Source organism: Arthrobacter sp. TJ-178, assembly GCF_058269275.1.
This window is the reverse complement of sequence record NZ_JBZCNK010000006.1, coordinates 115,344-171,069: the sequence shown is the minus strand read 5'-3', so window position 1 is coordinate 171,069 and position 55,726 is coordinate 115,344. Positions and strand designations below refer to the sequence as shown.

The following is a 55,726-nucleotide window of genomic DNA, read 5'->3' as shown; positions in this document are numbered from 1 at the left end:
CTTCCTCTCACTGTGATCTTTCATGCATGCTTTCAAACCGGCCGACGGCGGCTTCCGCCGCGGCTGCCGACGCCGCGGGAACGGTGATGCCAGGCCAGTGCCGGTAGCTCATATAAGATAAGTACACTTAGCTTCGACCGGCCATCCGCCGAGTTGTGGTTAATATGACACGGAGTTTGTCCGCCGATATGAGAGTGAATTATGGAAGACACCCTGATGACGGGTACCAGTGTGGATTCGAGCGCGGATGGCAAACGCCGGTCACCCGGCCCGGCCCGCCAGCGGCATCTCAGCGACTTCACGGCCTTGACCCGGCAGGTCCAGGACGCCGGCTATATGCGGCGGAACTACGGCTATTACTGGACCAAACTGATCGGACTCACCCTGACTGGCCTGGTGCTTGCCGCGGCTTTCATTTTGGTGGGGGACACGTGGTGGCAGATGGTGACCGCGGTGGTGCTGGCCTTGTTGATGACGCAGATCGCGTTCCTGGGGCACGATGCAGCGCATCGGCAGATCTTTGTGTCGCCGAAGTGGAATGAATGGGTCTCACTGATCGTCGTCAATCTCTTTGCCGGCATGGGTCTTGGCTGGTGGAATGCAAAACACAGCAAGCATCATGCCGCACCGAACAAAATCGGCACGGATCCGGACATCGCTCCCGGCGTCCTGGCCTTTACCCCCGAGGCAGCCGAAGCGCGCACGAACCGTTTGACGCGCTGGCTTGCCACCAAGCAGGGGTACTTTTTCTTCCCGCTGCTCCTGCTCGAAGGAGTCAACCTGCATGTGCAGGGCATCAAGCGAGTACTGGGCAAGGGCCGGATCAAGCGGCGGTGGGTGGAACTTAGCTTCATCGCTGTGCGCCTGGTCAGTTATGCGGTGCTGGTCTTCATGGTTCTTTCACCGGGCAAGGGTGCAGCGTTCATCGGCGTCCAGCTCGCCGTCTTCGGGCTGTACATGGGCATCTCCTTCGCCCCGAACCACATCGGCATGCCGATCGCGCCCAAGGACGCGGGCATCGATTTCCTGCGGCGTCAGGTATTGATGAGCCGCAACATCACCGGCGGCCGGTGGGTGGATACCTTTATGGGAGGACTGAACTTCCAGGTTGAGCACCACCTGTTCCCCTCCATGTCCCGCCCGAATCTGCGCAAAGTCGCCCCGCTGGTCCGCCAGCACTGTGAGCAGCTGGGGGTGCGGTACACCGAAACCGCGTTGGGGCAATCCCTGCGGGACGTCACCACCTATATCAACAGGGTGGGCCGCGGCGGGGTCGATACGTGGGCTTGCCCGCTGGCCAGCACGCACCGCGTCTAAGGAACTCAGCCTGCCGGCTCAGCGTGAGCGTGCCCGCCCCTCGCTGAGCCCTTCGGACGCACGATCAGCACCGGACCCGGTGCATGGTTGACGACGTGGGTTGTCACTGAGCCGACGCGGAGCCCGGAGAATCCGCCATGGCCTCGTGAACCAACGACAACGAGATCCGCGTCGTTGGCAGCCTCCAAAATCGCTGACGCCGCTGAGTGGCTGTGGACAAGCTGCCCGCTGGCGGCCACACCCCTGGCTGTTGCCGACTCCAGGGCCTTGGCATGGATCGCCTTCGCGTCTTCCTCCGGGGAGTCAATGACCGCAATTCCGCCGGCGGCCGTTTCCAGCACAGCCGGATACCATGCCATCGGCTGCTGGGCCCAGGCTGTGACCACGCGAAGCCGGCCGCTGCGCTGCAAGGCCTCGTCCACGGCCCAGTCCAGTGCAGTCTGGGCATCTTTGGAACCGTCAAAGCCGACCACAATCGTGAAGGTGCTGTTATTGGTCATCGTCGCTCCTCTGTAGGGACCCGTGAGGATCGTATCGCCGCGACCCCCGGGCCCATCAGGGGCAGCAGTGCCCTGGGCGGTGGAAGCGCTAAAGTCGCCGGCATTTGCCTGCCGCTTCCCTCCAGGCCAGTCCGGGCCGGGCTCAGAGTGATGCCTCCAAAGCTAAGTGATTGACCCCTAAAGCTAATGCTGTTAGCTTTGCACTACCAACGAGTGCCTGGAGGGCATCATGACCGAGTACCTGAGCATCGGAACCAACCGTCTCGCCTATGACCTTCAGGGCGACGGCCCCCTGGTGGTCCTCGCCCACGGCATGGGCGACAGCCGCCGCTCGTACCGGTTCGTGGTGCCTGCACTGGTCGCCGCCGGCTACCGGGTCGCGAACCTGGACATCCGCGGCTGCGGTGAATCCAGCACCGGCTGGGACGGCTACAGCCGCACCGACATAGCCGGAGACCTCGTCGCGCTGGTTCGGCACCTCGGCGGACCCGCTGTCCTCATGGGACAGTCCATCAGCGGCGGCGCCGCCACCATCGCCGCCGCCGATGCCCCCGAACTCATCGCCGGCGCCGTCGAGATTGCACCGTTCACCCGGAAGCAGTCCATGGACCTCGGCGGCCTGCTCCGCAACAAGCGCTACCGGACCTCCTCCGTCCAGCTGCTGCTGACCATGCTCCGCGGGAGTGTGCCGAGCTGGCTGAAGTATCTGGACATCGCGATCCCCGTGAAGCCCGCGGACTGGGCCACGGAGCGCACACACATCGCCGCCGTGATGCAGGAGCCCGCCCGCATGAAGGTGCTGCAGGCCATGATGAAGACTGCACCCACCGACGCCGGGGCGCGCCTGGCCGATGTCCGCTGCCCCGTCCTTGTCATCCAGGGCAGTGCCGACCCGGACTGGGCCGATCCCCGTGCGGAGGGCGAACGCATCCTCGCCGACCTCCCCGCCGGATTGGGCACCCTCGCGGTGATCGACGGCGCCGGCCACTACCCGCACGCCCAGACCCCCGGGGAGCTCCTCGCGCTGACGCTGCCGTTCCTCTCCCGGGTTCTCGGCGCACCGGAGGGGTCCCGCAGTGCCTAGGGCAGGACTCACCACCGCCGCCGTCGTCGAACGGGCGGCCCGGATGCTCGACGAACCCAACAGTGACGGCCTCAACCTTGCGGCTATTGCCGAAAGCTTCGGCGTCCGGGTCCCGTCGCTCTACAAGCATGTCGACGGCGTCGCCGGCCTTCGGCGGGGCGTGATCCGCGAGGCGAAGCGCTCGCTCACCCGGGCCATCGCGCAGGCGGCCATCGGACGCTCCCGAGATGACGCGATCCGCCGCATTGCGCAGGCCTACCGCGGCTGGGCGCTGGAGCACCGCGGCCAGTATCCCCTGGCCATGCTGCCCGTGGAGAGCTCGGATCCCGGCGAAGTGGAGGTTGAGGCTGCGTTCCTGGACGTCATGACCGGTGTCCTGGCCGGCTATGAACTGACGGACGATGACGCCATTGACGCGATCCGTTTCCTGCGGGCGGCATTGCACGGCTTCGTCTCCCTGGAAACCGGCGGCGGCTACGGAATGCCCCGCGACATTGAACGGAGCTTCAACCGCCTGGTGGGGAGCATCACGACGGCGCTGGACGGCTGGGCACGCCCGTGACCGTCCGGCCGGATGGCAGCAGCGCCGCAAAAGTCCGTCCCTACAGTGAAGTCGATGTCTTCTCCTCTGAGCCCTACCGGGGTAACCCGCTGGCGGTGGTGCACGCTGCCGACGGTCTGAGCACCGAGCAGATGCAGCGTTTCGCCACCTGGACCAACCTCTCGGAGACCACATTCCTCCTGCCCCCAAGCAGTCCGGCGGCCGACTACCGGGTGAGGATCTTCACCGGCAAGGAAGAACTGCCGTTTGCCGGCCATCCAACGCTCGGCTCCGCCAAGGCCTGGCTGGAGGCGGGCGGATCACCGCGGCCCGGCGGAATGGTCATCCAGGAATGTGCGGCCGGACTGATCCCTCTCCGTGTGGAGGGTGACCAGCTGGCTTTTGAGGCGCCGCCCCTGACCCGGTACGGGCCCATCGAGACAGAGCTCATCGGCCGGATTGCCGGGGTTCTGGGCATCCCGCGGGAACAGATCCTCGATGCCTCCTGGCTGGTCAACGGGCCGCAGTGGATCGGAGTCCGGCTTGCCTCGGCGAGGGACGTCCTGGACCTGCAACCGGATCCGGGCAGGGCAGGGAACCTGGAAATAGGTGTGGTGGGTCCGCACCCGGCCGGCTCTGAAACCCGGTTTGAGGTGCGTGCCTTCTCGGGAGGCGACCCGGTCTGGGAAGACTCCGTGACCGGCAGCCTGAACGCGGGCCTGGCGCGCTGGCTGATCGATACCGGTTTCGCTGCGCCGCCCTACACCGCGTCACAGGGAACAGTCCTCGGCCGCCGGGGACGGGTGCATATCAGTCTCCGGGACGGGAACATTTGGGTTGGCGGGCACGTCACGAGCTGCATCGGGGGAACCGTCCGCCTATAGCTGCCAGGCGGCCGGTTCCCCGTGCACCGGGGCAAGCGGCCTAGAAGGCGGCGGGACCGGACCGGTCGATGAAGGTGCCGGTGGGCCCGGTGCCGCCCCGGGTGGCCAGCTCCACGACGGCGTCGGTACCCTCCTGCACCGTCTGGGTTCCCTGCCTGCCGTTCAGGTCGGTGGCGGTGTAGCCGGGATCGGCGGCGTTGATGCGGATCTCCGGAAATGCCCGTGCGTACTGCACGGTGAGCATGTTGACCGCGGATTTGGATGAGTTGTAGAGCGGGGACACGACCTGGGCCTCGATCCGGGTGGGATCGTGGACGGCGGCGAAGGATCCCAGACCGCTGGTGACGTTCACGACGGTTGCCGTTTCGGACTCGCGCAGGAGCGGCAGGAAGAACTGCATGGTGCGGACAATGCCCACTACGTTCGTGCCGTATACGGCTTCCGCGTCCGCCGCGGTTAGTTCTCCAGGCTGGGCGCGGGGACCCGTGATGCCGGCGTTGTTGATCAGGACGTCCAGGCCGCCCGCAGCCGCAACCGTTTTGGCGGCGGCCTCCACGGAGGAATCACTCGTTACATCGAGCTGCACGAAGTTGCCGCCCAGGGCTTCGGCGGCTTCCCGGCCGCGGACTTCATCGCGGGCGCCCATCCATACAGTGTGGCCGGCCTCAATGAGGCGGCGTGCGGTTTCATAGCCCAGGCCTTTGTTGGCTCCGGTTATCAGTGTTGTTGTCATGGCGTCAGTCTGTCCGACGGCGGGGCCGGCTGTCGTGGCCCGGACCAGCATATGGACTGGCAGGGCCACCCAGAGACGGGCTGCTGCTGGCAGACTCTAGGCATGCCTGATTCGCGCAGTGACCTGGGTGCCCTTCTCCGCTCCTGGCGCGACCGCCTGCAGCCGGCCGACGTCGGTCTGCCGGCCTTCGGCCTCCGCCGTGCACCGGGCCTGAAACGGGAGGAGCTGGCCCAGCTGGCAGGACTGAGCGTCGACTACCTCGTGCGCCTTGAGCAGGGCCGCGCCCGGCGTCCGTCCGCGCAGGTGGCCTCGGCCCTGGCGCGGGCACTGCAGCTGACCGAGTCCGAGCGCGCCCACCTTTTCACGATCTCCGGGCTGCTTCCGCCGGGACCCGGAGCGGTTCCCACCCACATCCCGCCCGGCGTGCAGCGGCTGGTCGCGCGGCTCGGGGAGGTCCCCGTGGCCGTGTTCACGGCGTCCTGGGACCTGCTCACCTGGAGTCCGCTGTGGACCGCGCTCCTCGGCGACCCCGCCGCGGCAGGAAAAGGCCGTCCCAATGTGCTGCGCGCACACTTTGCCGGGGAATCGCTGGGCGGCAACGACATCCGGATTATCGCCCCGGCCGGCGGGCGGGAAAGCTTTGAAGTGTCTCTGGTTTCGGACCTCCGCCGCGTCTACGGACAGTACCCGGCCGACGCCGGCGTCCAGGCGCTCGTTGCAGAGCTGGCCGGCACCAGTGCACGGTTCCGGCAGCTCTGGGACAGCGGCACCGTCAGTGAACACCAGTCCGAGGTAAAGGCAGTGCGGCACCCCGCGGTTGGCGACGTGGAAGTGGATTGTGACGTTTTCAGCGTAGCGGGAACAGATCTGCGGATTGTCGCCTACACCGCTGCAGCAGGGTCCGGGGCAGCGGAAAAACTCGACTTCCTCCGGGTCTCCGCCATCACTGCGGCTGGAACACCGGCCGGCTCCTGACATCCACAGTGTGCACCCGGAGAGTGCCTGTCTGAGAGGATGCTTCGGTGAGCACAAACCGAAAACCGAGACGGCCGGACGTGACAACCGTGGAGCTGATCGGCGGCCCCGAGCGGCTCGAACTCACACTGCACAGCTATGACAACCGGTGGCCGGACGTTTATGCGACGCATCGTCGGCGAATCCAGGCTGCCTTGGCGCCCACACACGTTCAGATCGAGCACATCGGCTCGACGTCGGTGCCCGGGTTGGCCGCGAAGCCGATCATCGACGTCGTCGTTGTGGTGGAGGACATCACCGCCGAGGAGGACTACCTCGGTCCGCTGCTGACCGCCGGCTACGAACTGCGGGTGCGCGAGCCGGGGCACCGCCTGGTGCGCACGCTGGCCCGGGACGTGCATGTGCATCTGTATGGACGCGGTGATCCTGCCGTGGATGACTACCTGCTGCTGCGCGACCATCTGCGGGCGGATGGGGCGGATCGTGTCCTGTACGAGTCCACCAAGAGAGCACTGCTGCAAAGGCAGTGGGAGGACATGAACGACTACGCCGACGCGAAAACCGACATTATTTCGGCGATCAAGACCCGGGCGCGCAGCCTCAGGCCGTAAGCGGGCCGGTGGCCATGTCATGCGCCGTTTTGAGGGGACGGTCCGGCTGCGGCGGCGGTAACCCGGGCCGCGAAACCGGCGAGCGAGTCCAGGAACGGGTCGGGGCCAAGGACCGTAAACGGAGCATCGAAGCGCAGTGCCCAGGAGATCAGCCCCGCCCATGACCACGACCCGACGCGGACGCGGCAGGCGCCGTCGGACACCTGCTGGAGTTCGCCGTCGCCGAGCCAGGGCGCGATCCGGGCGGCGGGAAGCTCGATGAGCAGCTCCCCGTAGCAAGGCCACGCGTCCCCGCCCCCGGACCCCTTCAACCGCGCCGCGAGGAACGTGCCTGCATCGCCGGTGGGAAGTGCCCGCGGCGCAAACGCCGCACCGCCCGGGAATTTCGGCACCATCTTGTCCAGCCGGTAAATGCGCCAGTCGGCCTTCTCCAGATCCCAGCCGATCAGGTACCAGCGGCCCTGCCGGGCGACGACGGCGTGCGGCTCCGCGCGCCGGGGCGGCAGGGAATCGTCCCCGCCGTAGTCGAACCGGAGAATCTTCCGGTCCCGGGCCGCGGTGCTGACAGCTTCCAGGACCTTTGGATCCACGCGCGCGGAAGCACCGGCGTCGGTAAACCGGATGCCCTCAATGCGGTGCCGCAGCCGGGAGGGCATCACCTGCTTCACCGTGGTCAGCGCCCGGGCGGCGGCGTCGTCCAGGTCCACTCCGCTGGAGGGTGCGCTCTGCAGTGCGACGGCGATAGCCACCGCCTGCTCGTCGTCAAAGAGCAGCGGCGGAAGTTCCGATCCGGCAGCCAGCCGATAGCCGCCCTCGGGCCCCTTGGCCGAGGTGATGGAGTAGCCGAGCTCGCGGAGCCGGTCGACGTCTCGGCGCACGGTCCGGGGAGTGACGGCCAGGCGTTCGGCCAGCACCTGGCCGGGCCAGTCCCGGCGGGACTGCAGCAGCGAGAGCAGGGCGAGCATTCGGGACGAGGTTCCGGGCATGGTTTCAGTATGTGCGGAGAAGAGGACATTACCTGTCCGCTACCGGGTTCAGTCTGTTCTTGGAGCCGCAAACCGCGGCCGCTACGAGATAAAGGACAGATCCCATGAGCATCACCACCACCACCCACCTGAACTTCCGCGGCACCGCCTCCTCCGCCCTGGAGTTTTACCGGTCAGTCTTCGGCGGCCGCCTGACCACGGCCAGCTACGGCGACTTCGGAATGCCGAAGGAGGTTCCGGGTGCGGAGAAGATTGTGTTCGGACAGCTCGAGACAGACGACGGATTTCGGCTGATGGCATACGACATCCCGGGCCAGAACAGCGCTGACTCCACCGAAACTGCCGGGATCACGCGCCGCGAGAACGGCACCACCGTCACCGACCGCACCTTCTTCCAGTCCCTGCGCGGTCAGGACCTGGAAGAAGTTGCCCGTCTGTGGGACGGACTGGCGGACGGGGCGCAGATCATCGAACCGCTCGCCGCATCCGCGTGGAGCCCGGGTTTCGGCATGCTGACGGACCGTTTTGGCGTGACGTGGGTGATCGACGTCGAAGCCGCCTAGCCCTGCAGGCCGTCGCCGGAGGGGGAGACCAAGATCTTCACCGCGGTTTCATTGCGGTTGATCAGGGTGTCGAAGCCTTCGTCCACCAGGCCGTCCAGGCCGATCTTGCCGGTGATGAAGGGGGAGAGGTCGATCTTCCCGGACTCGACCAGTTCGATGGTGGCGGGATGGGAGTTGACGTACGCGATGGTGCCGCGCATGTCGATTTCCTTCATGACCAGCTTGTGCATGTCAAAGTCCGCGCGCTTGCCCCAGATGGACACCACCACCAGCACCCCGGTGGGCCGCAGGGCGTCCATCAGAGTGTCCAGGACAACCTGGACGCTGGAGCATTCGAAGGCGACGTCGGCGCCCTTCCCGTCACTGATCTTCCGCACTTCCTCGGCCACGTCGACTTCGCGCGGATCCAGGGCGTAGTCGGCGACTCCAGCTTCCAGGGCCTTCTGCCGGCGCAGCGGGCTCACTTCGGAAATGGCCACGGTGATGCCCTGGGCTTTGAGCACCGCGGCGGTCAGGAGTCCGATTGGCCCGGCCCCGCCCACCAGGGCCACGTCCCCGGCCTTTGCGCCGGAGCGTTCGACGGCGTGGTAGCCCACCGACAGCGGTTCGATCAGGGCGGCCTGGTCCAGGGGTACGGAGTTGTCGATCGGATGAACCCAGCGGCGCTGGACCACAACCTTCTCGCCCAGTCCGCCGCCGCGGCCGGCAAGGCCAATGAAGTTCATGTCAGGGGAGAGGTGGTAATCCCTGCTGTCCGGGCCGGTGTCGACGTCGTCTCGGATGATGTAGGGCTCGATGACCACATGCTGGCCCACCTCCAGGTCGTCCACGCCCTCACCCACGGCGTAGACCACCCCGGAGAATTCGTGTCCCAGGGTAATGGGCAGTCCCTCGCCGGAAATGGGATGGGTCTGGCCGTGCGCCGGAGCGAAGATGGGCCCCTCGAGATACTCGTGTAGGTCGGTGCCGCAGATGCCGCACCAGGCGACGTCCACCCCCACGGTTCCGGGCTTCACTTCGGGCTCGGGCAGCTCGTCAATGCGGATGTCCCCGCGGTCGTAATAGCGTGCGGCTTTCATGACTGCTCCCTACATAGAGGGGCCCGTGGATCAGCTCCCACGTTCCTTCAATGCTAGGTCGCGCACCCGGCCCGCACAGGGGCCGCCCGCCGATTTCCCGGCGCTGCTGCTACAGTCCGCCGTCGCCGTCGCGCGCCGCAGCAATCTCCAGAACCCGGTCGCGGCACAGCCGCCAGCCGAACATCAGCGCAGGAATGATGATCACCAGGGAGCCGATGGTCCACGTGCCCACGGGGGAATCGAAGGCCATGAGGATCAGCACCGCGAGCAGGAACGCCAAGGTGATCCAACCTGTGACCGGGGCACCGGGCATCCGGAACGCCGGGCGGTCCAGTTCGCCGCGCTTGGCCCGCTTGGTCAGTTCCATCTGGCACAGCACGATCACGGCCCAGGTGCTGATGATGCCCAGGGAAGCGATGTTCAGGACGATTTCGAAGGCTGCTGCGGGAACCACGGCGTTGAGGACAACGCCGAGCAGGGCCACCGCCGCGGTCATCGCAATGCCGCCGTAGGGAACGCCCGCCTTGTTCATCCGGGCGGCGAACTTGGGGGCGGAACCGGCCACGGACATGGAGCGCATGATGCGGCCGGTGGAGTACAGGCCGGCGTTGAGCGAGGACAGCGCCGCAGTCAGGACCACGAGGTTCATGATGGCGTCCACGCCGCCCACGCCGATGGAGCCGAAGAACGTCACGAACGGGCTTTCGCCGGCGTGATAGGAGGTGTAGGGCAGCAGCAGCGAGAGCAGGATGAGCGTGCCGACGTAGAACACGGCAATGCGGATCACCACGGTGTTGATGGCCCGGGGCATGATCTTTTCGGGGTGCTCGGTCTCGCCCGCGGCGGTGCCGATGAGTTCGATCGAGGCGTAGGCGAACACCACGCCCTGCATGACGACGACGGCGGGCAGCAGGCCGTTGGGGAACAGGCCGCCGTTGCCGGAGATGAGGCTGAAGCCAACATCCTGGCCTTCCACGGGAGTGCCGAAGATGACAAAGCAGATGCCCACGATCAGGAAGGTCACCAGGGCCACCACCTTGATCAGCGCGAACCAGAACTCCAGTTCGCCGAAGACCTTCACACTGATGAGGTTCAGGCCCAGCACCAGAAGGAGGGCGGCCAGGGCCCAGCTCCACTGCGGCACCTCGGCTATCGGTGCCCAGTACTTCTTGAAGAAGTTCATATAAAGCGCGACGGCGGTGATGTCCACGATCGCGGTCATGGCCCAGTTCAGCCAGTACAGCCAGCCGGAAACGAAGGCAGCCTTCTCGCCGAAGAACTCGCGGGCGTAGGAGACGAAGGACCCGGAGGTGGGGCGGTGCATGACCAGTTCGCCCAGGGCCCGGAGAATCATGAAGGCAAAAAAGCCGCAGACCGCGTAGCTGATGACGAGCGAGGGACCTGCGGTCGCCAGGCGGCCGCCGGCGCCCATGAAGAGTCCGGTGCCGATGGCGCCGCCGATGGCGATCATCTGCACCTGGCGGGGCTTGAGACCCTTGTGGTAGCCCTCATCCTCGTGTTCGACGCCGGCGTCGGAGGTGCGCTTCGGAACCTTGGATTCCGGGGTGGCGGCTTGCTGTGTCACGTGTTGCTGTCCTTTAGTAACTCAGCTTGGCAAATGCCGCGCGCTGAATGTTCACGCGTAGACGATGGCATAAGTCATGCTCCCCGTCAAAAACGAAGCCGGGCCTTTCCCTGAGGGAATGACCCGGCTTCGAGGCTGTCCAATTCTGCGGACGCGTTTACTTCTGGTCGTCGTCCTTGTTGCCGTCGACGGCGTCCTTGGCCTTGTCCTTGGCCTGGTCAACCTTTTCCGGGTTGTCCTTGGCCGCGTCCTTTGCCTTGTCTGCCATACCGCCCAGATCCGCCATTGGGTGTCCTTTCCGCTGAGGTCCGAGGCGCACGGTGTGCGGCCCGGTCTGACTCACCCATCCTTCACCCGGCACGGTCCGGGTGCCACCCCCGGCGGAAAATCTTCGTCCGTCCAGGTTCGGCGGTCCAGGCTTTGCGGGTAGGGCAGCGCTAGTTGGACAGGTCCCGGGGACCCCACGCCTGGGCGTAGAACTCCGAGGAATGCGAATTCAGCAGCTCGGCATAGGCGTCAGGCTCCATGGACTGTGCGGAGCCGGCGGGAACCTCCGGCGCGAAGGCGGATACACCCAGCCCGGCGGCACCGTTCTCCAAGGTGAGGCCGGCGGCTTCCAGGATCGTGGGGTACATGTTCAACTGGTCCACCCCGGGGCGCAGCGTGCTGCCCGGAGTGCCGCCCGGAACCCAGATCCGGTTGAAGATGGTGCGGTTGGTGTGGTTGTCCAGCTGCTCATGGAAAGCGTCGCCGGCGCTCATGTGCTTGAGGTGGTCGCCCATGATCACCACGGCAGTGTCCTCGAGGTACCCCATGTCCTTCATGTGGTTCACGAAGCCCGCCACCTGGGTCATGGAGCAGGCGAAGACGGAGGTGACGTTGCTTTCCGTATCCACGTCGCAGTAGTCATAGACGTGCACCGGCTCGTGGGTGTCCAGCGTCAGCACCGACAGGTTGAACGGCTGGCCGGTCCGCTGCGCTTCGGCATGCAGCTCATCAACTTCCGCTGCGGCGTGGGCCATGAGCCGTTCGTCGCTCAAGCCCCAGTCCTTGCGGAAGTTCTCTTCCGGTTCACCGGCAGCCCGCCAGTCGGAGAGGTCCTTTTCCTTGGAATAGCCGTGGCTGTCCAGGAAAGTGCTCTTCGCCGCGAAGGACCCGTTGGCCCCGCCCAGGAAAACGTTGGTGTAGCCGTGGTCCGCCAGGACATCGCCCAGGCAGGTGGTGCCGCCCAGATAGGTGTCGACGTCGTCTGCGGTGCCGGTGTCGCTGCTCGAGGAGCCGCCTGCGCCCTTGAGCGGGATGCCGCACTGGGTTGAAGTGAGGCCCGCCATGGTCCAGCCTCCGCCCCGGTACTGCTGCAGATCGCTCACGCTCTGCCAGCCGGCTGCAAGGTCGGTGGCCTCCTTGAGCGGAGCAAAACCGTCCTTTTCGAAGAGCTGGTCATCCTCCAGGGTGGCTTCACCGGACTCAAGGTAGATGAGTACCAGGTTGTTCTTGTTCTGATGCCCGGTGACAGCGGGCTCCACATGGTAATCGGCGATGTCATACGCAGAGTTCGCGGACTTGATGTAGTCCGCCACGCCCACTGTGGTGCTGAAGGCGGTGGTGCCGCCCACAACCACTGCGGAAACCAAAACGGTCGACACCGACCGCCGAATCCACTGGGAACGGCGGGAATGTACGACGTCCGCGCGGTGGCGCTTGCGGCGCCGGAAGTGCCGCGCCAGGGCAATGCCAAGGGTGATCAGGGCAGGTGCCACGCCGATGCCCAGGATGCCGATCCAGACGAGGGCGCCGCCCCCGCCGTCGATTTCGACGGAGACCAGGTTCAGGCGCATCTGGGCCAGGGAGATCTCGCCCCAGAAGTGACGGATGCCGACGGCGGCGATGAGCATCGCGAGTCCGGCCCAGATCAGGACATAGACCAAGAGGTGACCCACGACGGCCAGAGTCCGTCGGGAGACGTGGAGAATCCGGCCAGCCATTCAAACCCCGCGTTCCTGATGCCCGCGTTTTTCGCTGCACACCCTTGACATCCGACCCGTTATTGGGTCCTGAGAAGATTAGTACCGTTAGAATACCCTTTCCAACTTGGAACGGCTCCTGAGCTGTGCACCGGCGGCAGGCTTTCCGCCGTCACCGCCGGGACGACGGCGGCGCTCACCAGCCGCCGCGCGTGGGGGTGTGTCCCTGGCGGGCGTCCTCCGGCATCGGCATTTCGGCGCGGAGTCCCAGCAGCCGGACGGGACGGCCGGCTTCGACGGCGCCCGCGAGATCCAGTGCCCTGGCGAGGACCTCCTGCGTGTCGAAGGTCTCCGGAATTTTCCGTGCGTGGGTCTTGGTGGTGAACGGCGCGTACCGGACCTTGAGGGTCAGCCCGATCACGGGCCGCCCTTCCGCCGCCACGTCCTTGAGCACACCCGCAGTCAGTTCCCGGACGGCGTCGCGCACCTGGTCGAGTTCCGTCAGGTCGCGCTGGAAGGTGGTTTCCCGGCTGTGCCCGCGGGCCACCCAGGGCGTGTCATCGACCTCGCTTGACCCGTCCCCGCGGCCGAGCTCCGCGTACCAGGGACCCATCTTGGGCCCGAATTCCGGCACCAGGCTTTGGGGATCGGCGGCGGCCAGCTCCGAGACCGTGGTGATTCCGAGTTTGGCCAGCCGGCCGGAAATCTTGGGGCCGACGCCCCACAGCTCCCTGGTGGGGCGGCCGCCCATGACCTCCAACCAGTTCTCCGTGGTGAGCCGGAAGACTCCGGCCGGCTTGCCGAGATCGGTGGCGTTCTTGGCGCGGACCAGCGTATCGCCGATGCCGACGCTGCAGTGCAGGCGTGTCTTTTCCAGCACGGCTGCCTGGAGTTCCCGGGCGTACGCCTCCGGATCTTCCGTCTGTGTACCCACAAATGCTTCGTCCCAGCCCAGGACCTGCACGACGGCGCCGGGCCGGGCGCGCAGGGTGGCCATCACCTCCTCCGACGCCGCGAGGTAGGCCTCGCGGTCCACCGGCAGGATGACGGCGTCGGGCACTTTCCGGGCGGCCACCCGCAGGGGCATTCCGGAACCCACGCCGAATGCCCGGGCTTCATAGGAAGCGGTGGACACCACGGCGCGTTCCGTCGGATCTCCCCGGCCGCCCACAATGACCGGCTTCCCGGCAAGTTCCGGGCGCCGGAGCACTTCCACGGCCGCGATGAACTGGTCGAGGTCAACGTGCAGCACCCACTGGTTTCGGTTCACGCGACCAGTGTGCCTCATGCGTCCTGCGCTGGCACCGGCTTCGGGGCCAAATACGCGGCGACGATTATTCTCGCTGGCTCCGAAGAGCACCAAAAGCGATGATTGCCGTGATCAGAAGGAAGCACCCTGGAATTGCCCACTGGGCCAGTCCCTGGCTGATCGCCCCTTGGGACAACAGCCAAAAAAGGGCAATTCCGCAGATACTGAGCAGGACAATCGCTGTTCTCGACATTTCCCAAGGGTAGCCGCCCGCGTTTCGGGCAATTGAGAAGCTAGCATTTCCAGAATGGAAGAGGAGCAGGAACTGGCAGGCGGTAACGCCAGCGGCGGCGTAGTGCGGATCGGGCCAACTGTCCGCAAGCCGTGGACCGAGTCCACTCCCGGCGTTCTGGCGTTCATGGCAGCAGTCCGAGACAACGGCGTGGATGTGCCGGCAGTCTTTGACCCTGACGATCAGGGCCGGCAGGTCCTCGAGTTCATCCCCGGGCAGCTCGCACTCGAAGCGGAGCCGCTCACCCGGGCCGAACTCCGGCGGGTCGGAAAGATGGTCCGGGCGATCCACGATGCGAGCGAGTCCTATGTGCCCGCACCGGACGCGTCCTGGGCCACGGCCATCCCGGCGCCGGGGGACGAGCTGATCTGCCACAACGACCTCGCCCCGTGGAATCTCATCCTCGGGGAACGCTGGGTCTTCATCGACTGGGATGCCGCGGCACCGAGTACACGGTTGTGGGACCTTGCCTACGCCGCGCAGTCATTCACGCTCTCGGACGTCCGGCAGGCTCCCGAGGAAGCAGCGGACAATCTCGCGGCGTTCGTGGACGGATACGGTGCTGACCGGAGGCTGCGCGAACACCTGCCCGAGGCGTTGCACCGCCGTGCGGCTGCCATGTACCGGCTGCTGAAAACTTCGCACGATGCCGTCCGCGAACCATGGGGCTCGATGTACAAGCAGGGTCACGGAGACCACTGGCAGGGCGCAACCCGGTACGCCCTGCGTCATCGAGCCCTCTGGTCCGAGGCGCTTTTGCGGCTTTAGGCGGTTTCTTCGGCCACGCGGATGAGGATCTTGCCGGTGGTGCCGTTTTCGACGGCGTCGTGGGCGGCGGCTGTGTCCTCCAGCGGGAACCAGGTCAGCGGCAGGCCGGCGGACTCACCCACCGGGAACACGCCGTCGCGCAGTGCTGCGGTGATGTCCTCCGCCGCGGCGTGCTGGGCTGCTTCTCCGACCGTGTAGATGAGCACGCCCTGCCAGCGGACGTTCTTGGCGAAGCTCGGAATGATGGGGGCGGTGAACTCGTCGCCGTTGTTGTTCGCGTAGTAGGCAATGCTGCCGTGGTTGGCAATGACGCTTACGTCCAGGGCCGCGTTCTGGGCGGGGGAGACCTCCACAATCTGGTCCACGCCGTCGGGTGCGATTTCGCGGATGCGCTCGGCCTGGGCATCGTCCGGGTAGCGGACAATGTGGTGCGCTCCGGCGGCGCGGGCGAGTTCGGCCTTCGCATCGCTGCTGACGGTGGCGATCACTGTGGCGCCGGCCCAGGAGGCAAACTGGATGGCGGCGTGTCCCACGGCTCCGGCGCCGCCCTGGACCAGGACCATGCGTCCGGCCAGCGCTCCCGGGGAGAGCCGGGCCGGTCCGTTTTCGTGGATGGTCAGGGCGCGGTGTGCGGTCATTGCCGGGACGCCCAGGCTGGCGGCGACGTCGAATCCGATGCCCTCGGGAAGCTTCACCGCCCGGTCGGCGGGAAGGACGGTGAATTCCTGGGCGGTGCCGGTGGGACGGCCGTAGGCCGCAAGGTAGAGCCACACCCGGTCACCGGGCTGCAGGTCCGTGACTCCGTCGCCGACGGCGTCGATGACACCGGCGCCGTCCTGGTTCGGAACCACCTCGGGGAAGGCGAGATCGCCGTCGGCGCGCGCCTTCCAGTCCGTGGGGTTCACGCCGGAAACGGTGACGCGGACCCGCACTTCGCCGGGCCCGGGCGCTGCGGCCTCGCGGTTCTCGAGGGAGAGGACGGAGGAGGGGCCGGTGGCTGAATACACGATTGCTTTCATGGGCGGTACAAGTTGCAGGGCCCGTGTTCTATTCCCGGGAGTGAAAGAGAATTCCGTTAGTGGCCGAAGGCGTTCTGGAAGAAATGCCGGTTTGCTTCCACCTTTTCGAGGAGGTCGTCGCCGCTGAAGTACTTGCGGCCAAACTCTTCCCACTCCCCAACAAACATGGTCCATTCACCGTCCACCCGGGCCGGCCAGCTGCGGCGGACCCAGTTGAGCTTTTCGTGGACTTTTTCCGGGTTGCAGGGGTCAACGGCGGTGTATTGCAGGACGGTGCAGTTGTGGATCATCTCAGACCTGTCCGCATCCCGGTCCAGGAACTCTTCATCACTCCAGCGCTCCAGCACCAGGCGGGTGGCCCACATGAATTCGCCGTGGGTCACCATCAGAACATTTTCGCGGGGGTTCTCCCGGTGCAGGGTGCTGAGGATGTTCCGGACACGGTTCTCGGCGACGTTGGCGATGGATTCCCCGGCCGGAGGAGCCCAGTACAGCGGGTCACTGTCCCGGTACGACGCGTTCTGCGAGTACTTTCGGGCGAAGTCCTGCTTCGACATGGATCCAATCTCGCCCCAGGAGCGTTCGCGGATGACCCGGCTCTCCTCCCAGCGCACGTCGAGTCCGAGCATGGCGGCGGTCTCCCGGGCACGGGTGAAGGTGGAGACAACGGCCCGGTCGAAGTCGATGTCCTGCTGCGCGATCCACGCCCCGGCGACTTTTGCCTGCTGCACGCCAAGTTCGGTGAGACGCCAGGAACGGTCGGGAACGGTCATGGTCTCTTCGGTGTACAGGCTCTGGTCGCCGGCTCTGGAAGCCTTTTGCATGACATTCGCTTCGCTCTGTCCGTGGCGGACGAGGAACAGATTCCGGGGCATGACCATTGATTCGAAACTCCTTCGGGCGCGTGCTGATCCAGCGGTTATATCTTATGGAAGACTCCGGGGATGAATGACGACTGGTCATGGCTTGAGCCCATCCTGAGATCCGGAGAAAAGCTGCGGTGGTCCGGACGCCCTGATCCTGCCGTCCGTTTTGCCCCGGCAGACATGCTCATGGTGCCGTTCAGCCTGATGTTCTTCGGCTTCACTGTCGTCTGGGAGTTTCTCGTCGTTACCACTGACGCCCCGTGGTTTTTTGCCCTCTGGGGAATCCCGTTCATGGGATTTGGTCTCTACTTCCTCTTTGGCCGCTTCATCTACAAGAAGCGGCGCAAGCTGAAAACGGTTTACGCGCTCACTGACGAACGCGCCATCATCCTCACCGGCGACCGGTCGGTTCAGGACATCGGTCTAAAGGGCGGCCCGATGAAAACCGTCCGTTCCCGGGACGGCCGGCATGCCTCGGTTATCTTTGGAACCGGCCGGAACGCCGCATACCAGAACACAGGGCTGGAGTTCTTTAACCGGGGAGACCAAGGTTTCGCCTTCTTCGACATCGCGGATGCCGACACCCTGTTCCGTGAATTGGCTCGGGTGCGCTGAGCGGGCTTTAAGCCGTTTGGAGCACAGCCCGCTGCCGGGCGGGCGGAAGGAAGCACCAAATAAGGAGCGCGGCCGATGCTGCAGGGGCAATGAACCCGGCCCCCGCCACAACAATCACTCCGACGAATGCCAGGGCCAGGCCGGCTCCAGCGGTCACGCTGAAGCGCAGCAGCGGACCTCCCGGCGCGAGCCGGGCCAAGGGAAGGGCAAAGCCGAAGCCCAGAAGAATGCCGCCGGTCAGCGTCAGCGGCCACTGCCAGGGGTGCCCGACGCCGGCAAACTGGGCTGCCGCTTCGGCCAGGAGGCCTCCGGACATCAGGAGCACCGTCCATCGAATCACTCTGCCAAGCCGCGGCCGGAGCACGAGTCCGGCCGCCACGGTCAGCGGCACGGCGTTGAGCGCTCCGGCAGCCAGGCCGAGGTTCATTGCGGCCGTGGAATCCTTCACCAGATTCGACCAGTTACTGCCGGTGAGCGCGAATCCCGCGCACATCAGACCGAGAACCAAGGTGGCTGCTGCAATCACGGCGACGGCCGGGCGCGGATGCCGGGGCGGAGTTGCGCCTTGGACGAGCCGCTCCTGCTGGAATGCCGACGGTGCCGCGTCAGGGAATGACGCACCGGGCTTCCGGTGATCTGCTGCAGGCTGATTGTCCTTGGCGGCCCGCAGGGAGACGAACAGCAGCACTGCTGCGGCAAGCGGAGCCAGCGGGAAGGCAACCAGAAAAACCAGGCCCAGCACAAACGCCGCCGCCGCCGCGAGCAACACCCTCAGCGCACCGCGGAGAAGCCGGAAACGCTGCAGCTGCCACAGATCGTCCACTGCAGGAACCAAGGCGGCGGTCCCGGCCGTCCAGGCCGCCGCGAAGAAGAGCAGGGTGGAAGCTCCGAACCAGCCCGGATCAGTGCCGGCGTCGGCGGCCTCGAAACCAACGGACCAGCTGCCCACCGTGACAGCCGCCAACGCACATGCAGGGATTCCGGCAACCGCGGTGAACGCGGCGGCCGGTGCAGACATCCGGCCTGACTGATGCCACAGGACGACGACGGCCAGCAAGAGGCCGAGGGGACCTATGAACATCGATGCCGCGACCCGGACGCTTTCGGCTCCGGGCCAGTAGAGGGCATCGGTCATCAGAAGTGCAGAGGACACGAGAAAAGCCGTCAACGCCGCTGCCGCACATACCACCGCCCACATGGGTGTCACATGTTCGCCCAGGCCGTACGCACGCCGGGACCATGCGCGGGCAGGTGACGGTTGGTGGAGGCTCATGGCGAACAACCTACCTGTCTGAGGGGGATCAGCCTAGGAAACAGGGGTCCAGACTGAGGATCGGGGCAGATGGCCGCCGCGTACTCTGGAAGGGTGCGAAAAGAAACCCTTTGGGAAGCCCAGAAACGTTCATCGCCGGGCCATTCCGCCTGGTACATCTCGCGGTTCGTCCAAATGCGCGAGCAGGGGATGGATCTGCACGGCGAAGCGCGGCTGATCGACGCCATGGTGCCGCGCGGGGCGCGGATCCTGGACGCCGGCTGCGGCCCGGGCCGGGTGGGCGGCGAGCTGGCAGCCCGCGGGCACGACGTCGTCGGCGTGGACGTTGATCCCGAACTGATCGAAGCCGCCCGCACCGATTTCCCCGATGTTCCCTGGGTAGTGGGGGATCTGGCGGAACTGGACCTTCCGGCGGCCGGCATCGCAGAGCCGTTCGACGTGATCGTCTGCACGGGCAATGTACTCACCTTCGTTGCCCCCGGCACTCACCGTGAAGTGCTGACCCGGCTGCGGAACCATCTGGCCGACGGCGGCCGCCTGGTCACCGGGTTCGGCGCGGGCCGCGGTTACGACTTTGGAACGTTCCTCGAGGATGCTGCCGCTGTGGGGCTGAAGTGCGAACAGAAGTTCTCCACCTGGGACCTGCGCCCCTTCGCGCCGGATTCCGATTTCCTGGTGGCGGTGTTCGGCCGGGCCTGAGCCGGACTCAAGCAAGACTGTGCTGCGCCAGCCACTGCAGGCAACCGTCGCACCCGGCCTGATAAGCGGATATCCCGGTGCACCTGCGAGAATTCTGGAATGGCTCGAATAGCTGCACCGGAAGTCGGCCGTCTGCGTACCCTCACCGGATTCGTTTTGGCTCTGCTGCTTCCGCCGCTGCTGGAGTGGGGCATGTTTGTTGTGGGCAATGACTTGCTTGCCGTCGGTGTCTTGCTTCAGCTTGCCGGCGTGGTGGCGGTGGCGCTGGTGGGCGGGCTGTGGCCGGCGCTGCCGGGCGCACTGTGGAGCAGCCTCATTCTGAACTACTACTCGACCCGGCCGTTCGGGTCCCTGGAAATCGCCGATGGGGAGAACCTGCTCACCGTCCTGATTTTTGTAGCGGTTGCTGTCTCGGTATCCCTGGTGGTCGGGCTCGCGGCCCGGCGGGCCCGGGAAGCTGCGGCCGCTGCGGCCGAGGCCGCAACACTGGGGGAGCTTGCCCGGGGTGTGCTGGCCGCGGAGGACACGCTGCAGAGTTTCCTCCAGCATGTCCGCACGCATTTTAGGATGGCGGGCGCCGTGCTGTATGCCCGCCCGGCTGGTGAGGACGGAGGCGACGACGACGGCGCCGCCCGGTCCGGCACCTGGGAGGTCCTCGCCGCGGCCGGCACACAGGAGCCTTCGTCCGGCGGCGGAGATCGGCAGGGGGTTGGGACGCCCGGCGAAGGTGATGCGGCAATTCTTGTTCCCGGGGGCTTGAAGCTGGTGCTGTACGGCCATGCCCTGGGGGCTCGGGAGCAGCGGTTGCTGGCGGCCTTCGGGTCCCAGCTTGCAGCGTTGCGGCAGCGGCAGCAGCTGTTGGCCACTACTGAGGAGAACCGGCGCTTGGCCGACGGGAACATCATGCGGACTGCGATCCTCCGGGCGGTCTCCCATGACCTGCGCACTCCGCTGGCGGGCATCAAGCTTTCCGTCAGCAGCCTGCGGCAGCAGGACATTGCCTTCACCCCGGAGGAAGAAGCCGAGCTGCTCGGCACCATCGAATCCTCCTCGGACCGGTTGACCTCGCTGATTGATAATTTGCTCGACATGTCCCGGCTCAGTGGTGATGCAGCCACCGCGCATCTGGGTCCCGTGCATTGGGCGGATGTATTGGCCGCCGCCCTGCGGGGTATGCCGTCGGAGAGTATTCGGATCCTGCTGGAGCCCAATACTCCTCCGGTGCAGGCCGACCTTGGCATGCTCGAGCGCGTCATCGCCAACATTGCCGAGAACGCACAAAAATATGCGGCAGATTCCGAGATCGTGGTCACTTCTGCGGTCTCCGGCATAGTCGGCGGCTTCCCGGCAAGTGAACTGCGCATCCGCGACCGTGGCCGCGGGGTCGGTAAGGGCGGGCTCATCCGAATGTTCCAGCCGTTCCAGCGCCTCGATGACACCGGCACCGCAGGGGTGGGGCTGGGGCTGGCTGTCGCCCGCGGATTCACTGAAGTGATGGGCGGGGAGCTGGTTGCCGAACCGGCTCCGGGCGGCGGCCTGACGATGATTATCCGTCTCCCGCTCTCCACCGGGGTGAGGCAGTGATTACCGTCCTGATTGTTGAGGATGAACCGCAGCTCCTGCGCGCGCTTCAGATCAATCTCCGTACCCGCGGCTATCACCCGGTGACGGCCGTCGACGGCGCGTCCGCGCTTGCGGCGGCGTCCAAGCATCGTCCGGACCTGGTGCTCCTTGACCTTGGCCTTCCGGACATGGACGGCGTGCAGGTTATTTCCGCTCTTCGCGCCTGGAGCCAGGTGCCGATCATTGTCCTGTCCGCCCGCCACGGTCCCGAGGACAAGGTCGAGGCCCTGGATGCGGGTGCGGATGACTATGTGACCAAGCCGTTTGGCCTTGACGAGCTGTTGGCCCGCCTCCGCGCGGCCGAACGGAGATTCGTCGCCGCTGCGGAAATGCCCGTGGTCAAAACAGCGGATTTTAGTCTGGACCTTGCCCGCAGAAAGGCCGAGCGACACGGCGAGCAGGTGCGGCTGACTCCGACCGAATGGAAGATTGTCGAACTGCTGGTGCGCAATCCCGGCCTGCTTGTTGAACAGCAAAAGCTGCTGATGGAGGTCTGGGGGCCGGCGTACACCCGTGAGGCGCAGTACCTGCGGGTCTATTTGAATCAGCTGCGGCGCAAGCTGGAACCGGATCCTGCCCGTCCCCGTTACTTCACCACTGAAAACGGAATGGGATACCGCTTCGAGCCCTGACCGTGAGGACGGGCCACGGCCCGATCGCCGTGTCGGTGGTTCCTTTGCCCACGGGGGAACATTCAGGTGTTAAGGATCCGTTAAGAAGCCCTGTTTGACCCCGGGCCCGGGCATACATTCGAGCGAGTGACAGCAACCAAAGACCACATCATTCAGTCCCGAGGTCCCGGCCGATTCCGCCTCTGGCTTCTCGATGACGAGAACCAGAGCACTCCCGAGCCGAAGCGCCGGACAGGGTCCGCCGTGCAGCCATGGTGGAAAGTCATGTGCCTGACCGGCGTCGACTACTTCTCCACCCTGGGATATCAGCCGGCCATCGCCGCGGCTGCCGCAGGCGCCCTGGCGCCGGTCGCCACGCTCATCCTGGTTGCCGTCACCTTGTTCGGGGCGCTGCCTGTCTATAAGCGCGTGGCCAGGGAGAGCCCCAACGGTGAAGGCTCCATTGCCATGCTGGAAAAGCTGTTGCCGAAATGGAGGGGCAAGCTCTTTGTGCTCGCGCTGCTGGGGTTCGCCGCCACCAGCTTCATCATCACGATCACCCTGTCCGCCGCCGACGCCAGTGCCCACCTGATCGAGAACCCCTTTGCTCCGGGTTGGCTGCACGGACAGGAGGTACCCGTGACCCTCGGGTTCCTGCTGCTGCTCGCCGCCGTCTTCCTCCGCGGGTTCCACCAGGCAATCGGCATCGCCGTCGCCCTCGTGGCCACCTTCCTCATCCTGAACCTCATCGTCGTCGTGGTCGCCGCTGCGCAGATCACCGCCAATCCCGAACCCGTCAGAGATTGGTGGACCACGCTCACCGTCCAGCACAGCAATCCGCTGACGATGATCGCCCTCGCGCTGCTGGTTTTTCCCCGGCTCGCGCTGGGACTGTCCGGGTTCGAAACCGGTGTTGTTGTCATGCCCCAGATCAAGGGGGCGCCGGGCGACACACCGGGCAGCCCCCACGGCCGGATCCTGGGAGCGCAGAAACTGCTCACCACGGCTGCAGTGATCATGAGCGGATTCCTGATCACCTCGAGCTTCGTGACGACCCTGCTCATACCTGCCTCCGAGTTTGAGGAGGGCGGTGACGCCAACGGCCGTGCGCTCGCGTACCTCGCACATCAGTACCTGGGCGAAGGCTTCGGCACCCTCTATGACATCAGCACCATAGCCATCCTCTGGTTTGCCGGTGCCTCCGCCATGACCGGGTTACTCAACCTTGTGCCGCGGTACCTGCCCCGCTACGGCATGGCGCCGGCCTGGTCGCGGGCCGTTCGACCCATGGTCCTGGTATTCACGCTGGTCGCCGCCGTGGTCACCATTGCTTTCGGCGCCGATGTTGAGGCTCAGGGCGGCGCCTATGCGACCGGAGTGCTGGTGCTGATCACCTCGGCGTCGGTGGCCGTGACGCTCTCCGCCCGCCGCAGCGCTCAGCCTGCCGCCGCACTGGGATTCGGGGTGATTTCCCTGATCCTCATCTGGACCACGCTCACCAACATCTGGGACAGGCCCGACGGCGCCTGGATTGCGGCCCTGTTCATCCTCGGGATCCTCGTGGTGTCCTTCGTCTCAAGGGCCCGGCGGGCGTTTGAGCTGCGGGCCACCACCATTACCCTCGACGACGAGGCGCTGGCGTTCGTCGCAGCGCAGGATTCGGGGCAGATTTCACTGATCGCCCACGAGCCCGGGCGGTCCAGTGCCGCGGCCTACCGCCGTAAATTCCAGCATGCCTGCAGCGTCAGCCACCTCGCCCCCGCGGATGAACCGCTGTTCATCGAGGTCATGGTGGATGACTCATCGGAATTCGAAACGCACCTGTACGTGTGCGGCGTCAGGCGCCACGGGTTCCGTATCCTGCAGGTCCACAGTTCGAACGTACCGACGACGGTTGCCGCGGTGATGCTCCACATCCGCGACATCACCGGAGCCATGCCGCACGTGTACTTCCGCTGGACTGAGGGCGACCCGCTGTCGAACCTCTTCAAGTTCCTTATCTTCGGTGAAGGGGAGATTGCGCCGGTCACCCGGGAGGTGCTGCGCGAAGCAGAGCCGGACGTTTCCCGCAGGCCGTGGGTGCATGTGAGCTGACGGAGCAACGCAGCGGACTTCTCCGTTCCTGTTCAGGTCAGCATTATTTGGAAGCGAGCAGCTCCGGATGATGCAGCTGAGCCACCTGCGGATGTGCACGAAGCCAGCCCTTGAGCACGTTGGAGCCGTAAGACGCGAGCATCGGGTTTTCCGGATCGTCCGAGATTCCGCGGGACTGTGCGGCCAGTTCAGCAGGAAGCTCCACCGGATCAATGACGGTGTCCAGCCGCGGGGACCAGAAGAAGGGAATGGCGTAACGGTCCACGCCGGGTGCCGGAGCCGTGACGCGGTGGATGGTGGCGGAGAGGTAACCCTGCGTGGCGACCTCAAGCATCTCGCCCAGGTTCACCACCAGTGCTCCCGGGATCGGCTCCACGGGAAGCCAAGTGTCTGACTCATGCGGGCGGACTTCCAGGCCGCCCACGGAATCCTGCAGCAGCAGCGTCACGAATCCGTAGTCCGCGTGGGCACCAACGCCCTGCGTGCCGGCTTCCTTGACCACACCGCCCACGTAGTGAATGAGCTTGGCCATCCAGGCGGGCGTGCCCTCGAACGGTTCCGTGAAGTGGTCCTCCGGCAGTTCCAGTGACACGGCGATGGCGCTGAGGAGTTCGGCGCCGACCTCCGACATCAGCTCGCCCCATTCCATGGACTTTTGCCGCAGCTCCGGCAGCACCTCATCGGGGAACTGGTTGGGGCCCTGAACCAGCCAGTAAGGCTGGTCCTGCGGGTAGTCCGCGACCGGAGCCCGCTCCGGACCAAAGTCCACCTGTTCACGCGCATCGGGGCGGCCCTGCGTCAGTTCCGTGCCCAGCCGGGTGTAGCCGCGGAAGTGCGGAGACTTCCGGTTGTCCAGCTCCAGCCGGTCCTCCAGGGGCAGGGCGAAGAAGCGCTTGGTGATGTCGAACAGGTCATCCACCTTGGCTTCGCCCGCACCGTAACCCACCAGCTGGAAGAAACCGATTCGGTGAGTTGCGTCACGCAGCTGGGTGATGAATTCCGGGTTGAAAGAACCGTCGGCGTTGCGGGCCGTGCTCAGGTCCAGGACAGGGATGGAGCTGGAGATTTCAGGCATGCGACGAAGCTACCACCGCCCCCTGTCAAGTAAGTAGCATTTGTTACGCGCTGATGCTCTTAGGTGCCCCTGACCTGCGCGTTTACTCACGATAAACCGGGCTTCGATGTAACACAGCGACTTATGGGGTCACCTTGCGGGTTCTTCGGGCGACTCCACGGGTCCTGGCAGGGCAGCGCCAGCAGGTCACGGCGGCATCGAAAAAGGTCGAAGCGTGACCCGCCGGCCGCCGCGCGGGCAATGGCACGGAGGGTCGTGTCGGCAGCCCGGATCCGCAAATAATTACGAAACGTAAATATGCGCTAATCGATTCCATATGATCTGATATCTACATCAGTTTTTAGGTTTGCCTTACCTGCCGAAGCGATAGGAATCTCGTTGCCCGCCTCTCTTCCTCTCCCTGGAACCTCCCGCCGTACGCTCCTCGGCGGTGCCGGTCTGGGCTTTCTGGCCCTGGCCCTGAGTGCCTGCTCCTCCCGTGAAACAGTTGCAGCTGCCGGCAGTGCGGCCGGTACCGGGGGCTTCACGGTGACAGACATGCGCGGCGTCGAAGTTTCTTTCGACGCTCCGGTGCAGCGGATCGCCACCACGGTGATCCCTTCTCCCTCCATGCTGGCCGCAGTGGACGGCGGCTACGGCCGGGTGGTGGGAATCAACGAATCGACCCTCCAGGCGAACAAGCAGGGCCTGTTCGGTGAGATGTATCCGGACTCGAAGTCCACGACCACCATCTCCCCGTCGAGCTTCACCCCCAACATTGAAACCATCACCAAGCTGCAGCCCGACGTCGTCTTCCAGTGGGCGGACCAGGGCGACGGCCTGGTGGAACCGCTGGAAAACGCGGGCTTCAAGACCGTCTGCCTGCTCTATGGCACACAGGAGTACCTGGAGACCTGGGTTTCCCTCTTCTCCACGATCCTCGGCAAGCCCGAGCGCGGCACCGAGATTGTGGACTGGATGCACGCTGAGATTGCCCGCTTGAAGAAGGAACTCGCGGGCGTCACCACCCCGGTCCGCGTGGTCCACCTGGGCCAGTCCGGTGACGGCTACTCAGCCTCCAACAAGTCCTCCTACATGCACTATTGGATGGAACTGGCCGGCGGGCAGAACATGGCCGCGGACAACATTTCCGCGGAGAACGTGGTCAGCGCCGAACAGCTCATCACCTGGGACCCGGAAGTCATCACGCTGGGCGGTTTTGACGCCCGCACCCCCGCGGAGGTTTACGCCGACAAGTCACTGGCCTCCGTCTCCGCCGTGCGCAACCGCCGCGTCTACAAGGCGCCGCTGGGCGGGTACCGCTGGGAGGTCCCCTGTGCCGAGTCCCCGCTGATGTGGCAGTGGGCGGCCGAGCTGTACCACCCGCAGCTCACCGGCCATACGCTGCGCGCCGCCATGGCCGAGAAGATTGCCTACCTGTACAACTATGAGATTTCCGAAGCCCAGATCGACGCCGCCCTGCGGCTGGACCTCAACAGCGGAAGCGCCGGCTATGACGTCTTCCGCGGTTAGCTCCGGCACGACGACGACGGCGGCGGCGGCCGCCGCCGCCCCGGCGTCGGCTTCCGGCTCCCAACCGTCACCCCAACCGTCGCCCAAACCGTCGCCGCAGCCCCGGGCCCGCAGCCACCGCATCCCGCTGCTGCTGTGCGTCCTGATCCTGTGCACGGTGGCCCTGATCTCGATGGCCGCCGGCCGGTATTGGGTTCCGCCGAACGAGATCCTGCGCATCCTGGCCAACGAGGCCACTGCCCTCTTCGGCGCAGGCGGCGGCGAAGGTGCCCTGCGCCGTACGTGGACCGAGCAGGAAGCCACGGTAATCCTGGACGTACGCCTGCCCCGGGTGCTGCTGGCCTTCCTGGTGGGCGGCGCCCTGTCCCTGGGCGGTGCCTGCCTGCAGGCGCTGTTCCGCAATCCGCTGGTCAGTCCGGACATCATCGGCGTGACCGCCGGAGCCTCCTTCGGCGGAGTGCTCGTGCTGACCCTGGGCCTGTCCGGCGGTGCGATGGTGGGCGGAGCGTTCGGCTTCGGCCTGGCCGCGCTCGCCGTCGTCCTCCTGCTCGGCCGGCTCGGCGGAAGCGGCGGTCCGATGCTGATGATCGTCCTCGGCGGAATTGTGGTGGCGGCGTTCTTCAACGCCCTGGTCTCCTTCATCACCTACACCGCGGACCCGTATTCCGAACTCCCCTCGATCGTGCACTGGCTCCTGGGCTCCATTGCCGCCGCCGGTTATGACAAGGTGCTGACCGCCCTGATTCCGATTGCCGTCGGCGCTGCCGTGGTCCTGGCCATGCGGTGGCGACTGAACGTGCTCTCGCTGGGCGACGACGACGCCGCAGCCCTGGGCGTGAATCCGCACCGCTCCCGGGTGGTGCTGCTGTGCGCCGTGGCCCTCATGACCGCGGGCACCGTGGCGGTGGCCGGCGCCGTCGGCTGGGTCGGCCTGGTGGTTCCGCACCTTGCCCGGCTCTGGGTCGGCCCGGACCACCGGGTGCTCCTGCCCGCCTCGCTGCTCCTGGGCGGCACCTACCTGATGCTGATTGACACCCTCAGCCGCTCCGTCACCAGCAGCGAACTGCCGCTGGGCATCCTGACCGCCGTCATCGGCGCGCCCGTATTTGTGGTGCTGCTGGCCCGTTCCCAGAAAAAAGGCGAGATCTCATGACCACTGTCCCCGTCCTGAACACCGGGCTGATGCAGGTCTCCGGACTGGGTTTCCGCTACTCCCGCGTCCGGCCGTGGCTGTTCCGGAACCTCGGCTTCACCTTGGAACGCGGGGAAATCCTCTCCATCCTCGGCCCCAATGCACGCGGCAAAACCACGCTGCTCAAATGCCTCTCCGGGCTGCTGACTCCGCGTGAGGGACAGATCCGCTCGGCCGCCGCCGTCGGCTACGTACCGCAGGACCACGGCGCCGGCGGCACCTCCTTCACCGTTGCCGAAATGGTGCTGATGGGACGCAGCCGTCACCTGCGCGCCTACCAAACCCCCCGCCGCGAGGACCACGAAGCCGCTGACGCTGCCATGGAACGGGTTGGCGTGGCCGACTGGGCTCACCGCGCCTACTCCGAGCTTTCCGGCGGACAGCGCCAGCTGGTCCTGATCGCCCGCGCCGTGGCCTCCGGATCCGAACTGCTGGTCCTGGATGAACCTGCCTCGGCACTGGATCTGCACAACCAGTCCCGCGTGCTCGGAGTTCTGGCCGGCCTGGCCGCCGACGGCATGTCCGTCATCATGACCACCCACCATCCCGACCACGCGCTGCATGTCTCCCGCAACGCACTGCTTTTTGTGGGCAGTGACGATACCCGCTGGGGTCCCACTGACGAACTTCTGACCGGTTCCGCCCTGTCCGCGGTGTACGGACTGCCCATCTGCACGCCCACGGTCGGCACCGGCTCGGGTAACCGTGTGATCGCGGTGCCGGACTTCGGACCGTCGTGCCGCCAGGACTGCGCCGGACCGATCGCTGCTGCACCCTCCCGAAAGGACCTCCCATGATTTACCGATTGATCGGCGGCACACCGATGCGCGGCCAGTCTGATCCCTCCTGGCGAGGCGCGCTGGAGGACGTTGACGCCTATGACCTCGACGACGACGCCGCCCGCACAAGGATCCTCGCCGCGGACGGCCTCATCATCAGCGGCGGCGCCGACCATCTGCTGCTGCACCGCCACCGCGAAGCGCTCACCGGATTTGTCCGCTCCGGCGGCCGCGTGCTGGTCAACGCCCAGGTGGTAACCCCGTTCATCGAGGGGCTGGCCGTTTGGCGGAAACTGGAATTCCGCGGGGCCCGGGACATCCATCCGCACGCTGTCACGGCCCATCCGGTATGGGAGGGCGTGGATTACAAGGATCTGCACTACCGCACCGGTGTGCCCGGTATCCACAGCTACGAAAAGCTGGAAGAAATCGGCGTCGCCGGCTTCTACGGGCGCGGCTACCACCTGGATTTGCCCGAGGACGCAACCGTCGTCACCGGCATCGGCCAGTACTCCCTGCCGCTGGATTACACCTACCGCCTGGGCCGTGGGGAAGTGCTGGTTCACGGCGGCAACGACCTGGAGAGCTTCAGCGACGACCGCTACTCCATTGGCCGGATTGGCCCCAACCTGGTGGCCTGGCTCGAGGGCGGACACCGGGTGGTGGAAACGGGTCCCCCGGCGCCCGCGGCCTCAGTGGAGGCGAGCCGCGGCGCCAACCGGGCGCCCGCCGTCGGCCCCAGCAATCCTGCGCCCGGCACCGCACCGCGTATCGGCCTGCTGCACTGCGGCACCTTCGCGCCGCTGCGCACCCTGGCCGATCCCGCCCTGCAGCCGTACCGGCTCGAGTCCGTCCACCTGCCGGAGGCTGATCCCTCGGTGCTCGCCGGCCTGGACGTGATGATCGTGGGGGACCGGCTGCACGAAGGACAGCTGGCCCGGTTTGCCCCTGCCCTCCGTGCTGCACTTCAGGACCCCGGGAAAACTGTCATTGTGCTCGGCGAAAACAAGGTGGAACAGTGGCTGCCCGGGGTTGGATACACCTTCCGGCCCACCGTGTTCTGGACCTGGCGCACGGGTGAGGACAACGGCACCCGGCTGCGCCTGCCCGAGGATCCGCTGTGGGAATACTTCACGCCCCGAGCGGTGTCATGGCACCATCACGGTCTGCTGCATCCGCCCGCCGGTGCGCGGTCGCCGGTGGTCATGGAGGAAAACGGCGTGGAAATTGGCGCCCTGCTCTACGTGGATGAGGTGAACCAGCCCGCCCGTCTGCTGGTGACCACCATGGATCCGGTCTATCACCACGGTTCAGGGTTCATGCCCGGCGCTTCGCAGCTGCTGTATTCACTGCTGCGCTGGGTCACTGCCACGTACGTTCCCGCCTAGGGAAACGCTCATCGAGATGCTGCCGGCCACCACCGCGGCCGTTCCCGCCGGCGGCGTCAGCCCAGGACCAGTTTCACCGCAAGCGCCAGCATCACGATGCCGATCAGCAGGTCCAGGACCTGCCAGGTGCGCGGCCGGCTGAGGACCCCTGACAGCATCCGGGCACCGTAGCCGAGGCCGGAAAACCAGAGGATGCTGCCCAGGGCGGCCCCGGCGGCGAAGATCCACCGGGCCGATTCGCCGTACTGGTTGGCCAGGCTGCCCAGCAGCACCACGGTGTCCAGATATACGTGCGGGTTCAGGAACGTCAGGGCCAGGGTGGTGGCGATCACCGAACTGCGCGAACCCGGCCCCTGGCCGGTCAGGGCGGAGGGTTTCAGCGCGGACAGAAAGGACCGAACGGCGAACCAGACCAGGTAGGCCGCGCCGCCCCAGCGCAGGATGTCGAGGATCGGGGGGAAGCTCTCGACCAGGGCGCCGATGCCGGCGGTGCCCGCGAGGATCAGGACGGCGTCGCTCACTGCGCAGAGCACCACCACCGTGCCGATGTGCTCCCGGCGGATGCCCTGGCGCAGAACAAATGCGTTCTGCGCCCCGATGGCCACGATCAGCCCCAACCCGGTTAGCAGGCCGGTTCCTCCAATGCTCCACATGCCTTCGACGGTAGTTCTGCGAGCCGGCACAGGCAAACGAATGATTTTGATGATGCGTTAGATTTTCTTCATGAACTTCGAGCATCTGCGGGCGCTGGCCGCCGTTATTGACGAGGGCACCTTCGAGGCCGCTGCGGACCGGCTGCACATCAGTCCCTCCGCTGTCAGCCAGCGGATCAAGGCCCTGGAGAAATCGGCGGGGCAGGTGGTGGTGCGCCGCGCTGTTCCCTGCACGCCCACCGAGGCCGGGGCCGCGCTGCTGCGGCTGGCCCGGCAGGTGCAGCTGCTGGAAGCCGAGGCCCGGCAGGCCCTCGGGACGGCAGCTCCGGCCGCCGCCACGCCGGTGGCGGTGAACGCCGATTCCCTGGCCACCTGGTTCCTGCCCGTGCTGAGGGACGCCGCCGGATGGACGGACAGCACCCTGAACCTGCACGTGGAGGACCAGGATCACAGCAGCCGGCTGCTGCGGCAGGGAGACGTATTTGGAGCGGTGACGGCGGATCCGGCGCCGGTCAACGGCTGCCGGGCCGTGCGGCTCGGCGCTATGCGCTACGTCCCCGCTGCTGCTCCGGGACTGAGCGAGCGGTTTACCGCACCGGGCGGCGTCGACTGGCAAGCGATGCCGGTGCTGCACTTCAACGCCAAGGATGATCTGCAGCGGGGCTTCCTGGCCTCCCGCGGCCCGGGGCATGAGCCGCCGAGCCACACCGTGCCGTCATCGGAGGCCTTCGTGGCCGCCGTGCGGGCCGGACTCGGCTGGGGGATGGTGCCGGAACTGCAGATTGGATCGGACCTGGCGGACCGGCGGCTGGTGCTGCTCGACGAACAGGCGCACCGCGACGTGGTGCTGTACTGGCAGTCGTGGACGCTCCAGTCCGAGCGGCTCGACCGGCTCACGTCCGCCGTCCGCCGGGCCGCCCGGCAGCTGAGAAGCTAGCTGACGCCGTCGTCGTTGGCCGCCGTGCCTGCTGCCATCGCGGCCCAGCGGGCAAAGTAGGCGCCGCCGGCGTCATCGTGAATGCGGTCGCCGGCGGTCAGGACCGGGTACGGCTTGGCGGGCACGCCGTCCGCCGGGCGGACATCCACATGCGCGACGTCGTAACCCAGGGCGTGCAGCTCATCGGCCATGGCGTAGTCGGTGCGGGAATCCCCGACGGTGCGCCAGATACGGGGGACCTCGGTGCCGGCGGCCTCCAGCAGTGCCAGGGCGCGCCGGGCGCCGAGGTCCTTGCCGACGCCGAGCGCCTCAATGTCGGTGGAGATGATGGTGGGATCGATGCGGTAGTCGATCGAGTCGTCGCTGTCCGGAACATGGTGGTCCAGCCGGCAGACGCCGAGGTCCAGCTCGCCCATCAGGGCCAGGGCATCGGCATCGAACTGCTGCTGCTCGGCCAGATATTCTGCGTTGTCCACGTCCACGTGCTGCTCCACGGAGACCATGGCGCGCTTGGTTTCGTCGTAGAACATGTGCGCGGCGTACTTCTCCGCCACCAGCTTCCGGACGGCGTCGGCGTAGTCCCCGGGAAGCGACAGGGCGGAATCCACCTGCGGCTCGCCGGGGCCGGATCCGGTAAAGGAGAACCAGACGGCGCCCTTTTCACAGATGGCGTGCACCGTGGTGTTCGTCGGCAGTCCGGCGGCGATCATCGGGGCCATGACCTGTTCGCGGATGAACTCATCGGACCGGCCGGTGTTGAAGATAACGGGCCAGCCGGCAACCGCCAGCTGCACTAGGTCAGTGATGATTCGGGGCGGTACGGAGCGGGTAACCGGGCTGGCTACCGGGCCGTCGACGTCGAGCAGCAGGCCAAAGCGGGGAGAAGTCACGGTGCCAGTATTTCACTGCGGCAGCCGCGGCGAAAAACGGCACGTGCGGGGCGTAGCTTCGCATTGATGCTGGTGAGAGCATGAATTATCCAAAAAGAACCCCTTGGCGCCCGTAATGTAGCGGAATGGATGGCGCCCCGCCGGGGCACGCTGTTTCAAAGGCCGCCGATCTTCCATACTCTGTATGAGTGATCTTCAAAGCTGTTGGCGACGGACGCCCTTACCCCGACCATGGATACGTGACACCCAAGGACTGGGCAGCGGTACCTCCCCGGCAGGTCCGGCTCGATGAGCTGGTCACCACCAAGAGCACTCTGGACCTGGGCGCACTGCTGGCCGAGGACTCCACCTTTTTCGGCGATCTGTTTCCGCATGTTGTGCAATGGAAGGACACCATGTACTTGGAAGACGGGCTGCACCGGGCCGTGAGGACTGCGCTGCATCAGCGGACCATCCTGCATGCGCGCGTCCTGGTGATCGATGACTGACGAGCCCTCCGGCGCGCAGCACCGGAACAGGGCAGCGAGGAATGACCCCACCGAGTGGCACGGCCACCGGATTGTCACCGAAGATGATCTGGGGGCTGTGTTTGATCCCGCAGCAGACGCTGCCGCGCAGCTGCGGCGCCGGAGGCGGCTGCGGCACCGGATTGTCATTGGCCTGTTGGCCGCTGTGCTGGTGGCGGCTGCGCTCTTCGCTGCGGCTGTCCTGCAGGGTTGGATCGTACTTTCCGAACCGGAGCCGGCACCCGTGGCGTCCACCGAATGCCCCGCAGGGCCCTTCTCCTATCAGGCGCCGGACAGCATAACGGTCAATGTTTACAACACGACGCCGACGGCGGGACTCGCCTCGCAGGTCTCCGAGGCCCTTGCGGCCCGCGGGTTCCAGGCCGGAACCGTGGGGAACAGTTCAGTGAACCGTGAGGGAATGACGGCCATTATTGTCTCCGGCCCGGAGGGCGAAGCCGCTGCCTTCACCCTGCAGCAACAGATTCCCGGAACGGAATATATCCAGGATGACCGGGCTGACGGCACTGTCGACGTGGTGCTGGGCTCCGGTTACACCGAGCTGGTGCCGGTGGAAAAGATTTCTGCAGCTGTCGCCGGGCCCATGAGCTGCCCCTGGGAATCGGCAACGCCGGCGCCTCCCGCCGGATAACCGGCCGGGGAGACGCCGGCGTGCCGGGCGTTGCCCGGATATCAGGCCAGGGTGGCGGCCGTGGGATCCCAGTCTTCGGGCAGGGCCGGCACTCGTGCCGCCGAGCTCTCCACTGAAACGAAATTTCCGGTTTCCACGGACTCCGTGATGGAGGCCATCGCGTCCAGGACGTGGTAAGCCATTTCGCCCTGTGCCCGGTGCGGGCGGTCCTCCCGCAGCGCGCGGGCCATTTCCAGGACGCCGCTGCCCCGCGTGGTGGTGGCACCGACGGACGGGACGGTGGTCCAGTCATCGGCGCCGGCCGCGCAGATCATGACGTTGCCGTCAAAGGTGTTGGGGTCGGGGAAGGCAATGGTGGCTTCCGTTCCGGTGACTTCCACCAGGCCGGGCCTCCGGTAGGGGGAGTCGAAACTGAAGATGCTCTGGGAAGACTCTCCGCCCTCAAACTGGGCGATGGCGCTGACGTGCGTGGGGACGGTGACGGCGAACGTCTCCCCGGCGCGCGGTCCCGATCCGATGGTGCGCAGTTCCCGGGAACGGGAACCGAAGGCGCCCACCTTGCGGATGGAGCCGAAGGTCTGGACCAGGGCGGTCAGGTAATAGGGGCCAATGTCGAACAGCGGTCCGGCGCCCTCCTGGAACAGGAACGCGGGATTGGGGTGCCAGGACTCCGGCCCGGGGGACTGCATCAGGGTCAGGGCCGTGAGCGGGGTGCCGATGTCACCGTTTTCAATCATCCGGCGGGCGGTCTGCAGTCCGGCGCCCAGGAAGGTGTCGGGTGCGCAGCCGAGGCGTACTCCGGCGGCGTCGGCAGCTTTAAGCAGCCCCAGCCCCGACTCGCGGTCCAGCGAGAACGGCTTTTCGCTCCAGACATGCTTGCCCGCCGCGACCGCCGCCGCGGCGATTTCCACATGCGCGGACGGCACGGTCAGGTTCACAATGATCTCGACGTCGGGATGATTCAGGGCCGCGTCCACGCCGCCGGATTCCGCAATGCCGAATTCCCGGGCCCGTTCCGCGGCGGCCTCAGGAAACAGGTCCGCCACAACGTGCACGGCGACGTCCGGAAAGGACGTGAGGTTGGTGAGGTATTCCTTGCTGATGACACCGGCGCCGATGATTCCGACGCCGACTGGTCCCCGCTTGGTCATGACGGCCTTCCTGCAGTGAGGTACTCGAAGCTTGCTGTGACTGCGTCCATCATGTTCCCGGCAGAGTCATCCAGCTCCACCACGCCGCTTTCCAGCGCGGATGCGGCATCGATGATGTCCCAGATCGGCAGGGTGCCGCTTCCCACGGCCACCTGGTCCGCGGGGTTGGAGGTTGCCGGGCCGTCCTTGATATGGATGAACCGGACCCGGTCGCCGAGCCGTTCCAGCAGTTCCACCGGGTCTTGGCCGCCAACGGCCGCCCAGTAGGTGTCCACCTCCAGCACCACGTCAGGGTTCAGATACGCGGCCAGTACTTCCAGGCCGGTCCGGCCGTCGGGGAGCGTCTGCAATTCCCACCAGTGGTTGTGGTATCCAACGCGGACACCGTATGAAGCGCCCTTTTCCGCCGCTGTGTTCAGGGCAGCGGCCGTGGCGGCGATGTCTTCCTCCGAGGTCCACTGTTCCTCTGCAACGTGCGGATCAATTACCGTGCCGATGCCCAGCAGCCGGGCGGCTTCGAAGATGGCATTCTGGTCGCTGCGCAGCAGGGGCGCATGTCCTGACGGGGCGCTGAGGTTGTTGTCCTTCAGTGCCGCCGCCAGCTCCTCGGCGTTGACGTGGAAGTTGTAGGGTTCCACCTCGCGGAAGCCAATGGCTGCGAGCTGCTTGAGCGTCCCCGGAAGGTCAGCCTCAAGCTCCCTGCGGACGGTGTACAGCTGAAGGGAGAATGTCACTGCTCTGCTCCTCGTTGAGTGCGATCGTGGTGCCCTGTGACCTACGGCACTCTCAATCTAGGGAGACTTATGACGACAGTCAAGCAAAAGTTGTCACCTGAGTGGGACCTGCGGCTGAGCTCCAGGGCTGGGTTCCGGGGGTCGGTTCCAACAGGATGCCCTGATGCTGGACGCCGGGGCTCCCGCTGCGAATACTCGGGTTCATGACATCACCGCATTTCTGGGAGGAACGCGCCTTGCTGGGCCTGGAGTTCGGCACGGCAGCGGCAGCGATCGGCGGGGGCATCCTGCTGGCCCTGCGTCCGGACGGAGCGTTCCTGCACGCCGATCCATCGGTCCTTCGGCGCACGCCGTTCACCGACTGGCGGGCTCCGGGGCTGCTCCTTGCCGCCGGGTGCGGGGGAGGTTACCTGGTCGCGGGGCTGCTGCAGCTGCGCCGCAGCCGTGCCGCACCGCTGGTGTCGGTCGCCGCCGGAACGGCATTGATCGGGCTGGAAGCGTGGGAGATCGCCTTCGTGGAATTCCAGCCGCTGGAAGCGGTGTTCGCCGGAGTGGGGGCAGCCGTCGTCGTGCTGGCGCTGCGCTCACCGCCGGCAGTTGCCGGCCGGACAGCCGACCGCCGGTGAATTAGCTGTCGGCGTGCGCGGCCGTCCGGCTGTCCACGGTTTCGTCGGCCAGCTCGGCGCGGACCCGGCCGTTTCCGCGCACCCACAGACGGTAGGCCACGAACAGCAGGACAATCCAGACCGCGCCCACTACCAGGGCCACGCGGGTGTCCGGCATGATGCCCAGCAGCACCACAATGAACGCCATGAACGCCAGGGCCGCGTAGGAGGCAAAGGGCCAGAACGGGGTGCCGAATTCGGAGGCCGGCAGGCCGCGGCGCTTGATCTCCCGCTTCATCGCGATGTGCGAGAGCAGGATCATCAGCCACACCCACACGGTGGCGAAGGTGGCGATCGAGGCAATGATCGTAAACAGGGATTCGGGCAGCAGCGCGTTCAGCACCACGCCGGCCAGCAGCACCACGCCCATGGTGGCTACGGTCATCCACGGCACGCCGTGCCGGGAGATTTTAGAGAACGACGACGGCGCCTGGCCCTGCTGTGCGAGTCCGTAGAGCATGCGCCCGGCACCGAAAATGTCCGAGTTGATGGCCGAGAGGGCTGCGGTGATGACCACCGCGTTGAGGATGTGTGCGGCCGCAGGGATGCCCAGGGAATCGAAGATCTGTACAAACGGGCTGGTTTCGCCGTTGATGTCCTGCCACGGGAAAATCATCATCAGCACGCCCAGGGCACAGACGTAGAAGAGCAGGATGCGCACCGGCACGGTGTTGACCGCGGCAGGAATGGCTTTCTTCGGGTTTTCGGCCTCGCCGGCGGTGATGCCGACGGTTTCGATCCCGCCAAAGGCAAACATCACAATGGAGAAGGATGCCAGCAGGCCCCAGAAGCCGTTCGCGAAGAACCCGCCGGAGCCCAGCATGGTCTCCAATCCGGGGTTGGCGGTGTCCGGCAGCCCGAAACCGAAGACCACGATTGCCGCGCCGCCCACAATCATGGCGATGATGGCGCTGACCTTGATGATGGACAGCCAGAACTCGGTCTCGCCGAAGACCTTCACCTTCATCAGGTTCAGTGCCGAAATCAGCAGGACGGCGGCCAGAATCCAGATCCACCGCGGAACGTCCTCAAACCAGAACCCCATGTAGATGCCCAGGGCCGTGACATCCGCAATGGCCACGATGGCCATTTCAAACGCGAAGGTCCAGCCTGTGATGAACCCGGCGAACGGGCCGAGGTAGCGGCTGGCGTACTGGCCGAAGGAGCCGGAAACCGGATGGCGCACCGCCATCTCCCCGAGCGCCCGCATGACCAAGAACACAGCCGCGCCGCCGATCATGTAGGCCAGCAGCACCGCCGGACCGGCTGACTGGATGGCCGAGGCAGACCCGTAGAACAGGCCCGTGCCAATGGCAGAACCGAGCGCCATGAAGCGGATGTGCCTGATATTCAGGCCGCGGGCCAGCGCCTGGGTAAAGGAGGACTTCAAAGAGAACGCACCTTGGAGATTGGGGAGGTAGGCCGAATAGTCGGCCTATCCATGGTACGCCGGTGAAGGGTTAGGTAGAGGCCGTGGTCAAGGGGGTCCCATCGGCCGTTGAACCGTCCGTCCGGCCCGGCCCACCGCCAGTCCGATCATTCCCAGGGCTGGGGAAGGAAGCCCACCCGCCAGACACGCTGATCCAGTTCTGAGAATTTCATCCCAAGCGGGCGAACGCGCGGGCCGCTGCCAGAACTTCGGGGCCGCTTTGGTCCGGGTTGGTTTCCCGGATCCAGCGGGCGGGGGAGCGGTCCTCCAGCTGCGGGTTCATACCCTGAAACCAGGTCTGGGTGATCCGGGGGCCGTTGGACTCCAGAATGATACCGGCCACGTGGTACGCCAGCCGCAGCCGGGCCTCGGTTTCGGAAGGCATCCTGCGGGTGCCTTCAGCCCACTGGCGGACCGCCCGGGTTTCTACGACTCCTGCCAGGTAGGCAACAAGTTTGGCGCCGAGCATGTCGCGGAGCTCAGCGACCAGGGGAGCAACCTCGAGGTTGATGGACTCGCGGTAGGCGCGGATGCCTGGAGAAGCTGTCTGGCTCCTAGACCGATCATCTCCCGGATCCAAGACGATCTCAAGCCGATAACAAGGCTGATCCCACCCTGAATCCCATAGTGAACCTTTTGAGCGACACTGGCTAGCTGTGCCAATTCTCTCTGTCGCGTCATGGTGGATCATCATTTACTGACGTATGCGCTGTTATCGGCCTTGTTGGGAGTAGAGCCCAGACCCCAAATACGACTGCCGTGCGACTAGGCCAAATACGCTGTGTGCCTTTCTAAAGGCTCCGCGCGGACCCCTGGTCCCTAGCGCGCGCCCGTGCCCATTAGGCTCGTCTAGGCGCCTTTGGGGGCCGCTGAGGGGGTGTTCGTGCAGCGGTCCATGAAACATGTGTTACACTTAATGTAGACCAGTTTCAGGGAACGACAAATGCCCTGCCGGTTACCTCAAGGGAGAGGGTCCATGCAGGGTAAGTAATCGTTGGAAGCGATGCATCTACCCTACTCGGACTTGGTGATCGTGTCCAATCTTGAGCACGAAAGCCCCGCGCTTTGCGGCCAGATGCCGTTGAGTGTTGGCGCAACGCCTGTTGCGTGGTTTCTGACTCTCGACCGTTAGGTCGAGGGAGAGTAGTTTATTTTGGTATTTCTTTCTGAGGCTTTTGACCTCCCCGATGACTTCCCGTTCCTGGACGTCGATGTAGATAACGACAACACCGTTTTCCTGGACCCTAGTGCCATCCGAAACTCCACCTGCGCCTACGGTGTAAGGGCTCAGTGCCGCCTGGTGGAATTCTTCGAGGAACTTGTCCGGCGACGGCAAAGCTCCGTTTTTGCTGACAAGCGCAATGGGCTCTCCGTTCTCCAGAAGATGCGGGAGCCTGGTGAAACGCGGCTGGGATACTCTGCTGCAGGCACTGATGGCAAAGGTTTTGCCGATGGCCTCGGCACGGTGCTGTGGGATGCGCTGGGATCGCCTATCTGCCAGCACCGCGCTCTCAGTAGGATTGAGCACTTGCCGTTGTTCCTCCGGGGTATCGACCGAGACCTGATCTCAGATATGGTCACGCGCATCATCATGGATATCCTGATCGAATACAGCCTGGACATGATGTCGCAGTACCCGGTGCTGGCAGAAAAAACTGTCACTCGGAGTCTGATGGTGTGGGATGACCAGAAGCTCGACTGGACCCAACGCGATTGCGAACTTCCTTTCATCGGCGGAAAGCAGCTGGTACTTGTTCCCCGGGAATGGGTGACGGCGCGGTTGCTTATGCATCCCAATCCGTACTACAACCGGTACACAACCAAGTCGCTGCAAGAGGAGCAGACAACCTACGACTCGGATGGGAAGATCGTGCGCCCCTATAAGTGGCAGATCAAGGGCGCTAACCCGGAGGTCAAGAACTTCAACTCCGCCCGCACGCTCAAGGACATTGCCACCAAGAACCACGTTCTGGAATATCAGATTGAAGTGGACCAGCGGTTTGTTCCGATTGATGCGGCCGAAGTACGACGCCGCATTTTGAAGGGTTTGCCCGAAGCCGGATAAGTCCGTAAACCTCTTAGGCGGGTGGGGCAGTTGGGCCGAAGGGTACGGCTGCCCCACCTTGGTCTTTACAGTTCACACCGAGCAGGCTGGAGCGACGACCCCATCTCGTCTGCTCCAGCCCGGCATTGTCTCTGGATGGCGGCCCGACCGTCTCTTGAGACCCTGAGAGCGGGAACATGTGGGGCGTGTAGTTCTAGACACTTTCTAAAATATTTCGAGAACGACCAGCGCCATGCCATGACAGTAAATGGTGCACGAAATGATTTAGCTCGGATGTCGACCTAGTAGCCCCATGAGTGGCATGAGGACGCAACGTGGGCAGCAGGCCGCGGTCATGGAGGTTACCCTCCATCTATGCGGGATGTCGGTTCATGTCTTGTATCTCATGAGTTGAGAGACGTCCGCACGAGACAGAGGCAGTGCCGCCACATTCCGGCACTTAGTATGTCTTGCCACTATGTGTTGCAACCTCCTGTTAGGTTTAGTGACATAAACATTGGTTGCAAGACACTTTTGGGGACTCCATGACAAAACTGATCGGGTATGCCCGAGTTTCCACCAAGGCGCAGGATGCGGACCGGCAGGTCAGGGACCTGTTGGCTGCGGGCGTCCGCCGTGATGACCTATATATTGACCACGGAGTCAGCGGCGCCAGAGCATCCCGCCCAGGATTTACCCGGGCCTTGGGCGCACTGCATGAGAGCGACACTTTGGTGATCACCACCTTGGATCGGCTCGGCCGGTCCACGGTGAACATGCTCGGCCTGTCCGAGGACCTGAAGACCAGGGGAGTGAATCTGCGGGTCTTGAATCTGGGCGGCGGGAATGTGGATACCGGCACCCCGATGGGTTCCATGGTTTTTACAGTCATGGCTGCCCTGGCCCAGATGGAACTGGAAATCAAACGTGAACGCATTAACGATTCCGTCTCCAAGCGCCGTGCGGCAGGTAAAGATCTCGGCGGGCGACGGCAGCATTTCAGCGACAGTCAGATCCGTAACGCCCGCCGCCTGATCGAGGCAGGTGAGCAGGCCACCCATGTGGCCCGCGATCTGGGCATGTCCCGGGCCACCCTGTACCGGAGAATGGCCGAACTCGACGCCCGCGAATGGGTGACCAAGCGTTAGGGCGTTGGGAGGGCGTCCCAGAGTGAAGTGGGCATGGCGTCGTGGTTGCCGCAGGAGCGACAAGTGCCGCAGCTGCTCGGACTGGATCACCGGAACTCTAGCCCTCATGGCCGGGCAGGTTATCTACGACCCAGGACGCTAATCTATTTGATTAATAGTTTGACGAGCTATCTTCACAGCAAGAAAAGGCAGAGAGGATGTCAAGATCGAATTGACACCCTCTCTGCCTTAGCTATAAAATTGGTTGCTTATATTTTCTATACTAGAGATAAAGCGAAAAGTACACATCCAGCAAGCCCAACAATTAAGCCCGCCCAAAATGCTCCCGAGTACTTCTTCCCCCCTCTAAGATAAGTGCCTCTCCCCTTTGGCGATAGCATGTAAATCATTAGGGTAAAAGTGTAAATTAAAGATATTATGGCAATCCAAATTCCGTAGTGCATCAAATCACATTACCCCATTTGTCGGATTGTTCATCTAGTTCGCCCTGGCTGCTGAGCCTAGGCGCCCTAGGCCATAACCGGTCGCACCAGCTACCGCTCCACCAGCACAAGCTCCAGCGGTTCCTCCAACTGTGTTGTCCTCTTCGGCGAGGCCGTTACCCACCGCGTAGGCTGTTACGCCGACAATGCATCCGACGGTGGCTCCGGCTGCGAGGCCCGGAAGGGTTTTTGTGACTCCAGTGGCTACGGCACCGCCCACTGCGCCAACGATTCCGCCGACCACCTCTGGTACCGCAGAATCCGTAAAGTCATCCCAGAAGCTGAGACCGGAGGTGTCGCTGTTTGTGATGGGGTTGTTGCCGCTGTAGCTGTAATGCGGGTCTTGGCCGGAGGGGTCCAGTTGCGTGAATCGTCCAATTGCTGGGTTGTAGTATCGCGCTCCGAACTTGGTGAAGCCTGTCACCGCGTCCTTATATCCCGAGACGTACTGGTAGGGGTTATTACCGGCCTGGGCTCCTGTCTGGGCGGTGTTTCCCCAAGCGTCGTAACTATAGGTTGCTGCCTTTGCCTGAGTGGCATCGGTGAGGAGGATGACGGAGCCAAGTGCATCTGTTGTGTAGTAGAAGCTGGCACCGGCGCTATTGCGCATGCTGATCAGCTTCCCGTCAGGGTCCCTGATGAATGACGTGGTGGCACCGTTGGCGGTTTGGGTGGTGACGCCGAGGCTTCCGTTAAGGAAGCTCGTGTTCCCTGAGACAGTGCGTTCGTCGTTGCGGAGCCCGGCATAAGCAAAGCTCGTCGTGGTACCGGAAACGGTCGCCGACGTGAACTGGTCAAGCGCGTTGTACGCGGAGGTGTTCGTTCCAGCCTTCGTCGTATTGCCGTTCGTGTCATAGGTGTAGGTTGTGGCTCCGGCCGGTACCGCGGCACAGGCACCTGTTGAGGCGGCGGTCCAGCAGAGCTGATCAGCTGCGTTGTATACGGAGGTCAGCGTGGGTTTGCCTGTTTTGGTTGCGCTGGTCCGGTTACCGTTCTTGTCATAGTTCCAGGTCTCGGTTACGGCACCGAGGGTGGCTGCCGTGAGCCGGTTATGAGTGTCATAACCGTACGTGGTGAGAGCATTCGCCTCGGTCTTCACGGTTGCCTGCAGGGAGCCATCCTTGCCCGTGCCGCCCGAGGTATAGGTGTAGGCACGCGAGGTCAGGACAGCGCCGGCTGAGCTATTGGCCCGCGTTTCAGAGACCCGTCCCGCATTGTCGAAGACGGTGGTGTTCTTGACCCCGTTGGGATACGTCGTGGTGGTGCGCCGGTTGCTCTTGTCGTAGCCGAAACCGACACATTTGGTGGTGTTGGGGAACGCCGGCGTTGCCGGGCAGGATCCGCCGGGTTCAGCCAGAGCGGTCAGCCGGTTCGCGCCGTCGTAGCGGTAGCCGATCGTGCCTGTCGGATCGACGAAGGACAGAATATTTGATGCCCCGTCATAGGTAAGGCTTGTGGTCGTTGTTCCAACAGTCTTTGACGAGGACCTGTTCTGCTGATCGTAGGCGTAGGTCGTTGTTCCCGAAGCGTCGACGCGCTTGGTCAGGTTGCCGTTGCCGTCATAGGTGTAGGTAACGCAGGTCGCAGGAATACAGGTGGATGCGTAGCGGACCTGCTGAATACGGTCATTGGCATCGTAGGTGTAGGTAGCGGTCTGGTTCTTCCCGTCCTTGCTGGTAGCAACCCGGCCTGCCGCGTCATACGTATTGACGATGGCACCAAGGGGTGCAGGACGAATGATTGAGGCAACGTTTCCTTGGGCGTCGTAGGTGTAGGTGGTCGCGTTTCCGTTACCGTCCGTTGTCCGGCACAGCGATCCCTGCTTAGCGCCGCAGGAGGTTCCCAGAACGTCGCCCTGGTAGAAATTAGAGACTATGACCTTCACCTTCGGGTCACTGCCGCCGCTTTCGGTTTTGCTGGGTGCGTTGGTATTGGCGTCATAGATGATGTTGGTGATGTTGCCTTCACCGTCCGTGGAGCTGGCCGGCTGGTAGTTCGACAGCGGATCTCCGGTCATGGAGTTGTAGGTGAATGACCGGTCTCCGCCGGTGCCGCCGGCCGCGCCTGCCGGGGAGGTGACTTTCGTGAGGCTGTTCCCGGTGTTGTACTGGGCGGTGGTGGTGTTCCCCAGCCCGTCCGTGGAGGCCGTTCTGTTGTCGTGGCCGTCAAACGTTCCGGCAGCGTTGTTCCCGTTGGGGTCCTTCACGGAAGTTACCTGACGGGCGGCATTATACGTGTAGGTGGCGACCTTGTTGTTCGGGTCCGTCAGCGTGGTGGTCGTGGCGTTGACGTAGGCCGGGGTGTAGACGCTCTGAACCGGTGTGCCGGTTGCATAGGTGATTTTTGAGACCCTCTTGGAGGCGTCGTATTCATAGCTGGTCTTTGCCTGGCGGGCGTCCGTGATAGCGGTGAGTTTCCCGGCCGAGTTGTATGCCAGGGCGGTGACGGCACCGGTTGCATCGGTTATCTTGGAGAGCCTGCCGCTTCCTGCGTTGTATTCCAGGTTGATGGACCTGTTCAGTGACTGGTCGGTGATTTTTGTCGGCTGGTTTGGGTTCTTGGTGTTGGCATACACGTATTTCACCGTGCGCCCCTGGGTGTCCTTCGTGGTGTCCAGAACGCCATTGACGTAGATATAGGTGATCGTGTTCGGCGTGTTTTTGTTCGCGTCGATGGATCGTGCCAGGGAGTAGTTCGCTCCGTCGTCGGTGTAGATATTGGTGACGCCGGTGTCATTGAATCTGATCCGGTACTCTTTGGCGTTTGGCTGGGTGAGGGATGCGTTCATTCCGGGAGGCATGTCCCAGACGCCGGGGCTTTTTGTCTTGAAGGTGTACCAACCGCCGTCAGGGGCCGTATAGGTCACGTTGTCGGTGGTGGTGTCCACCCGCAGGGAAGTTTCCACCCTGCCGACGTTCAGTGTGGGGCGGGCGTCATTGACGGAGTTGTACCGCCAGCTGATGTTCGTGTCCTGGCCAACTCCGGTGAGGCTCATGAGTTTTCCAGTGAGGACGGTGTTGCCGTTGGTGGGATTCCACGAGGTTTTGAGGGCATCGTTCAGAGACCGGCCGACCATGGAAGCTGCTGCACGTTCGCCGGAGGCGGCACCGTTGTTCCCGGATGCCGGTGCAAGCAGGTGCGCATTGGTAAACCAGCCCTGGCTGTCAATGACGACGTGAGCCGGCGAAGCACTGACGTTTTTGACAATGACTTTCCCGTCGACAGCTCCCGGACGTACAACAATCACGTTGGAGACGATGTCTCCTCCCAGATGATAGTTCACCTGACTGAGGGACGGTTCGGGTTCATCTGAGGGGTAGACCCGGAAGAAACCGGTGGTCGCTGCCGCCGGATCGTTGAGGGCTGCGACGTTCATGGTGACGCCGGCCAATTCGGATCCGGCTGCGGGGAAACCATCGACGCCGGCTACCTGCACTTCAAGGCTTCCGCCGGCAGGGATCGGCGTCTTGGCTCCGTCGGTCCGGCTGTCGTAGAGCCGGGTTGCCAGAGAGGTGAAGGTGCTGTCGCTGGCCTGCCCGTCGAAATAGCCTTCCACATCGATGACGATGTCCACGGGGCTGGGGCTGTAACCGACGCGGAAAGAGACTTCCCCTGCGGCGTTCATATCCAGGGTTGTTCCTACACCGGTAGTGACTCCGCCCCGGTAATGCAGCGGTGCTTCCGGGTCGGTGCCGCCGGCCGGGAAGGGATACAGGGTTGGTGTGGGGTTTGCCGGATCCCGGCTGACAAGGATGACGTTCGCGAACACCGCCCCTGCCGTGTTGGGGACGCCGCCCACGTTCTTCAGGTTCACAGTGTAGGTCTGATCATTCACCCACTGGCCCTTTGGTGTGCCGGTGCCGTCTCGTGTGTCGACCACACGGCTGCTCTTGACCGGAACGTACCCTCCGGGGGCCATGACTGCACCGTCGGTGAAATATCCCTGGACTTCAATGACGTAGTTCTGCGCCACTGAGGTCCGCAGAGCGATCTGGCCGTCGGTTCCAATCGGCACGATGGAGGTGTTCGAGAAGATCTCGTTGGCGCCGCTGGAGAGGTTTGTGGTCTGAGTCGTTGGACGGTCAGTGTTGGAGGCCAGCTGCGTCCAGCTGTCTGCCGGCGCATTAACGGACGTCACGGTGAGGACGACAGCTTCTGCGCCCTTGGCCGGAATACCCAGCCGCCCGAGTGCCTGGATGGGTACCCATGTGTTAGCGGGTACGGGGCCTGTGACGCCGCCGGTTCCGTCTCGGGTATCGACCAGCCGGCCGGGGGTCGGAACGAAGACTCCGGATTCGACAGGCGCAGCGTTTTCGGCCTGCACTGTGGCCTCGGCGACGGCGGGTTCCTGGATTGAAGGCACAGACTCCGTTACGGGCGTGGCAGTTGCCGGTGACGGAGCGATAAGCCCATAAGCGGTAACGGTTAGTGCGAGTGCTCCCGCGGCAATAACGCGGGGAATTTTAAGGGAATATCTATTTTTAGGCGCGCTGGAAAGCGCCCCGTGCGGGGTTATGTTCAATGAAGGAGCTTCCTAAGAGGTGATGTGGAAGCTCGGCAAAATAACCGTCCCCAAATCTACGAGTGATAATCGAATAGTAAGCAGGTATACCTAAAATTGCAACGAAATTTTTTCGGGCTCATTCGGTGAAGATTCACGGGTTCCTCCGGGGAATTCCAGAGTCCTTGGCGAGTTATGGAATCGGGGCCGTGCTGGAGGGCGATAGTGCTTGTGGACATCAAAGGCGGCGTTAATGCGGTGGCGCCTACGAGCAGATAACTTCCGTGAACTGGGACGCCGTCCACGCATAGAAGGCCTGGTAGGAGAAGCCCGGCACCTATGCAAGCTACGGGCGACGGCGATTCCGTCAGCCGTCTTGGTCAAGGGCCAGCGGAACTTCATTTTGAAGGCAGCTCGCGGGTGAAGAACACTGCTACCCGGCTCAGGATCTCGTTTATCTGTTCCAGCAGTCGAACCCGGTTCCTGCCTCCCTGAGCTCCGCGGCTTCCTTGTCCGTCACGCCGGGACGGGCGCCGTCCTCGATGTCGGCGTTCTTGAACCAGTTGTGCAGCGTTGCTGCGGAAACTCGAAGTCTTTGGTGATCTGCGAGACGGGACTTCGTGTTTCAGCGCAACACGGCGGAACTCAGCGCGGAAAGGCTTTGGCATGTTGATTAGCCTTGCCGAATGTTGCGGCACTGCCTCTGTCTGGCGCTGGTGTCTCTTATCCCACGCCATGCAAAGCGCCCAGGTTATGGAACCTTGAACTGTCGGAGTCCAGCAGTAGGGTGCACACATGAACTGCGGATACTGCAACCAGAACATTGATCGGGCCGACGGTCCTCATATCCACGACCCTAAGAAGTGTCGGGGATGCCGACAAATCCTTCCGGCATCAAGCTTCCCCATTCATCCATCGGCGGCAGACGGCCGCCGCCTTGATTGCAAGCGGTGTCTCACTGAGGTGAAGGCCGAAAGGAAAGAACACCGGGCCGCCCAGCGGGAAGAGGCCAGAAAATTACGCAATGCCCTCTTTGCCGAGCACGGATATAAGTGGGTCATCAAAGGCCCGGATGGTGCCATCCACACTCCGGACGAAGCCGAACGCCTGATCGATGATGCAGAACGAACCACCGACGCGCCCTTTGACTACTTTTGAACTCAGACCACCAGAACCCCAGCCTTAGGGGGGCTGCTGAAGGGTTGATTGGCGCCTACCGAAACGCCGTCAGGGTGCCCTCTCACGGCTGACGCCTATCGAGTTTGAGAAAACAAAAACACGGACACAGCAGCGTAAACAATTATCGACCACAGCTGCCAACCAAGCCTTCAGCAGCTTCCTGTCAACAGAGACGACCAACAGTAGGTAACGGCGAATGAGTCACCAAGGCACTCCAACGCAGCAGCGACATGGACCAGTCATGATCAGTGTCATCCGTGCCCTAATGACCGCAGGTGTGTGGATCAACTACCGTTTCATGCGCGCAGTCTTCGGTTTGCCGCTGCCGTTGTTTCCGATCCCAGAACGGACTCGAAACAAGATCGCCGGTGCACTATCAACCGGCTTTTGGCTCGTCCGTATTTGGACCGGTGAAGGGTACGCCGGTGAAGGGGGCGACACCGGAGGGTACGGCGCCGGACGGCCCCCTCCGGCGTCGCTCCTAGCAGCCGTCCGGACCGCAGGCAGGACCGTCCGCCGAGCCGGACGCCGGCACCGGAGTCAGGTTCACCAGCGGGTGGGCTTCCTGCCAGGCCTGTTCCAGGGCCGAAGTGAAGAGTTCGGCGGGCTGTGCACCGGAGATTCCGTACTTGTTGTCGAGGACGAAGAACGGCACTCCGCTGATTCCCAGCGACTGGGCCTGCGAAATGTCGGCGTTGACGGCGTCGGCGAATTCGTCGGTGGCCAGCACGGCGCGGACGCGTTTCGGGTCCAGGCCTGCCGCGGCACCAATCTCTGCAAGGGTTTCCGCGGCACCAATGTCCCGGCCCTTCTCAAAGTGGGCGGACAGCAGCGCCTCCTTGACGGCGTCGGCGGCCTTGTTGCCGCCTTCGGCGCGTGCGAGGTGGATCAGGCGGTGTGCGGAGAAACTGTTGGCGACCGCCAGGGAGTCGTAGTCATAGTGCAGGCCCTCACCGGCGGCCTGTTCGGTGACCTGCTCCAGCATGCCGGCGAGCTGCACAGGATCGATGCCCTTGCGTTCGCTCAGATACTCGACTTCGGTGCCGTCAAAGTGTTCAGGCAGGGACGGGTCCAGCTGGTAGCTGCGCCAGCGGACCTCCACCTCGTCCCGGTGCGGGAAGGCAGCGAGGGCGGTCTCGAAGCGGCGCTTGCCGATGTAGCACCAGGGGCAGGCAATGTCGGACCAAATATCAATCTTCATATCCGGTGCAACGCGGAAAGGACCGGAAGCCATTCCCGGAGTGCGCAAACACTCCGGGAGCGGTTCCGGTCCGTGCCTAGGCCGTAGCCAGTTCCCGCGCTTCGTGCAGGAACCGGGCGTAAGCCGGAACCGTCAGGAAGGTGGGGAATTCCTCGCCGCAGGCCACTTCCTCGAAGAGTGCCCGGGCATCGTCGAAGCGGTCGCCGTCGAAGCGCTGCAGGCTGTTGAACTCTTCCTCGAGGAGTTCTTCCACCCAGCGGTCCGTGATGATCTCGCCCTCATCGGTGACGGCAGAGCAATGGATCCACTGCCAGATCTGTGAGCGGGAGATCTCGGCGGTGGCTGCATCCTCCATCAGATTGTTAATGGCGACTGCACCGTTGCCGCGCAGCCAGGACTCGATGTAGCGGATGCCCACCTCAATGTTGCTGCGGATGCCGTCCTCGGTGATGACGCCCGGCGTGGAGGCGATGTCCAGCAGTGCCTTGTCACTGGGCACCACGTCCTCGCGGGTGCGCTCCAGCTGGTTCGGGCGCTCGCCGAGAACGCCGTCGAACACCTCCATGGCCACCGGAACCAGGTCCGGGTGGGCTACCCAGGAACCGTCAAAGCCGTCGCCGGCCTCGCGGGTCTTGTCAGCGCGCACCTTTTCCATGGCGACGTCGTTCACTGCGGCATCCCTGCGGTTCGGAATGAAGGCAGCCATGCCGCCGATGGCGTGGGCCCCGCGGCGGTGGCAGGCACGCACCAGCTGCTCGGTGTAGGAACGCATGAAGGGTGCGGTCATGGTGACCATGTTGCGGTCCGGCAGCACAAACCGGGGTCCGCGGGTCCGGAAGTTCTTGATCACGGAGAAGATGTAATCCCAGCGGCCGGCGTTCAGGCCAGCGGCGTGGTCCCGCAGTTCGTAGAGGATTTCCTCCATTTCAAACGCGGCCGTGATGGTTTCAATCAGCACGGTGGCGCGGATGGTGCCCTGGGGAATGCCCATCAGGTCCTGCGCCAGGACAAAGATGTCATTCCACAGGCGTGCCTCGAGGTGGTTCTCAATCTTCGGCAGGTAGAAGTAGGGGCCGCGGCCCTGTGAGATCAGCCGGTGGGCGTTGTGGAAGAAGTACAGGCCAAAGTCCACGATGCCGCCGGCAATCGGGGTGTTGTCAATCAGCATGTGCTTTTCCGGCAGATGCCAGCCGCGGGGGCGGACCACGATGGTGGGCAGATCGGTGAGCGAGGAGCCGGTCAGCTTGTAGTCCTTGCCCTCCGGGGAGGTGAAATCGATCCGGCGGTCCAGGACGTCGCGCAGGTTCAGCTGCCCGTTGATCACGTTGGACCACGACGGCGTGGAGGAGTCCTCCATGTCAGCCAGCCACACTTTTGCGCCGGAGTTCAGGGCGTTGATGGCCATCTTGCGGTCAACCGGCCCGGTGATTTCCACCCGGCGGTCTTCCAGCCCGGGCGCCGTGGGGGCAACCCGCCAGGAATCGTCCTCGCGGATGGAGCGCGTCTCGGCCAGGAACGCGGGGTCCGCGCCGTTGGAGATCTGCCGGCGGCGGGTCTGGCGCTGCTGCAGCAGTTCCTGCCGGCGCGTGGCCGTGGCCCGGTGCAGCGCCTTGACGAAGTCCAACGCCTGCGGGGTGAGGATTTCCTCCTGGCGCCGCACAACGGGAGCGGTGAGGGAAATTCCGTTCAGGGTGATTGGGTCATTCATGGCGTTCTCCTTCGGGTCTTCAAGATGAGGGAATCCGCTTCTGCGGACCCGCCGAGATGGCAGAAACTGCTCTTCCCGGGGCTGGTACGTGCAGTTTCTGCCATCTCGCGGGGGTGGAGCATGGGGTTTAGTGGAACTGGGCGGATTCCGTGGAACCGGCCAGGGCCAGGGTGCTTCCGGTCGGGTTCAGTGCGGTGGCAATGGCATCGAAGTATCCGGTACCGACCTCGCGCTGATGCTTGGTGGCGGTGTAGCCGCGGGATTCGGAAGCGAACTCCTTTTCCTGCAGTTCCACGTAGGCGCTCATTCCGTTGCGGGCGTAGCCGTGGGCCAGGTCGAACATGGAGTAGTTCAGGGCGTGGAAGCCGGCCAGGGTAATGAACTGGAACTTGAAGCCCATGGCACCGAGCTCGCGCTGGAACCGGGCGATCGTGTCATCGTCCAGGTGCTTCTTCCAGTTGAAGGACGGTGAGCAGTTGTAAGCCAGCATCTGATCGGGGAACTCGGAGCGGACGGATTCGGCGAACTTGCGGGCCAGCTCCAGGTCAGGGGTGCCGGTCTCCATCCAGATGAGGTCCGAGTACGGGGCGTAGGCCTTGGCACGGGCGATGCAGGGCTCGATCCCGTTGCGCACCTTGTAGAAACCTTCAGGTGTGCGAACCGGCTCTCCGTTCTCACGGATGATGAACTCCTGATCACGCTCGTCCACGTCGGACGTGATGAGCGTGGCGGCCTCGGCGTCGGTGCGGGCTATGACGACGGTGGGCGTGCCGGCAACATCTGCTGCCAGTCGGGCGGCGTTCAGCGTGCGGACGTGCTGGCCGGTGGGGATCAGGACCTTGCCGCCGAGGTGGCCGCACTTCTTCTCCGAAGCGAGCTGGTCTTCCCAGTGCACGCCTGCTGCGCCTGCCTGGATCATGGACTTCATCAGCTCGTAGGCGTTCAGCGGGCCGCCGAAGCCGGCTTCGGCGTCGGCCACGATCGGCACCAAATAGTCATCCACGGTGGAGATGCCTTCAGCGAACTCAATCTGGTCGGCACGGAGCAAAGCATTGTTGATGCGGCGGACCACGGTGGGAACCGAGTTGGCCGGATACAGGGACTGGTCCGGGTAGGTGTGGCCGGAGTTGTTCGCATCGGCTGCCACCTGCCAGCCGGAAAGGTAGATGGCCTTGAGTCCGGCCTTGACCTGCTGCACAGCCTGGTTGCCGGTGAGGGCGCCCAAGGCGTTGGTGTAGCCCTCGTCGCCGGCGTTGCGGAGCTGGTCCCAGAGCTTCTCGGAACCGCGGCGTGCCAGCGTGTGCTCTTCGGAGACGCGGCCGCGGAGCTTCACGACGTCGTCGGCGGAGTAGTCGCGCTCGATGCCGGCCCACCGGGGATCGGTGGCCCATTCCTGTGTAAGCTGCTCGGCGGTGGGTGCGGTGTTGTGTTCCTGGGTCATGACCAACGTCTCCTTGAAGTGGTGCTGCATCTCCGGCCGTTTCAACCGGTGATTTCCTCTGTGCAACCCACTCTGCGGCAATAACAACCCCCTTTCTAGGACTTTCCTCTGGCAAGAAATGCAGTTCTTCGCATAATATGAATTTGTGACCGACACAACATGGAACCGGCCCGCTCCGGCAGCCCGCAAATCCGCTCCGGGGTCCGAAGCGGAGCGCACTTTGGATGTGATCAGCCTGGGCCGGCGCGTCCGGCACCTGCGCAAGGCAAAGGGGATGACGCTCGATGACCTGGGCGCCGCCGTCGGAACCGTGGCCTCACAGCTGTCGCTGATTGAGAACGGCAAGCGCGAACCGAAACTGGGCATGATGCAGGCGCTGGCCGCCGCACTGGATGTCAGCATCGATTCGCTGCTGGGTGCCGAGCCTCCGAGCCGGCGTGCTGCCCTTGAGATTGAGTTGGAGCGGGCCCAGCGCGGACCGCTGTATTCCTCCCTGGGCCTGCCGAAGGTGCGGATCAGCTCGCGCACTCCCATCGACGTCCTCGAATCGCTGGTGGGGCTGCAGTCGGAGCTGGAGCGCCGGCTCAACGAGCAGGTGGCCACGCCGGAGGAGGCGCGCCGGGCCAACGGCGAACTGCGGAAGATGATGCGGGAGCGCAACAACTACTTTCCCGAATACGAAGCCGAGGCCCAGAAGGTGCTGGATTCGGTGGGGCACACATCCGGGCCGCTGTCCCAGCACGTGATCGCTGATATTGCCGCGCATCTGGGCTTCAGCCTGCATCACGTGCATGACCTGCCGCACTCCACCCGGTCCGTCACTGATTTGAAGAACCGGAGGATCTATCTCACGCAGTCCCAGCGGTCGGACCACGATCCGCGCTCGGTGCTGCTGCAGGCACTGGGCCACTATGTGCTCCAGCACCGGACGCCCAGCAGCTACGGCGAGTTCCTCAGCCAGCGGGTGGCCACAAACTACTTTGCGGCGGCACTGCTGCTGCCCCGGAAAGCCACCGTGGAGTTCCTGCAGCAGGCCAAGGCTGCCAAAGAGATTGCTGTGGAGGACATCCGCGATGCCTTCGCCGTGTCCTATGAGACTGCGGCGCACCGGTTCACGAACCTCGCCACGGAGCATCTGGGCATCCCCACCCACTTCCAGAAGGTGCACGAGAGCGGCATTGTCTACAAAGCCTATGAGAACGATGGCGTGACGTTCCCCGCCGATCACACCGGCGCCATTGAGGGCCAGCCGATCTGCCGGTACTGGACGTCCCGGGAGGTCTTCTCCGTGCCGGACCAATTCAGTGCGTTCAACCAGTACACCGATACCCCTGCCGGGACCTACTGGTGCACCGCCCGCACCGAACGCAGCTCCGGCGGCCTGTTCTCCCTCAGCATCGGCGTTCCCTACGCGCACGTGAAATGGTTCCGCGGCCGCGATACCACCGCACGTTCCAAGTCCCGCTGCCCGGATCCGGACTGCTGCCGCACGCCTCCGGGCGAGCTGTCCTCACAATGGTCCGGTTTTGCCTGGCCCAGCGCCCGGGCGCATTCGCATCTGCTGGCGGCCCTGCCCCCGGGAGCTTTTCCCGGCGTGGATGAAACCGAGGTGTATTCGTTCCTGCAGGCGCACGCTGCGGACTAGGGATCCCCTAGGAACGCTGAGACGGCAGCGTCAGGATCTCCGCGCCGTCGTCGGTAATGGCGATCGTGTGCTCGCTGTGCGCGCTGCGGCAGCCCGTTGCGCTTCGCAGTGTCCACCCGTCGTCGTCGGTAATCAGTTCATCGGTGTCAGCCATGACCCACGGCTCCAGCGCGAGCAGCAACCCGGGGCGCAGCTTGTATCCGCGGCCGGGCCGGCCGGCGTTGGGAACGTGCGGATCCTGGTGCATGGTGGAACCGATGCCGTGACCGCCGAACTGCGTGTTGACCGGGAACCCCGCCTCGCTCAGGACCGAGCCAATGGCGTCGGAAAGATCGCCGATGCGTGCACCGGGGCGAGCTGCAGCGATGCCGGCGGCCAGGGCGCGCTCAGTCGTCTTGATCATCTTCACGCTCTGCGGCGGCCTGGCATCGCCCACGATGAAACTGATGGCGGAGTCGGAGGCGATACCGGCTTTGAGGACGGCGAGATCCAGACTCACCAGGTCGCCGTCGGCAAGTGTGTAGTTGTGCGGAAGGCCGTGGAGTACCGCGTCGTTGACCGAGGTGCAGATGTAATGCCCAAATGGTCCGCGCCCAAAGGACGGCTCGTAGTCCACGTAACAGGACTCGGCTCCGGCTTCCGTGATCATTGCCGCAGCCCACCGGTCAATATCCAGAAGATTCGTGCCAACCACGGCGCGGCTTTTCAGCGATTGAAGAATGTCTGCAACCAGTGCACCCGTGGTGCGGGCCTTGGCAACTTCGGCGGCGTTCAGGATTTCGATCATGCGGTACCTTTCGAGATGTCCAATAACTATACCGGCCATATTATCCCGGTAGGATAGTGCCCATGGTCAGACTGTCGCTTACCCCCGGAGAAGTCGAGCGCGGACAGCGTCTTGGCGCCCTGCTGCGCCAAGCGCGGGGAGAGCGCACCATGCTGGACATCGCGCTGCACGCACATGTTTCCCCGGAGACCCTGCGAAAAATCGAGTCCGGCCGCGTGGCCACGCCCGCCTTTCCCACCGTCGCTGCCATCGCCGGGGTCCTCGGGCTATCCCTGGACGCGGTGTGGGAGGAGATCAGCCGGCCCGAGCCCGGTGTTGAACAGTCCGGTGCCAGGCGCAGCGGATCAGACCGCGGCACGGAAGAGCGGCTCGCCTCCTGAAGGCTTTGCCCCACTCCGGGCGCACTTTCCGGCGGCGGTCACTCCGGTCCTGTTCTGCACCGTCACTGACCGTTTAGGGTGTAGGCATGCCAGAGATGCCCGAGGTGCAGGGACTCGCCGATTTCCTGCGGACCAAGCTGCTTCCCGCTGATGCACCCGCCGCCGTGGTTTCCGACGTCGAGGTCCTGTCGTTCTCCGTCCTGAAGACTGCGGGAGTGCCGCTGGCAGCCCTTACCGGTGCGCCGGTGACCGCCGTCCGGCGCCGGGGCAAGTACCTGATCATCACCGCCGGAGGCGTCCATCTGGTGATGCACCTGGCCAAAGCAGGCTGGCTGCGCTGGTCCGATGCGCTGAAGCCGGGACGGCTGCGGCCCGGCAAGGGGCCCATGGCGCTGCGGGTCCGCTTTGCTGCCTCCCGGGACGACGACGGCGGGGCTGAGCCGGGATTCGACCTGACCGAGGCCGGAACCAAGAAATCCCTGGCCGTCTACCTGGTGGAGGATCTTCAGGAGGTTCCAGGCATTGCGCGGCTGGGCCCGGAGGCGTTCGACGTCGACTATGACACTTTTGCTGCACTGGTCGCTTCGCACCGCGGCCAGATCAAGGGGCTGCTGCGGGACCAGTCGGTGATTGCCGGCATCGGCAACGCGTACAGCGACGAAATCCTGCACGCTGCGCACCTCTCACCGTTCGCGAACGCTGCCCGGCTTCAGCCCGAGGAGGTCCGGCGGCTGTACGAGGCGATGGACGGCACACTGGAATCAGCCATTGCCAATGCCTCCGGACGGCCCGCTGCCGAGCTGAAGGACTCCAAACGCCGGGCGCTGCGGGTCCACGCCCGGACGGGGGAACCCTGTCCGGTCTGCGGTGACACAGTCCGGGAAGTGTCTTTTGCCGATTCTTCCCTCCAGTACTGTCCCAACTGCCAAACCGACGGAAAACTGCTGGCTGACCGCCGGATGTCCAAGCTGCTCAAGTGAGGCCGGCAGCGTTCCGGGGAACAGTAAAACAGCGGGCCCGGGATAATCTCCCGGACCCGCTGTCTTTCTAGCTGTTGGTGCTACTTGCAGTTACCGCCGTTGTCGGTGGTGTAACCGTCCAGGCGGTTGATGAACGCCGCCATGGCTTCACGCGAGACATCCTCCAGCGGGCGGAACGAGTTGTCCGACCAGCCTGTGGAAACGCCCGAGTCCTTCATCCACGAGATTTCCTTGTGGAAGAGGTTGTTCGTGGCCACGTCGGTGAAGGAAGCCGCAGCCGGGGCCTTGTAACCCGAGGCGTCCTCAACCGAGCACTGCTCGCCGGCGAACCGGTTCATGAACGCAGCCATCGCGTCACGCTTGACCGGGGCCAGCGGGCGGAAAGAGCCGTCCGGGTAACCGGTGGAAACACCCGTCTCAGCAAGCCACGAGATCTCCTTGTAGAACTGGTTGTTCGTGGCTACGTCGGTGAACGGGGACTTTGCCGGCGCGTTGTACGACGGGGATCCGGCCAGGCGGTAGAGGAACGCCGCCATGGCATCACGGTTGATCGAGCCAAGCGGGCGGTAGGTGCCGTCCGCGTAACCCGTGGTCAGTCCCTGATCTGCCATCCAGTTGATTTCGTTCTCGAACTTGGTACCGGCAACATCGGTGAAGCGCAGGGCGCCCACCTCAACCGGAGTGACCTGGTCCTTGACGCCTGAAGCGTTGTGGTGGTGCAGGAACAGGGCCTTGC

Annotated in this window: 51 protein-coding genes (1 of these 51 running past the window's edge); 27 read left to right on the top strand and 24 right to left on the bottom strand. The window is 64.5% G+C overall.

Annotated features, from left to right (window positions below; genetic code table 11):
- Nucleotides 1–201 precede the first annotated feature (201 nt).
- The gene (locus tag AC4D2Q_RS16295; RefSeq protein WP_490947492.1) at nucleotides 202–1,317 is read left to right on the top strand and encodes a fatty acid desaturase family protein; all 1,116 of its coding nucleotides are present in this window, start codon (nucleotides 202–204) and stop codon (nucleotides 1,315–1,317) included.
- Nucleotides 1,318–1,322: 5 nt separating this feature from the next.
- On the opposite strand, the gene AC4D2Q_RS16290 is transcribed toward AC4D2Q_RS16295, so the two are convergent.
- Nucleotides 1,323–1,817 (bottom strand): universal stress protein, encoded by a 495-nt coding sequence (locus AC4D2Q_RS16290; RefSeq protein ID WP_490947491.1) that lies wholly within the window; start codon nucleotides 1,815–1,817, stop codon nucleotides 1,323–1,325.
- Between the two features lie 229 nt (nucleotides 1,818–2,046).
- Here AC4D2Q_RS16290 and AC4D2Q_RS16285 point away from each other — a divergent pair, with 229 nt between their 5' ends.
- Genes AC4D2Q_RS16285 through AC4D2Q_RS16275 form a run of 3 tightly spaced genes read left to right on the top strand, consistent with a single transcriptional unit; the run spans nucleotide 2,047 to nucleotide 4,326 of the window.
- Nucleotides 2,047–2,901: an alpha/beta fold hydrolase gene (locus AC4D2Q_RS16285; protein ID WP_490947490.1), complete on the top strand. Its 855-nt coding sequence runs from the start codon at nucleotides 2,047–2,049 to the stop codon at nucleotides 2,899–2,901.
- Nucleotides 2,894–3,463, top strand: coding sequence for a TetR/AcrR family transcriptional regulator (locus tag AC4D2Q_RS16280; RefSeq protein ID WP_490947489.1), 570 nt, complete (start codon nucleotides 2,894–2,896; stop codon nucleotides 3,461–3,463). The genes AC4D2Q_RS16285 and AC4D2Q_RS16280 overlap by 8 nt, the downstream gene beginning before the upstream one ends.
- Nucleotides 3,460–4,326: a PhzF family phenazine biosynthesis protein gene (locus AC4D2Q_RS16275; protein ID WP_490947488.1), complete on the top strand. Its 867-nt coding sequence runs from the start codon at nucleotides 3,460–3,462 to the stop codon at nucleotides 4,324–4,326. The genes AC4D2Q_RS16280 and AC4D2Q_RS16275 overlap by 4 nt, the downstream gene beginning before the upstream one ends.
- A 40-nt stretch (nucleotides 4,327–4,366) precedes the next feature.
- On the opposite strand, the gene AC4D2Q_RS16270 is transcribed toward AC4D2Q_RS16275, so the two are convergent.
- On the bottom strand, nucleotides 4,367–5,059 hold the full coding sequence (locus tag AC4D2Q_RS16270; protein ID WP_490947487.1) for an SDR family NAD(P)-dependent oxidoreductase: 693 nt from the start codon (nucleotides 5,057–5,059) through the stop codon (nucleotides 4,367–4,369).
- A gap of 102 nt (nucleotides 5,060–5,161) precedes the next feature.
- Between AC4D2Q_RS16270 and AC4D2Q_RS16265 the strand changes: the two genes are divergently transcribed.
- Together AC4D2Q_RS16265 and AC4D2Q_RS16260 are read left to right on the top strand one after the other, a co-directional pair.
- Nucleotides 5,162–6,034: a helix-turn-helix transcriptional regulator gene (locus tag AC4D2Q_RS16265; protein WP_490947486.1), complete on the top strand. Its 873-nt coding sequence runs from the start codon at nucleotides 5,162–5,164 to the stop codon at nucleotides 6,032–6,034.
- Between the two features lie 47 nt (nucleotides 6,035–6,081).
- Entirely contained in the window at nucleotides 6,082–6,645 is a 564-nt protein-coding gene (locus AC4D2Q_RS16260) for a GrpB family protein (protein ID WP_490947485.1), read from the top strand.
- A gap of 17 nt (nucleotides 6,646–6,662) precedes the next feature.
- On the opposite strand, the gene AC4D2Q_RS16255 is transcribed toward AC4D2Q_RS16260, so the two are convergent.
- Entirely contained in the window at nucleotides 6,663–7,631 is a 969-nt protein-coding gene (locus AC4D2Q_RS16255; RefSeq protein ID WP_490947484.1) for a helix-turn-helix transcriptional regulator, read from the bottom strand.
- A gap of 104 nt (nucleotides 7,632–7,735) precedes the next feature.
- Here AC4D2Q_RS16255 and AC4D2Q_RS16250 point away from each other — a divergent pair, with 104 nt between their 5' ends.
- Nucleotides 7,736–8,194 (top strand): VOC family protein, encoded by a 459-nt coding sequence (locus AC4D2Q_RS16250; protein ID WP_490947483.1) that lies wholly within the window; start codon nucleotides 7,736–7,738, stop codon nucleotides 8,192–8,194.
- Here the strand turns inward: AC4D2Q_RS16250 and AC4D2Q_RS16245 are convergent.
- The 5 genes from AC4D2Q_RS16245 to AC4D2Q_RS16225 form a co-directional block, all read right to left on the bottom strand.
- The gene (locus AC4D2Q_RS16245; protein WP_490947482.1) at nucleotides 8,191–9,273 is read right to left on the bottom strand and encodes a 2,3-butanediol dehydrogenase; all 1,083 of its coding nucleotides are present in this window, start codon (nucleotides 9,271–9,273) and stop codon (nucleotides 8,191–8,193) included. The genes AC4D2Q_RS16250 and AC4D2Q_RS16245 overlap by 4 nt on opposite strands.
- A 109-nt stretch (nucleotides 9,274–9,382) precedes the next feature.
- Nucleotides 9,383–10,858 carry an amino acid permease gene (locus tag AC4D2Q_RS16240; protein ID WP_490947481.1) on the bottom strand — a complete coding sequence of 492 codons (1,476 nt, stop codon included), beginning with the start codon at nucleotides 10,856–10,858 and terminating at the stop codon, nucleotides 9,383–9,385.
- A 157-nt stretch (nucleotides 10,859–11,015) separates the two neighbouring features.
- Entirely contained in the window at nucleotides 11,016–11,144 is a 129-nt protein-coding gene (locus AC4D2Q_RS16235) for a hypothetical protein (protein ID WP_269439247.1), read from the bottom strand.
- 151 nt (nucleotides 11,145–11,295) lie between these two features.
- Entirely contained in the window at nucleotides 11,296–12,843 is a 1,548-nt protein-coding gene (locus AC4D2Q_RS16230; RefSeq protein ID WP_490947480.1) for a sulfatase-like hydrolase/transferase, read from the bottom strand.
- 175 nt (nucleotides 12,844–13,018) lie between these two features.
- On the bottom strand, nucleotides 13,019–14,110 hold the full coding sequence (locus AC4D2Q_RS16225) for a DNA polymerase IV (protein WP_490947479.1): 1,092 nt from the start codon (nucleotides 14,108–14,110) through the stop codon (nucleotides 13,019–13,021).
- Nucleotides 14,111–14,378: 268 nt separating this feature from the next.
- On the opposite strand from AC4D2Q_RS16225, the gene AC4D2Q_RS16220 reads away from it, so the two are divergent.
- Complete coding sequence (locus AC4D2Q_RS16220; RefSeq protein ID WP_490947478.1) at nucleotides 14,379–15,131, top strand: phosphotransferase; 753 nt, start codon at nucleotides 14,379–14,381, stop codon at nucleotides 15,129–15,131.
- Here the strand turns inward: AC4D2Q_RS16220 and AC4D2Q_RS16215 are convergent.
- Complete coding sequence (locus AC4D2Q_RS16215) at nucleotides 15,128–16,150, bottom strand: NADPH:quinone reductase (protein ID WP_490947477.1); 1,023 nt, start codon at nucleotides 16,148–16,150, stop codon at nucleotides 15,128–15,130. The genes AC4D2Q_RS16220 and AC4D2Q_RS16215 overlap by 4 nt on opposite strands.
- 56 nt (nucleotides 16,151–16,206) lie before the next feature.
- Entirely contained in the window at nucleotides 16,207–17,025 is an 819-nt protein-coding gene (locus AC4D2Q_RS16210) for a histidine phosphatase family protein (protein WP_490947476.1), read from the bottom strand.
- A gap of 69 nt (nucleotides 17,026–17,094) precedes the next feature.
- Between AC4D2Q_RS16210 and AC4D2Q_RS16205 the strand changes: the two genes are divergently transcribed.
- Nucleotides 17,095–17,631, top strand: a complete 537-nt coding sequence (locus AC4D2Q_RS16205) for a hypothetical protein (protein WP_490947475.1) — start codon at nucleotides 17,095–17,097, stop codon at nucleotides 17,629–17,631.
- Between the two features lie 7 nt (nucleotides 17,632–17,638).
- Here the strand turns inward: AC4D2Q_RS16205 and AC4D2Q_RS16200 are convergent, their stop codons facing one another.
- On the bottom strand, nucleotides 17,639–18,904 hold the full coding sequence (locus tag AC4D2Q_RS16200) for a hypothetical protein (protein WP_490947474.1): 1,266 nt from the start codon (nucleotides 18,902–18,904) through the stop codon (nucleotides 17,639–17,641).
- A gap of 93 nt (nucleotides 18,905–18,997) precedes the next feature.
- Between AC4D2Q_RS16200 and AC4D2Q_RS16195 the strand changes: the two genes are divergently transcribed.
- The 4 genes from AC4D2Q_RS16195 (at nucleotide 18,998) to AC4D2Q_RS16180 (ending at nucleotide 23,931) form a co-directional block, all read left to right on the top strand.
- The gene (locus AC4D2Q_RS16195) at nucleotides 18,998–19,603 is read left to right on the top strand and encodes a class I SAM-dependent methyltransferase (RefSeq protein ID WP_490947473.1); all 606 of its coding nucleotides are present in this window, start codon (nucleotides 18,998–19,000) and stop codon (nucleotides 19,601–19,603) included.
- A gap of 99 nt (nucleotides 19,604–19,702) precedes the next feature.
- Nucleotides 19,703–21,187, top strand: a complete 1,485-nt coding sequence (locus tag AC4D2Q_RS16190) for a sensor histidine kinase (protein ID WP_490947472.1) — start codon at nucleotides 19,703–19,705, stop codon at nucleotides 21,185–21,187.
- Nucleotides 21,184–21,858, top strand: coding sequence for a response regulator (locus AC4D2Q_RS16185; protein ID WP_490947471.1), 675 nt, complete (start codon nucleotides 21,184–21,186; stop codon nucleotides 21,856–21,858). The genes AC4D2Q_RS16190 and AC4D2Q_RS16185 overlap by 4 nt, the downstream gene beginning before the upstream one ends.
- 264 nt (nucleotides 21,859–22,122) lie before the next feature.
- Nucleotides 22,123–23,931 (top strand): APC family permease, encoded by a 1,809-nt coding sequence (locus AC4D2Q_RS16180; protein WP_490947515.1) that lies wholly within the window; start codon nucleotides 22,123–22,125, stop codon nucleotides 23,929–23,931.
- 43 nt (nucleotides 23,932–23,974) lie between these two features.
- Here AC4D2Q_RS16180 and AC4D2Q_RS16175 read toward each other — a convergent pair whose 3' ends face one another.
- Entirely contained in the window at nucleotides 23,975–25,006 is a 1,032-nt protein-coding gene (locus AC4D2Q_RS16175) for an isopenicillin N synthase family dioxygenase (protein ID WP_490947470.1), read from the bottom strand.
- Nucleotides 25,007–25,384: 378 nt separating this feature from the next.
- On the opposite strand from AC4D2Q_RS16175, the gene AC4D2Q_RS16170 reads away from it, so the two are divergent.
- The 4 genes from AC4D2Q_RS16170 to AC4D2Q_RS16155 are packed head-to-tail and all read left to right on the top strand — an operon-like array spanning nucleotide 25,385 to nucleotide 29,877.
- Nucleotides 25,385–26,518 (top strand): ABC transporter substrate-binding protein, encoded by a 1,134-nt coding sequence (locus tag AC4D2Q_RS16170; RefSeq protein ID WP_490928000.1) that lies wholly within the window; start codon nucleotides 25,385–25,387, stop codon nucleotides 26,516–26,518.
- Nucleotides 26,499–27,671, top strand: coding sequence for a FecCD family ABC transporter permease (locus tag AC4D2Q_RS16165; RefSeq protein ID WP_490947469.1), 1,173 nt, complete (start codon nucleotides 26,499–26,501; stop codon nucleotides 27,669–27,671). The genes AC4D2Q_RS16170 and AC4D2Q_RS16165 overlap by 20 nt, the downstream gene beginning before the upstream one ends.
- Nucleotides 27,668–28,507, top strand: coding sequence for an ABC transporter ATP-binding protein (locus AC4D2Q_RS16160; protein WP_490947468.1), 840 nt, complete (start codon nucleotides 27,668–27,670; stop codon nucleotides 28,505–28,507). Before AC4D2Q_RS16165 ends, AC4D2Q_RS16160 begins: the two co-directional genes overlap by 4 nt.
- Nucleotides 28,504–29,877 carry a hypothetical protein gene (locus AC4D2Q_RS16155; protein ID WP_490947467.1) on the top strand — a complete coding sequence of 458 codons (1,374 nt, stop codon included), beginning with the start codon at nucleotides 28,504–28,506 and terminating at the stop codon, nucleotides 29,875–29,877. The genes AC4D2Q_RS16160 and AC4D2Q_RS16155 overlap by 4 nt, the downstream gene beginning before the upstream one ends.
- 56 nt (nucleotides 29,878–29,933) lie before the next feature.
- On the opposite strand, the gene AC4D2Q_RS16150 is transcribed toward AC4D2Q_RS16155, so the two are convergent.
- Nucleotides 29,934–30,530: a LysE/ArgO family amino acid transporter gene (locus AC4D2Q_RS16150; RefSeq protein ID WP_490947466.1), complete on the bottom strand. Its 597-nt coding sequence runs from the start codon at nucleotides 30,528–30,530 to the stop codon at nucleotides 29,934–29,936.
- 70 nt (nucleotides 30,531–30,600) lie between these two features.
- Between AC4D2Q_RS16150 and AC4D2Q_RS16145 the strand changes: the two genes are divergently transcribed.
- Nucleotides 30,601–31,467, top strand: coding sequence for a LysR family transcriptional regulator ArgP (locus AC4D2Q_RS16145; RefSeq protein ID WP_490947465.1), 867 nt, complete (start codon nucleotides 30,601–30,603; stop codon nucleotides 31,465–31,467).
- Here AC4D2Q_RS16145 and AC4D2Q_RS16140 read toward each other — a convergent pair.
- On the bottom strand, nucleotides 31,464–32,357 hold the full coding sequence (locus AC4D2Q_RS16140) for a hypothetical protein (protein WP_490947464.1): 894 nt from the start codon (nucleotides 32,355–32,357) through the stop codon (nucleotides 31,464–31,466). The genes AC4D2Q_RS16145 and AC4D2Q_RS16140 overlap by 4 nt on opposite strands.
- A gap of 188 nt (nucleotides 32,358–32,545) precedes the next feature.
- Between AC4D2Q_RS16140 and AC4D2Q_RS16135 the strand changes: the two genes are divergently transcribed.
- Nucleotides 32,546–32,845, top strand: a complete 300-nt coding sequence (locus AC4D2Q_RS16135) for a type II toxin-antitoxin system VapB family antitoxin (protein ID WP_227892491.1) — start codon at nucleotides 32,546–32,548, stop codon at nucleotides 32,843–32,845.
- The gene (locus tag AC4D2Q_RS16130) at nucleotides 32,838–33,515 is read left to right on the top strand and encodes a LytR C-terminal domain-containing protein (protein WP_490947463.1); all 678 of its coding nucleotides are present in this window, start codon (nucleotides 32,838–32,840) and stop codon (nucleotides 33,513–33,515) included. Before AC4D2Q_RS16135 ends, AC4D2Q_RS16130 begins: the two co-directional genes overlap by 8 nt.
- Nucleotides 33,516–33,556: 41 nt before the next feature.
- On the opposite strand, the gene AC4D2Q_RS16125 is transcribed toward AC4D2Q_RS16130, so the two are convergent.
- Nucleotides 33,557–34,666: a Gfo/Idh/MocA family protein gene (locus tag AC4D2Q_RS16125; RefSeq protein WP_490947462.1), complete on the bottom strand. Its 1,110-nt coding sequence runs from the start codon at nucleotides 34,664–34,666 to the stop codon at nucleotides 33,557–33,559.
- Complete coding sequence (locus AC4D2Q_RS16120) at nucleotides 34,663–35,400, bottom strand: sugar phosphate isomerase/epimerase family protein (protein WP_490947461.1); 738 nt, start codon at nucleotides 35,398–35,400, stop codon at nucleotides 34,663–34,665. Before AC4D2Q_RS16120 ends, AC4D2Q_RS16125 begins: the two co-directional genes overlap by 4 nt.
- 203 nt (nucleotides 35,401–35,603) lie before the next feature.
- On the opposite strand from AC4D2Q_RS16120, the gene AC4D2Q_RS16115 reads away from it, so the two are divergent.
- Nucleotides 35,604–36,026, top strand: a complete 423-nt coding sequence (locus tag AC4D2Q_RS16115; RefSeq protein ID WP_490947460.1) for a hypothetical protein — start codon at nucleotides 35,604–35,606, stop codon at nucleotides 36,024–36,026.
- Nucleotide 36,027: 1 nt separating this feature from the next.
- Here AC4D2Q_RS16115 and AC4D2Q_RS16110 read toward each other — a convergent pair whose 3' ends face one another.
- Complete coding sequence (locus AC4D2Q_RS16110; RefSeq protein WP_490947514.1) at nucleotides 36,028–37,395, bottom strand: amino acid permease; 1,368 nt, start codon at nucleotides 37,393–37,395, stop codon at nucleotides 36,028–36,030.
- A gap of 268 nt (nucleotides 37,396–37,663) precedes the next feature.
- Entirely contained in the window at nucleotides 37,664–38,074 is a 411-nt protein-coding gene (locus tag AC4D2Q_RS16105; protein ID WP_490947459.1) for a hypothetical protein, read from the bottom strand.
- Between the two features lie 573 nt (nucleotides 38,075–38,647).
- On the opposite strand from AC4D2Q_RS16105, the gene AC4D2Q_RS16100 reads away from it, so the two are divergent.
- Nucleotides 38,648–39,559 carry a DUF8370 family protein gene (locus tag AC4D2Q_RS16100; protein WP_490947458.1) on the top strand — a complete coding sequence of 304 codons (912 nt, stop codon included), beginning with the start codon at nucleotides 38,648–38,650 and terminating at the stop codon, nucleotides 39,557–39,559.
- A gap of 524 nt (nucleotides 39,560–40,083) precedes the next feature.
- A complete protein-coding gene (locus tag AC4D2Q_RS16095; RefSeq protein WP_490947457.1) occupies nucleotides 40,084–40,686 on the top strand; it encodes a recombinase family protein in 603 nt (200 codons plus the stop codon).
- 477 nt (nucleotides 40,687–41,163) lie between these two features.
- Here the strand turns inward: AC4D2Q_RS16095 and AC4D2Q_RS16090 are convergent, their stop codons facing one another.
- Complete coding sequence (locus AC4D2Q_RS16090) at nucleotides 41,164–45,531, bottom strand: RHS repeat domain-containing protein (RefSeq protein WP_490947456.1); 4,368 nt, start codon at nucleotides 45,529–45,531, stop codon at nucleotides 41,164–41,166.
- A gap of 933 nt (nucleotides 45,532–46,464) precedes the next feature.
- Here AC4D2Q_RS16090 and AC4D2Q_RS16085 point away from each other — a divergent pair.
- Nucleotides 46,465–46,827 (top strand): hypothetical protein, encoded by a 363-nt coding sequence (locus tag AC4D2Q_RS16085; RefSeq protein WP_490947455.1) that lies wholly within the window; start codon nucleotides 46,465–46,467, stop codon nucleotides 46,825–46,827.
- Nucleotides 46,828–47,329: 502 nt separating this feature from the next.
- Here the strand turns inward: AC4D2Q_RS16085 and AC4D2Q_RS16080 are convergent.
- From AC4D2Q_RS16080 to aceA, 3 genes are all read right to left on the bottom strand, one after another.
- On the bottom strand, nucleotides 47,330–48,049 hold the full coding sequence (locus AC4D2Q_RS16080) for a DsbA family oxidoreductase (protein WP_490947454.1): 720 nt from the start codon (nucleotides 48,047–48,049) through the stop codon (nucleotides 47,330–47,332).
- 76 nt (nucleotides 48,050–48,125) lie between these two features.
- Entirely contained in the window at nucleotides 48,126–49,757 is a 1,632-nt protein-coding gene (aceB, locus tag AC4D2Q_RS16075) for a malate synthase A (RefSeq protein WP_490947453.1), read from the bottom strand.
- Nucleotides 49,758–49,884: 127 nt separating this feature from the next.
- Entirely contained in the window at nucleotides 49,885–51,198 is a 1,314-nt protein-coding gene (aceA, locus tag AC4D2Q_RS16070; protein WP_490947452.1) for an isocitrate lyase, read from the bottom strand.
- A 145-nt stretch (nucleotides 51,199–51,343) separates the two neighbouring features.
- Here aceA and AC4D2Q_RS16065 point away from each other — a divergent pair, with 145 nt between their 5' ends.
- Nucleotides 51,344–52,843 carry a helix-turn-helix domain-containing protein gene (locus AC4D2Q_RS16065; RefSeq protein WP_490947451.1) on the top strand — a complete coding sequence of 500 codons (1,500 nt, stop codon included), beginning with the start codon at nucleotides 51,344–51,346 and terminating at the stop codon, nucleotides 52,841–52,843.
- Nucleotides 52,844–52,850: 7 nt separating this feature from the next.
- Here AC4D2Q_RS16065 and map read toward each other — a convergent pair whose 3' ends face one another.
- Nucleotides 52,851–53,630: a type I methionyl aminopeptidase gene (gene map, locus AC4D2Q_RS16060; protein WP_490947450.1), complete on the bottom strand. Its 780-nt coding sequence runs from the start codon at nucleotides 53,628–53,630 to the stop codon at nucleotides 52,851–52,853.
- 62 nt (nucleotides 53,631–53,692) lie between these two features.
- On the opposite strand from map, the gene AC4D2Q_RS16055 reads away from it, so the two are divergent.
- Both AC4D2Q_RS16055 and AC4D2Q_RS16050 read left to right on the top strand, forming a co-directional pair.
- Nucleotides 53,693–54,010: a helix-turn-helix domain-containing protein gene (locus AC4D2Q_RS16055; RefSeq protein WP_490947449.1), complete on the top strand. Its 318-nt coding sequence runs from the start codon at nucleotides 53,693–53,695 to the stop codon at nucleotides 54,008–54,010.
- 86 nt (nucleotides 54,011–54,096) lie between these two features.
- Nucleotides 54,097–54,990 carry an Fpg/Nei family DNA glycosylase gene (locus AC4D2Q_RS16050; protein ID WP_490947448.1) on the top strand — a complete coding sequence of 298 codons (894 nt, stop codon included), beginning with the start codon at nucleotides 54,097–54,099 and terminating at the stop codon, nucleotides 54,988–54,990.
- An 80-nt stretch (nucleotides 54,991–55,070) separates the two neighbouring features.
- On the opposite strand, the gene AC4D2Q_RS16045 is transcribed toward AC4D2Q_RS16050, so the two are convergent.
- On the bottom strand, nucleotides 55,071–55,726 hold the final stretch of the coding sequence (locus AC4D2Q_RS16045) for a S8 family serine peptidase (protein ID WP_490947447.1). The gene runs 3,250 nt beyond the window's last position; the window shows 656 of its 3,906 coding nt (coding positions 3,251–3,906); its start codon lies beyond the right edge, outside the window; its stop codon occupies nucleotides 55,071–55,073.

What these genes read in the sequence shown, in the direction of transcription:
- AC4D2Q_RS16220 (WP_490947478.1), top strand. Translation starts at nt 14,379, where the DNA reads ATGGAAGAGGAGCAGGAACTGGCAGGCGGTAACGCCAGCGGCGGCGTA.
- AC4D2Q_RS16150 (WP_490947466.1), bottom strand. Translation starts at nt 30,530, where the DNA reads ATGTGGAGCATTGGAGGAACCGGCCTGCTAACCGGGTTGGGGCTGATC.
- AC4D2Q_RS16080 (WP_490947454.1), bottom strand. Translation starts at nt 48,049, where the DNA reads ATGAAGATTGATATTTGGTCCGACATTGCCTGCCCCTGGTGCTACATC.
- AC4D2Q_RS16215 (WP_490947477.1), bottom strand. Translation starts at nt 16,150, where the DNA reads ATGAAAGCAATCGTGTATTCAGCCACCGGCCCCTCCTCCGTCCTCTCC.
- AC4D2Q_RS16250 (WP_490947483.1), top strand. Translation starts at nt 7,736, where the DNA reads ATGAGCATCACCACCACCACCCACCTGAACTTCCGCGGCACCGCCTCC.
- AC4D2Q_RS16270 (WP_490947487.1), bottom strand. Translation starts at nt 5,059, where the DNA reads ATGACAACAACACTGATAACCGGAGCCAACAAAGGCCTGGGCTATGAA.
- aceA (WP_490947452.1), bottom strand. Translation starts at nt 51,198, where the DNA reads ATGACCCAGGAACACAACACCGCACCCACCGCCGAGCAGCTTACACAG.
- AC4D2Q_RS16230 (WP_490947480.1), bottom strand. Translation starts at nt 12,843, where the DNA reads ATGGCTGGCCGGATTCTCCACGTCTCCCGACGGACTCTGGCCGTCGTG.
- AC4D2Q_RS16155 (WP_490947467.1), top strand. Translation starts at nt 28,504, where the DNA reads ATGATTTACCGATTGATCGGCGGCACACCGATGCGCGGCCAGTCTGAT.
- AC4D2Q_RS16160 (WP_490947468.1), top strand. Translation starts at nt 27,668, where the DNA reads ATGACCACTGTCCCCGTCCTGAACACCGGGCTGATGCAGGTCTCCGGA.
- AC4D2Q_RS16295 (WP_490947492.1), top strand. Translation starts at nt 202, where the DNA reads ATGGAAGACACCCTGATGACGGGTACCAGTGTGGATTCGAGCGCGGAT.
- map (WP_490947450.1), bottom strand. Translation starts at nt 53,630, where the DNA reads ATGATCGAAATCCTGAACGCCGCCGAAGTTGCCAAGGCCCGCACCACG.
- AC4D2Q_RS16205 (WP_490947475.1), top strand. Translation starts at nt 17,095, where the DNA reads ATGAATGACGACTGGTCATGGCTTGAGCCCATCCTGAGATCCGGAGAA.
- AC4D2Q_RS16200 (WP_490947474.1), bottom strand. Translation starts at nt 18,904, where the DNA reads ATGAGCCTCCACCAACCGTCACCTGCCCGCGCATGGTCCCGGCGTGCG.
- AC4D2Q_RS16265 (WP_490947486.1), top strand. Translation starts at nt 5,162, where the DNA reads ATGCCTGATTCGCGCAGTGACCTGGGTGCCCTTCTCCGCTCCTGGCGC.
- AC4D2Q_RS16145 (WP_490947465.1), top strand. Translation starts at nt 30,601, where the DNA reads ATGAACTTCGAGCATCTGCGGGCGCTGGCCGCCGTTATTGACGAGGGC.
- AC4D2Q_RS16290 (WP_490947491.1), bottom strand. Translation starts at nt 1,817, where the DNA reads ATGACCAATAACAGCACCTTCACGATTGTGGTCGGCTTTGACGGTTCC.
- AC4D2Q_RS16085 (WP_490947455.1), top strand. Translation starts at nt 46,465, where the DNA reads ATGAACTGCGGATACTGCAACCAGAACATTGATCGGGCCGACGGTCCT.
- AC4D2Q_RS16110 (WP_490947514.1), bottom strand. Translation starts at nt 37,395, where the DNA reads ATGGCGCTCGGTTCTGCCATTGGCACGGGCCTGTTCTACGGGTCTGCC.
- AC4D2Q_RS16255 (WP_490947484.1), bottom strand. Translation starts at nt 7,631, where the DNA reads ATGCCCGGAACCTCGTCCCGAATGCTCGCCCTGCTCTCGCTGCTGCAG.
- AC4D2Q_RS16175 (WP_490947470.1), bottom strand. Translation starts at nt 25,006, where the DNA reads ATGCCTGAAATCTCCAGCTCCATCCCTGTCCTGGACCTGAGCACGGCC.
- aceB (WP_490947453.1), bottom strand. Translation starts at nt 49,757, where the DNA reads ATGAATGACCCAATCACCCTGAACGGAATTTCCCTCACCGCTCCCGTT.
- AC4D2Q_RS16095 (WP_490947457.1), top strand. Translation starts at nt 40,084, where the DNA reads ATGACAAAACTGATCGGGTATGCCCGAGTTTCCACCAAGGCGCAGGAT.
- AC4D2Q_RS16050 (WP_490947448.1), top strand. Translation starts at nt 54,097, where the DNA reads ATGCCAGAGATGCCCGAGGTGCAGGGACTCGCCGATTTCCTGCGGACC.
- AC4D2Q_RS16165 (WP_490947469.1), top strand. Translation starts at nt 26,499, where the DNA reads ATGACGTCTTCCGCGGTTAGCTCCGGCACGACGACGACGGCGGCGGCG.
- AC4D2Q_RS16125 (WP_490947462.1), bottom strand. Translation starts at nt 34,666, where the DNA reads ATGACCAAGCGGGGACCAGTCGGCGTCGGAATCATCGGCGCCGGTGTC.
- AC4D2Q_RS16225 (WP_490947479.1), bottom strand. Translation starts at nt 14,110, where the DNA reads ATGAGGCACACTGGTCGCGTGAACCGAAACCAGTGGGTGCTGCACGTT.
- AC4D2Q_RS16115 (WP_490947460.1), top strand. Translation starts at nt 35,604, where the DNA reads ATGACATCACCGCATTTCTGGGAGGAACGCGCCTTGCTGGGCCTGGAG.
- AC4D2Q_RS16245 (WP_490947482.1), bottom strand. Translation starts at nt 9,273, where the DNA reads ATGAAAGCCGCACGCTATTACGACCGCGGGGACATCCGCATTGACGAG.
- AC4D2Q_RS16235 (WP_269439247.1), bottom strand. Translation starts at nt 11,144, where the DNA reads ATGGCGGATCTGGGCGGTATGGCAGACAAGGCAAAGGACGCGGCCAAG.
- AC4D2Q_RS16055 (WP_490947449.1), top strand. Translation starts at nt 53,693, where the DNA reads ATGGTCAGACTGTCGCTTACCCCCGGAGAAGTCGAGCGCGGACAGCGT.
- AC4D2Q_RS16210 (WP_490947476.1), bottom strand. Translation starts at nt 17,025, where the DNA reads ATGCCCCGGAATCTGTTCCTCGTCCGCCACGGACAGAGCGAAGCGAAT.
- AC4D2Q_RS16190 (WP_490947472.1), top strand. Translation starts at nt 19,703, where the DNA reads ATGGCTCGAATAGCTGCACCGGAAGTCGGCCGTCTGCGTACCCTCACC.
- AC4D2Q_RS16130 (WP_490947463.1), top strand. Translation starts at nt 32,838, where the DNA reads ATGACTGACGAGCCCTCCGGCGCGCAGCACCGGAACAGGGCAGCGAGG.
- AC4D2Q_RS16285 (WP_490947490.1), top strand. Translation starts at nt 2,047, where the DNA reads ATGACCGAGTACCTGAGCATCGGAACCAACCGTCTCGCCTATGACCTT.
- AC4D2Q_RS16180 (WP_490947515.1), top strand. Translation starts at nt 22,123, where the DNA reads ATGTGCCTGACCGGCGTCGACTACTTCTCCACCCTGGGATATCAGCCG.